Below are 52,157 nucleotides of genomic sequence, written 5' to 3'. Positions count from 1 at the left end.
TTCCAGCTCACCCGGACGTCCGTCGAGCACGGCCAGGCAGGCATCGGGGCCACCCGCTCCTCGAAGTTCGTACCGCTCAAGTGACCATGGGAATCAGCTACAGCGTCGACGCCGACCCGGACGAGACCGCCAAGGCGATGCTCCGGGAGCGTCACATGAGCCACAAGCACAGCAAGGAGATCGCCCGCGAACTGAAGGGCATGACGGCCGGCGAGGCCGTCGACTACCTCGAGTCGGTCATCGACGAGGAGCAGTCGGTCCCGTTCCGCTCGCACAACTCCGGCGTCGGGCACCGCAACGACATCGAGGGCTGGGACGCGGGTCGCTACCCCGAGAAGGCCTCGAAGGCCTTCCTCGACCTGCTGGAGAACGGCGTCAACAACGCCGACCACCAGGGGTTCGAGGGCGAGGCGATGGAGATCGCCCACGTCGCCGCCCACAAGGTCGGCGAGTCGCCCGGTCAGAAGCCGCGCGCCTTCGGCCGCGCCTCCGACTGGAACACCCCGCAGGTCGACGTCGAACTCGTCCTGAAGGAGGTCGACGAATAATGGCCGACGAACACCAGTTCATCCACGACGGTCTCCAGCGGACCCAGATAGACGAGTTCTTCAGCGACGAACTCTCGCGGGCCGGCTACGGCGGCATGGAGGTCGCAAAGACCCCGATGGGCACCCAGATCGTGCTCAAGGCCGAAAAGCCCGGGATGGTCATCGGCAAGGGCGGCAAGAACATCCGGAAGATCACCACGGAACTCGAGGAGCGGTTCGACCTCGACGACCCGCAGATCGACGTCCAGGAGGTCGACGAGCCCGATCTGAACGCCCAGATCGTCGCCGACCGCCTGGCCAACGCCCTGGAGCGTGGCTGGTACTTCCGGAAGGCCGGTCACACGACCATCGACCGCATCATGGACGCCGGCGCGCTGGGCGCCGAGATCGTCCTCAGCGGCAAGGTGACGGGTGCCCGCTCGCGCGTGGAGAAGTTCAACCGCGGCTACGTCAAGCACAACGGCGAGCCCGCCGAGGAAATCGTCGACAGCGGCGTCGGCACCGCGGTCATGAAGCTCGGCACCATCGGCGTCCGCGTGAAGATCATCCCGCCGAACGCCGAACTCCCGGACGACTTCGAGGTCTACGAGGACGTCGAGGTCGAGGACTTCGTCGAGGAACCCGAGGGCGACGTCGAGGAGCTCCTCGAAGAGCCCGAGGAGGCCGACGCCGAATCGGTCGGCGCCGACCCCGAGGAGGTCATCGACGAGGAGACCGAGGCGGCCGAGGAGGTCGCCGAAGAGGAGATCGTCGACGAAAACGTCGACGCCGAGGAAGGCGCGTCGCCGACCTCGCCGCCGGACTCCGCCGACGAAGCGGAGCCCGAGGACCTCGACGAGGACGTCGAGGCCGAAGCCGAGGAGCTCGTCGAGGAGATGGAAGCCGAAACCGACGAAGCGGAAGCCGAAGAAGCGGACGAAGACGATGAGGAGGCCGAGTAACGATGGCCATCCTGCACGTCGAGGAGATCCGCGACATGACGCCCGCCGAGCGCGAGGCGGAGCTGGAACAGCTCGAGACCGAGCTCCTCAACGAGAAGGCGGTACTCGCAGCCGGTGGCGCCCCGGAGAACCCGGGCCGCATCGGCGAGCTGAAGCGGACCATCGCCCGGCTGAAGACGATTCAGCGCGAGGAGGGCGATCTGGAAGCATGACCCCCGAGTCGCTCGTCCGCCACGAACTCGCCGGCCTCGACGTCGAGGTCGAAGAATCGTCGAACGACGACCTGGTCGGGATAGCCGGCCGTGTCGTCGACGAGACGATGCAGACGCTGCTCGTGGCGACGAGCGAGGGGGTCAAACAGGTGCCGAAGGCGGCGGCGACGTTCCGCTTTACCGTCACCGACGACGGGTCGACCGTCGACGTGCTGGTCGACGGCGAGCGACTCGTCGCTCGGCCCGCCCGACGCACCGAATCGGATGGAGGTTCACTATGGCAATAGGACTCGACGTACCAACGCCTCCGGAGCCCGAAAACCCGGAGGAGTACGACTACGAGACGTGTCCCTTCTACGGCGAGCTGTCCGTCCGCGGACAGGTCGTCGAGGGGACGGTCGTCTCGACCGACATGGACCGTACGGTCGTCGTCGAGCGAGAGTACGAGGTGAAAGTGCCCAAGTACGACCGCTACATGAAGCGGCGGTCGCGGATTCCGGCCCACGTACCGGAGGTACTGGAACCGCTCTCGGTCGGCGACGACGTGAAGATAGCAGAGACACGGCCGCTCTCGAAGACGAAGAACCACGTAGTGGTGAGCGTCGACGGAGGTGAGGAGTGATGGAGGCGCTGAACGCCGATGTCACGCAGGGCCTCGAGAAGGGCTCGCTCATCCACTGTGCCGACAACACGGGCGCCCGCGAACTGAAGGTCATCTCCATCTCGGGGTACTCCGGCACCAAGAACCGCCACCCGAAGGCGGGGCTGGGTGACAAGGTGACCGTCTCGGTCACCAAGGGGACCCCGGAGATGCGCCGGCAGGTGTTGGAGGCGGTCATCATCCGCCAGCGAAAACCCATCCGTCGACCCGACGGCACGCGCCTGAAGTTCGAGGACAACGCGGCCGTCATCATCGACGAGAACGAGGACCCCCGCGGCACCGAACTCAAGGGCCCCATCGCCCGCGAGGTCGCGGAGCGGTTCGGTACCATCGCCAGCACGGCGACGATGATAGTATAGCATGACCCGACAACCACACAAACAGCGCAACCGACAGGAGCGCGCCACGCTGCACGAGAAGCAGAAGCAGGTTCGGGCGCCGCTGTCCGGCGAACTCCGCGAGGAGTACGGCCAGCGGAGCGTCCGCGTCAACGAGGGCGACACCGTCGAGGTCCAGCGCGGCGACTTCGCCGGCGAGTCCGGCGAGGTCGTCGACGTCGACCTCCGGGCCGCCGAAATCAACGTCGAGGACGTCACCATCGAGACGGCCGACGGCGAGGAGGTCCCGCGGGCCCTCGACGCCAGCAACGTCCAGGTGACGGAACTGGACCTCGAGGACGACCGCCGCGAGGCGCGCCTCCAGGAGGACGACGAATGAGTAACCACCAGAAGCGACTCTCGGTCCCGAAGTCCTGGCCGGTCGAGCGGAAGGAAGAGACCTACACGACGAAGGCGGACGCGGGTCCGCACGGCGAGAGCGGCGTGCCGCTGCTCATCGTCCTGCGGGACGTGCTCGGCTACGTCGACTCGAAGAAGGAAGCGCGCTTCGCGCTCGGCCAGGACAGCGTCCTGGTCAACGGGACGCCGGTCTCGGACGAGGCCCGGCCGATCGGGATGTTCGACATCCTGACGTTCCGCGAGCGCGAGGAGCACTACCGCGTGTTCCCCGACGAGGGCGGTCGGCTCTCGCTGACCCCCATCGACGCGGACTCGGCGGGCTCGAAACTCGGCAAGATCGAGGGCAAGCGCCAGGTACCCGGCGGCGACACCCAGTTGACGCTGCACGACGGGCAGACGCTGCTCGTCGAGGACGGCGAGTACGCCACGAACGACTCCATCGTCGTCTCCAACGACGGCGACGAGGTCGTCGCGCACTTCACCTACGAGGAGGGTGCGCTGGTGACGGCAGTGCAGGGCGCCCACGCCGGCCGCATCGGCACCGTCGACGAGATTCAGGTCACGCCCGGTTCCTCGGACAACAACGTCCTCATCGAGGACTTCGAGGGCGACGACGACTTCGAGACCGTCGAGGAGTACGTCGTCGTCATCGACGAGAACTTCGTCGAGGGCGCCGACGCCGGGGACGAGTCCGAAGCGGCCGACGAGGCGGAGTCCGAAGCGGCCGACGAGGCCGACGACGGAGGTGACGACGAATGAGCTCCGAATCGGAGGCCGGCGAGTTCCACGAGATGCGGGAACCGGCCGTCGAGAAGGTCGTCGTCCACATGGGCATCGGGCGCGGCGGCGAGCCGCTGGCCCAGGCCGAGGAGATCCTCGGCGAGATTACGGAGCAAAAGCCCGTGCGGACGACCGCCGAACGGACCATCCAGGACTTCAACGTCCGGGAGGGCGACCCCATCGGCGCGAAGGTGACCCTCCGCGGTGCCGACGCGGAGTCGTTCCTCGAGACCGCGCTGCCGCTTGCCGACGTCTCGGCGTCGCAGTTCGACGAGACCGGTAACTTCAGCTTCGGCGTCGAGGAGCACACCGAGTTCCCGGGCCAGGAGTACGACCCCGAGATCGGCATCTACGGGCTGGACGTGACGGTGAACCTCGTCCGGCCCGGTTACCGTGTCAAAAAGCGGGACAAGGTGTCCCGTTCGATTCCGTCGCGGCACCGACTGAACGCCGAGGACGCCATCGCGTTCCTCGAATCGAACTTCGACGTGGAGGTATCCGAATGACAGAACAGGAAACAGGCGAGCAGGCCGCGAAGCGAACCGGCCAGCTCGAGGCGTGTCAGCGCTGCGGGCGCGAGCAGGGTCTCGTCGGCAAGTACGACATCTGGCTGTGCCGACAGTGCTTCCGCGAGGTCGCCCGCGGCATGGGATTCAAGAAGTACAGCTAACAATGGCGGACAACGATCCACTGGCCAGCGCGCTGTCGGGACTCGACAACGCCGAGAGCGTCGGCCACCTAGACCAGACGATAGAGCCCGCCTCGAACGAGATCGGTTCCGTGCTCGAGGTCTTCTACGACCGCGGGTACATCGACGGCTTCCAGTTCGTCGAGGACGGCAAGGCCGGTCGATTCGAGGTCGAACTGAAAGGCGCGATCAACGAGTGTGGCGCGGTCAAGCCCCGCTACTCGGCGGGCGCAGACGAGTTCGAGAAGTGGGAGAAGCGGTTCCTCCCCGCCCGCGACTACGGGACGCTCGTCGTCACGACCAGCCACGGCATCATGAGCCACTACGACGCCCGCAGAGAGGGCGTCGGTGGCCAGGTGATCGCATACGTATACTGACCATGCGCGAAGAAATCGACATACCGGACGAGGTCACGGCGACGATGGACCACCTCGAGTTGACCGTCGAGGGCGAGGAGGGGAACGTCACGCGACGCCTCTGGTACCCCGAGATAACGGTCGAAATCGAGGACGGGTCGGTCGTCATCGAGACCGACGCCGACGACGCAAAGACCCGCGCGACGGTCGGCACCTTCCGCAGCCACATCACCAACATGATCCACGGCGTGACCGAGGGCTGGGAGTACGAGATGGAGGTCTTCTATTCCCACTTCCCGATGCAGGTCGCCGTGGAGGGCGAGGAGGTCGTCATCGAGAACTTCCTCGGCGAGAAGGCGCCGCGCCGCACCCCGGTTCGCGGCGACACCACCGTCGAGGTGGACGGCGAGGAGCTGACCATCCGCGGACCGAGCATCGAGGACGTCGGCCAGACGGCGGCCGACATCGAACAGCTGACGCGCGTGCCCGACAAGGACACCCGCGTCTTCCAGGACGGCGTCTACATCACGGCGACGCCCGAGCGAGGTGAGGTCTGATGAGCGACGAGTACGACGACCTGACGGACATAAGCGGTATCGGCGAGGCGAAGGCCGAGTCGCTCCGGGAGGCCGGCTACGAGTCGGTCGACGACCTCCGGGCTGCGAGCCAGGATGACCTGGCGGCCGTCGAGGGCATCAGCGACGCCCTGGCGGCCCGCATCAAGGGCGACATCGGCGACCTCGAGGTCGACGACGACTCCGAGACCGACGCCGAGGTCGACGAGGACGAGCCGGAAGCCGAATCGGAGGCCGACGAGGCCGACGAGACGGCCGACGCCGACGACGCCGACGAGGGTCCCTCCGAACTGGAGGACATCGCCGGCGTCGGCGCCTCGAAGGCCGAGGCGCTCCGAGAGGCCGGCTACGACTCCGTGGACGCGGTCCGCGGCGCCAGCCAGTCGGAACTCGCCGAGGTCGAGGGCATCGGAAACGCCCTGGCGGCCCGCATCAAGGCCGACGTCGGCGACCTGGAGGTCGCCGAGGAGACCGACGCCGAGGTCGAAGAGGACGAGCCGGAACCCGAGGCCGAAGAGGAGGACGTCGAGACCGAACTGCAGCCCCGCGGACTCGTCGAGAAGACGCCCGATCTGAGCGACGAGGAGGAGCGACTCCTCACGCAGCGTCGCCGCGTCGGCAAGCCGCAGTTCAACCGACAGGACTACCACAAGAAGAAGCGGACGCCGAAATCGTGGCGCCGCCCCCGCGGCCAGCTGTCCAAGCAGCGCCGCGGCATCAAGGGGAAGGGCGACACGGTCGAGGCGGGCTTCCGGACGCCGAAGGCGGTGCGCGGCAAGCACCCCAGCGGCTTCGAGGAAGTCCACGTCGAGAACGTCGACGACCTCGACGGCGTCGACGGGGACACGGAAGCCGTCCGAATCGGCTCGACCGTCGGCGCTCGCAAGCGCGAGCGCATCGAGGAGGTCGCCGAAGAGGAAGGCATCCGCGTCCTCAACCCCACCTACGTCGAAGTGGAGGTCGAAGAATGACTGACCTGAAAGCACAGAAGCGACTGGCGGCCGACGTGCTCGGCGTCGGGGAGAACCGCGTCTGGTTCGACCCCGACTCCCAGGGTGAAATCGCCGACGCCATCACCCGCGACGACGTGCGAGAACTCGTCGAGGAGGGCGTCATCGAGGCGGAGGACACCCAGGGCAACTCCCGGGGTCGGGCCCGCGAGCGCAACGAGAAGCGCTCCTACGGCCACCGGAAGGGACACGGCTCCCGGAAGGGCAAGGCCGGCGCACGGCAAAACGAGAAGGAGGACTGGCAGAGCCGCATCCGCGCACAGCGTCGCGAACTCCGCGACCTGCGCGACGACGGCGAAATCAGCCGCTCGCAGTACCGGGAGCTGTACGACATGGCCAGCGGTGGCGAGTTCGACAGCGTCGGGGACCTAGAGCGGTACATCGACGACAACTACGGTGAACAATAATGGCGACAGGACCACGATACAAGGTGCCGATGCGGCGTCGCCGCGAGGCCCGAACGGACTACCACCAGAGGTTGCGCCTGCTGAAATCCGGCAAGCCACGCCTGGTCGCTCGCAAGAGCAACAACCACACCAGGGCGCAGCTGATAGTCACGAGCCCGCAGGGCGACGAGACGGTCACGAGCGCGGTGTCCGGCGACCTGGCGGAGTTCGGCTGGGAGGCGCCGACGGGCAACCTGCCCGCGGCGTACCTGACCGGCTACCTCGCCGGCAAGCGCGCACTCGAGGCCGGTCTCGAGGAGGCCGTCCTCGACATCGGTCTCAACACGGCGACGCCCGGCAACAAGGTGTTCGCAGTACAGGAAGGTGCAATCGACGCGGGGCTGGAGATTCCGCACAACGAGTCGGTGTTCGCCGACTGGCAGCGGACCCGCGGCTCCCACATCGCGGAGTACGCCGAGGACCTCGAGGAGGACCTCTACGGCGGCGAGTTCGACGCGGCGGAGCTTCCGGCCCACTTCGACGAGGTGCGAGAGCGCCTGGAGGACAACTATGAGTAACGGATGGGAGCCGCGAACGCGGCTCGGACGGAAGGTCGCAGAGGACGAGATCACCTCGATGCGGGACGCCCTGCAGTCGGGGCTGCCGCTGAAGGAGCCCGAAATCGTCGACCAGCTCCTGCCGGGGCTGGAGGACGAGGTGCTGGACATCAACATGGTCCAGCGGATGACCGACTCCGGCCGCCGGGTGAAGTTCCGGTGTGTCGTCGTCGTCGGCAACCGCGACGGCTTCGTCGGCTACGCGCAGGGCCGCGACGACCAGGTCGGTGGCGCCATCCAGAAGGCCATCGACATCGCGAAGCTGAACATCATCGACGTCTCCCGCGGCTGTGGGTCCTGGGAGTGCGGCTGCGGCCGCCCCCACACCGTCGCGCTGCGGACGACCGGCAAGGCCGGCAGCGTCGAGGTCGAACTCCAGCCCGCCCCGCGTGGACTGGGGCTGGCGGGCGGAGAGACCGTCCGTCACGTCCTCGAACTGGCCGGCATCGAGGACATCTGGACCCGCTCGTCGGGCAACACGCGGACGACGGTCAACTTCGCCAAGGCGACGTTCAACGCCCTGACGGCGACCGCCGAGTCGCGCGTCCCCGAGCGCACCCTCGAGAAGCGCGAGGTGGTAGAATGATCGCGGTCGTCCAGGTCCGCGGCGAGGTCAACCAGAGCGAGGCCGTCGCCGACACCTTGGAGATGCTGAACCTCGGCCGGGTCAACCACGCGACCTTCGTGCCGGAGACCGACGCCTACCGCGGCATGGTGACGAAGGTCAACGACTGGGTGGCCCACGGCGAGCCCTCCGAGGACGTCGTGGCGCTGCTCCTCGAGCGTCGCGCCGAGCCCGCCGAGGGCGCGGCCGACGTCGACGACGCGTGGGTCGAAGAGAACACCGACTACGCGGACGTGCCGGCGCTGGCGTCGGCACTGGTCGACGAGGAGACGACCCTCTCCGAGCAGGGGCTGTCGCCGACGCTGCGGCTGCACCCGCCACGGGGCGGCCACGACGGCATCAAACACCCCACCACCGAGAAGGGCCAGCTCGGCAAGCACACGTCCGAGGGGATCGACGAGCTGCTGGAGGTGATGCGATAATGACGAACAAGAAACGGCGACAGCGCGGCTCCCGAACGCACGGCGGCGGCTCCCACAAGAACCGCCGCGGCGCCGGCCACCGGGGCGGGCGTGGGCGAGCGGGCCGCGACAAACACGAGTTCCACAACTACGAACCGCTCGGCAAGTCCGGCTTCGACCGGCCCCAGAAGGTCAAGCGGGACGTCGAGACGATCAACGTCCGCGAACTCGACGAGGACGCGGTCGTCTTGGCCGCTGAGGGCGTCGCCGAGGAGTCCGGCGACGGCTACCGGGTCGACGCCCGCGACGTCGTCGAGGACGGCCACGAGGTCGACCTCGTGAAGGTGCTCGGCGGCGGCCACGTCCACAACGAACTCGAGGTGGTCGCCGACGCCTTCTCCGACGACGCCGCCGAGACGCTCGCGGAGGCGGGCGGCGAGGCCGTCCTCTCGGAGCGCGGCGAGGAGCTGGCCGCCGAGGCCGAGGAAGAAGCCGACAAAGATACAACGGACGAGGCCAACGAGGAAGCGTAAATGAGCTGGAAGGAGGCCGCCGAACCGGTACTCACGCGCCTGCCCGCGGTGAAGCGCCCGACGGGTCACGTCCCGTTCAAGCGCAAGCTGGGCTGGACGGCGGGCGTGCTCGTACTGTATTTCTTCCTGACGAACGTCCCGATATACGGGCTCCCGGAGGCCGGTGGGTCGGACATCTTCGGGCAGTTCCGCTCCATCCTGGGCGGCGCCCAGGGGTCGCTGCTGCAGGTCGGGATCGGTCCAATCGTCACGGCGTCCATCGTGCTGCAACTGCTCGGCGGTGCGGACCTCCTCGGACTCGACACCGAGGAGAACCCCCGCGATCAGGCGCTGTACCAGGGCCTCCAGAAGACGCTCGTCATCATCATGACGGCGCTGACGGCGGCCCCGATGGTGTTCGCCGGCTTCCTCACGCCGTCCCCGCGAATCGCGGGCCAGATCGGCATCAGTACGACCGCCCTGGCGTGGCTGATGTTCCTCCAGATCTTCATCGGCGGAATGTTGATCCTCTACATGGACGAGATCATTTCCAAGTGGGGGGTCGGCTCCGGTATCGGGCTGTTCATCATCGCCGGCGTGAGCCAGCGCCTCATCGGCGGGTTCCTCTCGTGGAGCGGCGTCGGGACCTACATCGGCTTCTTCCCGCAGTGGTACCGAATCCTCACGGGGAGCGTCGAGATGGCCTCGCCGCTGACGATAGCGGGGCTGTCGGACCTGTTCCTCGGTCCCGGCCGGCTGCTCGGCCTCGTGACGACGCTCTTCATCTTCGTCGTGGTCGTCTACGCGGAGTCGGTCCGCATCGAGATTCCGCTCAGCCACGCACGGGTGAAGGGCGCCCGGGGCCGGTTCCCGGTGAAACTCATCTACGCGAGCGTCCTGCCGATGATCCTCGTCCGGGCGCTGCAGGCCAACGTCCAGTTCCTCGGCCGCATCCTCTACTCGCAGTCACCCGAGGGTGCGAGTGCCATCGTTCTGTTCGGCGAGCGGTTGCCGTGGCTCGGTCAGTACACGACCCCCGGTGGCGGTGGCGGGTTCGCCACCCCGACCGGCGGGCTGTTCTACTACGTCGCGCCGATCTACTCCCCGGAGGACTGGATGTGGTGGCTCGGCCAGACGGCTGCCGAACCGTGGCAGATCATGATCCGGGTCGGCATCGACCTGACGTTCATGATCGTCGGCGGCGCCATCTTCGCCGTCTTCTGGGTCGAGACGACCGGCATGGGACCGAACGCGACCGCAAAGCAGATCCAGAACTCCGGGATGCAGATTCCCGGCTTCCGGCAGTCACCCGGCGTCACCGAGAAGGTCCTAGAGCGGTACATCCCGCAGGTAACCGTCATCGGCGGCGCGCTGGTCGGCCTGCTGGCCGTCATGGCGAACATGCTCGGCACCGTCGGGCAGGTCACCGGCACCGGTCTGCTTTTGACCGTCTCCATCACCTACAAGCTCTACGAGGAGATCGCCGAAGAGCAGCTGATGGAGATGCACCCGATGATGCGCCAGATGTTCGGCTAAAAGGCCAAATAATTACGCTGTTAGAAGCGACATCGTTTGAGGCTCCGACTTTCTCACGGCGCTGCCGTCTCTGTACTATCCTCTGATCCAGCGAACGGAATGTCGATTTCGAGACCATCATAAGCCAGAATCGGCTTCTTCGCTCGCCCGGGGCCGCCGCCTTCGAACTCGATGACACCGACGTCTTCGAGCTCCGAGAGGTTCCGGTGGACCTGTTTGTAGTCCCGGTCTACCAGTTCGGCTGCTTCTCGGATGCTCTCGGGTTCGTACTCGAAGATAGCGTCCAAGAGTTCCAGATTTTTCTGACTGAGGATACGACTGAGTTCCGCGTACGACCCGAAGTTCAGAACCGGCTGAGCTTCGTCGAGGTCTTCCCCTTCCTGAGCGGCCTTGATACGGCGTTGAGTACGCTGGTCGAGGCGATTACGTTCGCCGATGGTGACTTTGAGCGTGGGCATGGTTTATCTCCCGATGGCGTCCTACTCCGGCCAGTTCCACGAGACGGGCGACATCTCTTCGACCTCTCGCTTGAACCGGTCGTAGAGCGCGAGCATCCCGGGAAATTCGATGTGTTCGACATCGTTTCCGGTGTGGCACTCGTGCCCTTTTGTCCGTTCGTGGGCGTTATCGTACCTGAGGACCGTCTCGCCGCCGACTTTTCCGAGGTGGAGACTGTAGTCCCACCCGCTTGGGTACTGATCGTCCTCCGTCTGACGGATGGTAACGTCAACGACGTAGCCAGCTTCGACATCCTGCCAGTCTGCAACTGTCGTGTAGGACGCCATCCGTTCCCTATGGTATTTTCTCCATAGGCATAAGCCTATGGACCAGATGACATAATCCATCCAACCGCGATATCTGATTCACTTCCCCATCTACTAGTAGTTATCAAGTACAGGCGTTCATCAGTGTCGTTTTCCCTACTTGGGCACCTATTATGCCCCCGTCTCACGAAGGATGCGCCAGATGTTCGGGTAGCGATACTCCCTCGTTAACTACTTCTCCAGTCGGTTCCGGTCCCCTACGGGCGTCCCACTCACAATATTTTGGTATTACGGGGCGTATTACCGGTGGTGAGCGAGAGCACCCGCGTGACCGAGAAGGGGCAGGCGACCATTCCGAAGGAGCTACGCGAGAAGTACGACTTCGGCCCGGGCGACGAGGTCGGGGCGGTGCTCTTCAGGCGCTAATCCGCCGTCTGTCCGCCGTCGACGGGCAGCACCTGTCCGGTCACGAACGAGGCCTCCTCGGAGGCGAGGAACGCTATCGCGCTCGCTATCTCTTCGGGCTGGGCGATCCGGTCCATCGGCGTCTTCGCCATCCGGTCGATGGTGCCCCCGGACAGCCAGTTCAGCAGACGGCCGGAGACGCCCTTCCCCTGGGTGGCCTCGTCCGGGAGCAGCGACACGAGCCACTCGCCGCGTCCGTCGTCGCCCTGTGGCTTGATGCCGGTCTCGGTCGGGCCGGGCGCGACGGCGTTGATGCGGACGCCGGCGTCGGCGTACTCGAGGGCGGCCGAGCGGGTCAGCCCGACCACCCCGTGTTTGGTCGCCGAGTAACTGCTCAGCGTCGGCATGCCGACGAGTCCGGCGACGGAGGTGACGTTCACGACGGCGCCGCCGTTTTCGGCCATCGCGGGCAACTCGTGGCGCATGCAGTTCCAGACGCCCTCGAGGTTGATCGCCACGATCCGCTCCCAGTCGGCGTCGTCGATCTCGTCGATGGCGACCATCGGCGAGAGGATGCCCGCGTTGTTGACGGCGACGTCCAGCGAGCCGTATCGCTCGACCGTCTCGGCGACCAGTTCCTCGATGTCGGCCGACGACGTGACGTCGGTCTCGACGAAGGCCGCGTCGCCGCCCGCCGACTCGATGGCGTCGGCGACCACCCGCCCCTCCTCCGCCGCGACGTCCGCGACGACGACCGCCGCCCCCTCCCGGACGAGTCGGACCGCCGTCGCCCGTCCGATCCCGCTGCCCGCGCCGGTCACGATGGCCACCCGGTCGGAAAGCCCGTTCATACGTGACGTGACGGTCGGCCGACCCAAGGCTCTTTCTCGGACGGCGACGGCCGGTGTCGGCGGGTCGGGCGGCGCCGGACCCCAATAGTGATGGCGGTCCCGCGAGTAGATCGACGGGCTATGCTGAAAGACCCGATCCAGGAGGCGTTGAACGAGCAAATCAACGCCGAACTCTACTCGGAGTACATGTACCTCTCGATGGCCGCCTACTACGAGGAGGAGGGGCTTCCGGGGTTCGCCGCCTGGATGCGCGCCCAGGCCGACGAGGAGCACGACCACGCGATGCGCATTTACGACTTCGTCCTCGACCGGGACGGCAGGGTGCTGCTGGACGGCATCGAGGAACCGCCGACGGAGTGGGAGAGCCCCGCGGCCGCCTTCGAGGCGGCCTACGACCACGAGGTCGAGATAAGCGGGATGATCGACGACCTCGTCGAACTCGCCCGGGCCGAGAACGACAACGCGACCGAGAACATGCTCCAGTGGTTCGTCGCCGAACAGGTCGAGGAGGAGGCCACGGCAGCCGACATCGTCGACAAACTCCGGTACGTCGGCGACGACGGTCCGGGACTCCTGATGATCGACCGGGAACTCGGCCAGCGTCGCGGCGACGCCGGCACCGACGATGCCCCCTCTGGATCGACGCCGGAGTAGGGGCGGGCGGGACGTTCCCGATAGTAATCCACTTACCGCCGGCCCGACACGTCGGGGTATGCACGTCGTCATCATCGGGGCGGGCGAGGTGGGAACCTCCATCGCGGACAGCCTCGACGGCACCCACGACGTCGTCGTGGTCGACGTCGACGAGAGCCGCGCCGAGGAGCTGAAGTACGACCTCGACGTGATGACGCTGGCCGGCGACGGCACCTCGACGTCGGTGCTGCGGGAAGCCGACGTCGAGAACGCGGAACTGCTCATCGCCTGCACGGACGACGACCGGACGAACCTGGTGGCCTGCGGGACGGCCAAGACGCTCGCGGACCCCTTCACCATCGCTCGCACGAAGAGCGTCGAGTACCTCCGCACCTGGGAGCTGACCGAGACGGCCTTCGGCGTCGACTTCATGGTCTGTTCGGACCTGCTGTCGGCGGAGAACGTCGTCCGCGTCGTGGGGCTGCCGGCCGCCGTCGACGCCGACCCCTTCGCCGGCGGCACGGTCCAGATGGTCGAGTTCGAGATACGCGGAGCGAGTCCGATCGCGGGCCAGACCGTCGCCGAGGCCGACCGTTTCGACTCGCTGACGTTCGTGGGGCTGTTCCGCGACGGCGAGATCGTCCTGCCGCGCGGTGACACCGAGATACGGGCCGGCGACCGGGCGGTCGTCATCGGGAGTCCCGACAGCGTCCGCAGTTTCGCGGCCGACCTCGCGCCCGAGGAGACGCCGGGCGAGGCCACCGAGATCGTCATCTTCGGTGGCTCGGAGATCGGCTACCACACCGCCCGGCTGCTGGAAGACCGGGGCCTCAAGCCACGACTCATCGAGCAGGACCACGAGCGGGCCCGGGAACTGGCCGAGGAGCTACCGGACACGCTGGTCATGGAGCACGACGCGACCGACACGGAGTTCCTGGCCCGCGAGCACGTCGACGAGGCCGACATCGTCGTCGCGGCGCTGGACTCCGACGAGAAGAACATGCTCGTGTCGATGCTGGCCAAGCGGCTCGGCACCGACCGGGTCTGTGCCATCGTCGACAACGCCGACTACGTCCCGCTGTTCGAGGAGATCGGCATCGACGTCGCCATCAACCCCCGGCAGGTCACCGCCGAGGAGATAACCCGCTTCACCCACGAGGGCGTCGCCGAGAACGTCTCAGTCATCGAGGGCGACCGGGCGGAGGTGGTCGAACTCGTCCTGTCGGCCGACAGCGACCTCGTGGGTCGGTCGATCCAGGACATCGCCGCCGACATCGACGCGGACGTGGTCATCGGCGCCGTCACGCGGGGCCGAGAGCACATCACGCCCCGCGGGGACACGGTGCTTTCGGCCGACGACCACATCGTCGCGTTCGTCGAGACCGCCTTCGTCGACGAACTGATGGCGATGGCATAGATGCTGGAGTTACGCGTCGACTGGCGGGCCAGCCTCGATCTGACCGGGCGGGTGCTCACGTACCTCGTCGTCCCGCTGTCGTTCCCGCTCGGCGTGGCCCTCTACTACGGCGAGTCGGTCCTGCCCTTCCTCTCGGCCATCGCCGTGGCGCTCGTCGTCGGCGGCGCGTTCCGGCAGCTACCGGGCACCCCCGGCGAACTGGGGCCGCGGGAGGCGTTTCTCGGCGTCTCGCTGATCTGGCTGCTCGTGGCCGCCATCGGCGCCGTCCCCTTCTACGTGGCCGGGACCGGCATCCTCGCACACCCGGTCGACGCGATGTTCGAGGCGATGAGCGGGCTGACGACGACCGGCGCGACCGTCCTGCGGGACTTCTCGGCGCACTCGCGGGCCATCATGATGTGGCGGCAGGTGTTGCAGTGGCTCGGGGGGCTCGGCATCCTCGTGCTGGCGACAGCCATCCTCTCGGAACTCGGCGTCGGCGGCGCACAGCTGATGGAGACCGAGACCCGGACCAGAAACGTCGACAAGCTGACGCCGCGCATCTCCCAGACCGCACAGCTGCTGTGGGGGCTCTACGGTGCGCTGACGGTGCTGGCGGCCGCCGTCTTCTACGCGCTGCACCTGCTCGGGCTGGCGCCGAACATGACGCTCTACAACGCCGTCGCCCACGCCCTGACGTCGGTGTCGACCGCCGGCTTCTCGCCGGAACCCGAGAGCGTCGGCGCCTTCCGGCCGGTCGTCCAGTGGGCCGTCGTCCCGTTCATGCTCGTCGGCGCGACGAACTTCGTGCTGCTCTACGTCGCCCTCCAGGGCGAGCCCCGGCGGCTCCTCCGGAGCGACGAGTTCCACTTCTATCTGGGCGTCGTCGGTCTCGGGGCGCTCCTCGTCGGTGCCGGCCTGATGGCGGACCCCTCGATTGCGTACGGGCCGGAGGCGACGGCCCGCCACGCCGTGTTCAACGTCGTCTCCATCGTCACGACGACGGGCTACGCGAGCGCGGACTTCCAGCTGTGGTCGCCGGCCGCAAAGCACGTCCTCTTTCTGTGCATGTTCGTCGGCGGCATGGCGGGGTCGACGACGTGTTCGATCAAGTCGCTGCGCTGGCTGGTGGCGGTGAAGTCGCTCAGGCGGGGCCTGTTCACGAGCATCCACCCCGAGGCGATACGGCCGGTCCGGATCTCCGGGGAGCCGGTCGACGAGACGACCATCCGCGACATCTACGGCTATCTCCTCTTGAGCGTCCTGGTGTTCGTCGTGTTCACGGTCTTCATCGTCGTCGATGGCGCACGGGCAAACGAGGCGGTCACGGAGTTCGAGGCGCTGGGGGCGTCTGCCTCGACGGTGCTGAACATCGGTCCCGCCTTCGGCGAGGCCGGTCCCTACGGCACCTACGCGCGCTTTCCCCGGACGACGCGGCTGGCGATGGTCGTGTTGATGTGGGTCGGACGCATCGAGTTCGTCCCGGTGCTGGTGCTGTTCACGAGGGCGTTCTGGACCTCGTGACCCCGCAGTCGGCCGGTTCCGCGCATCGACGCCTTCATTACCGGCCCGCGAATCCCCACGACAAACCGAGCATGGTGTCGGACAGATGACCTGGCGGGTCGACTGGCGGGCGACGCTCAGTCTCGTCGGCACCGTCGTCAAGTACCTCGCGGTCACGATGGCCGTGCCGCTTGCCGTCGCGGTCGTCTACGGCGAGGACGTCTGGGTGTTCGTCGTCTCCATCCTCCTCGCGGTCGCCGTCGGCGTCGGCCTGGAGCAGCTCGACCCCGACCCCGACATCGGTCCCCGGGAGGGGCTGGCCCTGGTCTCGTTCTCGTGGGTGGCGGCCGCCCTCGTCGGCACGGTGCCGTACCTGCTTGCCGGCTACGGTACGGAATCGACGGTCGGCCTGCAGGTGCCTGCCGGCGCACCCCCCGGCGCGGTGGCCGCCGCGGTGACCGACTCGTTCGTCAACGCGCTGTTCGAGTCGATGAGCGGGTTCACGACGACCGGCGCGACCGTCCTCGGGGAGATAAGCCTCGAACGCCACTCCCACGCACTCCTGATGTGGCGGCAGCTGACCCAGTGGCTCGGCGGGATGGGCATCATCGTCCTGATGATAGCCATCCTGCCGGAGCTGGCGGTCAACGGCGCACAGCTCATGCGCTCGGAGGCGCCCGGCCCGGACCTCCAGAAGCTCACGCCGCGCATCGCCGAGACCGCACGGGTGCTGTGGATCATCTACTTCGGGTTCACCGTCCTCCTGATGGCGCTGCTGTACGGGCTCCACCTGCTGGGGGTGGCGCCGAACATGAACCTCTACAACGCGGTCGCCCACGGGTTCTCGACGCTGCCGACGGGCGGGTTCTCGCCACAGGCCGACAGCATCGCCGCCTTCTCGCCGGCCGTCCAGTGGGCCATCGTCCCGTTCATGGTCGTCGCGGGCGTCAACTTCGCGCTGTTCTGGCACCTCCTTCGCGGCGAGGCGGAGGTGATGCTGAACAACGCGGAGTTCCGGGCCTACGCGGGGGCGCTGGCCGTCTTCGTCGCGGCGCTCTTCGTCGTCCTCTTCCGGGGCGCTGCACCGCCGCTGGAACTCGGCGGCGTCACGGAGGGCGTCGCCGGCAACTCCCTCCGGCAGGCCGCCTTCCAGATCGGATCGCTACTGAACTCGACGGGCTATGCGACCGCGAACTTTGCCCAGTGGGACCCCCACGCGCAGGTCGTGTTGCTGTTTGCGATGTTCGTCGGCGGCTCGGCCGGCTCGACCGGCGGCGGCATCAAGGTCGTCCGGTGGCTGGTCGTCCTCAGGGGCATCCGCCGGGAGCTGTACACGACCGCCCACCCCTCGGCCGTCGAGCCGATCCGTCTCGGCGGCAACGTCGTCGACGAGGACGCCGTCCGCGGAATCATGGTGTTCACGCTGCTGTACGTCGTCCTGTTCGGGCTGGCCGCCGTCTTCATCATGCTCGATTCGGCCCGCGCAGGCGTCGAAATCTCGGTGCTGGAGGCGACCAGCGCGTCGCTGGCCACCATCGGCAACATCGGCCCGGGATTCGGCCGACTCGGCCCGTTCGGGAGCTACCTCTTCTTCCCGAACACGAGCAAACTGCTGATGATACTGCTGATGTGGTTCGGTCGCCTGGAAATCGTCCCGGTGCTGGCGCTGTTCGTCAGCGGCCTCGAGAACCGCTCGTGATGGCGGAGCCGTCTCACTCGACGGCCAGCTCGTACCCCTCCTCGGCGCCGTAGACCTGCCTGAACAGCGCCTCCACGAAGTCGGCGGCGTGCTTGGGGTCGGTCACCGCCGAGAGGTAGACGACGCCGGTCTCGGCCTTCCGGGTCTCGGGCTGTCGGAGTTTGAAGACGCCGTACTCCTCGAGCAGCGCCTCGAGGCGCTCGCGCTCGTCGGCGTCCAGTTCCACGCGGAGCGTGCGGTCGTCGTAGACGACGCTCCCGGCGCGGTCGACGACGAAGGTCGCGGACTCGTCGGTCCGTCGGGCGTCGACGATGGCCGAGACGATGGCCTGCCGTCGCTCCGCCGGGGTCGCGGCCATACTCGACGTTTCGCGGCGCGGGACAAGAATGCGACGCTCGCGGTGGGAAGCGAGAGGGCGACGCTCGTCGCGTTCAGACAACTCTTTTAGGCGGGGCGTGGAAGCCGCTCGTATGAGCCAGCCGAAGGTCCTGCTGCTCGGCCCACCGGGCGCGGGCAAGGGAACGCAGTCCAGCAACATCGTCGAGGAGTACGGCGTCGACCACGTCACGACCGGCGACGCCCTCCGGGCGAACAAGGACATGGAGACCGAGCACGGCACGCCGAGAGAGTACATGGAGGCGGGCGAACTCGTGCCGGACCCGGTGGTCAACGAGATCGTCAAGGCCGCACTCGAGGAGGCCGACGGCTTCGTGCTGGACGGCTACCCCCGGAACCTCTCGCAGGCGGAGTATCTCGACGACATCACCGACCTCGACCTGGTCGCCCTGCTCGACGTCGACCGCGGCGAACTGGTCGACCGGCTGACCGGCCGCCGGGTCTGCGAGGAGTGCGGCACCAACTACCACGTCGAGTTCAGTCCGCCCGAGGAGGCGGGCGTCTGCGACGAGTGCGGCGGCGATCTCGTTCAGCGGGACGACGACAACGAGGAGACGGTCGAGGAACGGCTCGACGTCTTCGAGGAGAACACCCAGCCCGTCATCGAGTACTACGACGAGGAGGGCGAACTCGTCCGCATCGACGGCGAGGGCACCCCCGAGGAGGTCTGGGCGGACCTGCGGGCGGCCATCGACGACGCGAACTGAGCGGGCGGTCGCCGGGACCTCCTTCTGTCGTCCGACCGCGGCCGCGAGCGGCCGTAGTTCGCCGCGACGCCGGCCGGAAGGTAAAAGCTTGATTACGCCCGCCTCGTAAGGGCCGGTAATGGCACGTACAGCTTCGAAGGTGCAGGACCTCGTCTCGGAGGACGCCGAGATGGAGGGTGCCCTGGAGTACGTCCTCGAGGCCGCCGAGGAGGGCACCGTCTCGTGGGGCGACGTCTCCGACGAGTTGACCAGCGGACAGTGGGGTCGGCTCATCGAGAAGGGCGTTCTCGTCGACTCCGACGGCGAGGGGTTCGACCTCGCCGATCCCAACGGCGTCCGGTCGGCGCTGGAAGACGACGACCTCGACCTCCCCGACGCACCCGACAAGGACTCCTCGTGGACGAAGTGGGACAAGATGGCCGCGGTCGTCTCGGTGTCGCTCTTCGCCGGCTACACGTTCAAGGAGGTCCGGGCGCCGCTGGCCGAAGTCCTCGACATCGCTCTGGGGCCGCTCATCGGCGTGCTGCCCTTCTTCGCCGTCGTGATGGTGCTGGCGCTGTTCACCGGGCTGTACTCGACGCTGTTGCAGGCCAACCTCATGGACATGGAGGTGATGGGCGAGTACCAGGCCCGGATGAAGGAGATACAGAACCGCCGCGAGGAGGCCAAGGAGCGCGGCGACGACGAGGCGCTGGACAAGATCCAGGAGGAGCAGATGGAGGCGATGGCCGACAACCTCGGGATGTTCAAAGAGCAGTTCCGCCCGATGGTGTGGATCATGGTCCTGACCATCCCCGTCTTCCTGTGGATGTACTGGGCCATCGGCTTCCGTGGCGGGACGGCGAAGTACGAGGTCGCCGACCTCGTCATCCCCTTCGCCGGGCAGGTCGAGTGGACGACCGGTTTCGTCGGTCCGCTGCAAGTGTGGATCGTCTGGTACTTCCTGTGCTCGATGGCGTTCACGCAGGTCATCCGGAAGTCGCTGAACATCCAGACGACGCCGACCTGACCCCGGCGTGTCGCCCGGTTCGGCGCCCGCGAAGGACAACCTCTTTCAACCGACGCGGCGGAGTAACGATATGTTGCTGACAATCTCCGGTCCCGCCGGCAGCGGCAAGAGTACCGCCGCCGCCGCGCTGGCCGAGGCCCTCGATTACGACCACGTCAGCGGTGGTGACATCTTCCGCGAGCTGGCCGACGAGCGGGGACTGACGCCGCTGGAGCTGAACAAGCTCGCCGAGGAGGAGGACGAAATCGACCGCGACCTGGACCGCCGGCTCCGGGAGATAGCGGCCACGCGGGACGGCCTCGTCCTCGAGTCGCGGCTGGCGGGCTGGATGGCCGGCGAGCACGCCGACTTCCGCATCTGGCTGGACGCGCCGCTGTCGGTCCGCGCCGAGCGCATCGCCGACCGCGAGGGCAAGTCGGTCGAACTCGCGCGCAAGGAGACCCGCGAACGGAGCGAGAGCGAGGCCCGACGCTACCGGGAGTACTACGACATCGATATCGACGAACTGACCATCTACGACCTCGCGTTGAACACCGCCCGCCTCTCGCCGGAGGCCGTCCTCGACGTCATCCTGACGACCGTCGAGGGGTACGAGCCGTCCGGCGACGAGGGCCGCGTCCCCATCGAGGGCGTCGAGTACGACTTCTGACCATGCGCGAGCGCGGGCCCCCGTCGGAGCGCGACCCCGCCGACCTCCTCGAGTTCGGCGTCGTCAACCTCGACAAGCCGCCCGGTCCCTCCGCCCACCAGGTGGCCGGCTGGGTCCGCGACGTCGCCGGCGTCGAGCGGGCCGCCCACGCCGGCACGCTGGACCCGAAGGTGACCGGCTGTCTGCCGGTCCTGACCGGCGACGCGACCCGGCTGGCGCAGGTGTTCGACGACAGTCGGAAGGGGTACGTCGCCGTCCTCGAACTGCACGCGCCGCTGCCGACGGACTTCGAGGCGACCCTCGCGGAGTTCGAGGGCCCGCTGTACCAGAAGCCTCCCCGGAAGTCCGCCGTCGCCCGCCGACTGCGGACCCGGACCGTCCACCGCCTCGAGGCGCTGGAGACCGAAGAACGCCGCGCCCTGCTCGACATCGACTGCGAGAGCGGCACCTACGTCCGGAAGCTCTGCCACGACCTGGGACTCGCGCTCGGCACCGGCGCCCACATGGGCGCGCTCCGGCGCCGGAAGACGGGCACCTTCGACGACACCGACCTTGTCACCATGGAGGATTTGACCGACGGCGTGGCCTTCTGGGAGGAAGAGGGCGACGCCGACCTGCTTCGGGACGTCGTCCGGCCCGCCGAGCGGGCGCTCGAACACCTGCCGCGGTTGACGGTGGCGCCCTCGGCGGCCCGCGAGATTGCGACGGGCGCGCAGGTGTACGCTCCCGGCGTCATCGAGAGCGACCTCGGAGGTGCCGAGGAGGGGGCGTTGCTCGCCTGCTACACCCCCGACGGTGCGGCGGTGTGTCTCGGCCGCCTCGCCGGCGACCCCGGCGCCGAGTCGGGCCTCGTCGCGGAACTCGAGCGGGTACTCGTCTGAGCACTACCGGGAAACGAAGAGATTAAAGGCACGTCCGCCCTCCGTCGAAACGCGAGGGACCGTGGGGTAGTGGTATCCTCTGCGCATGGGGTGCGTTGGACCCGAGTTCGACTCTCGGCGGTCCCATCCTCAATTATCTAACTGCCAGATTAGTGGACGTAAAGACACATCAGCGTCCAAATTCCTCTACGCTCTTAGTCGCAACAAAATCACGCCCTGGAGGTGCGCCGCATGAGCCGCTACTGCCCCGAGTGCGGCGGCCGCATGACTACCGATTCGAGCCGTGGCGGTATCCCTCGGCGCGAGTGTGAAAACGGCCCTCACCCCGTCTCGGAGGTGGACTGCTGACCATGACCGACGCCGTTCGCTTCGACATCGTCGACGACGACAGCAGTAGCCTCCAGCGAGCCCGCGACACTCCCGTCGAAGTCGTCCACGACCCGCAGGGCGACTCCTACCTCATCGCCTTCGAGGACTCCGACGACGTCCACGAAGTCGAGATGTCCCGCCACACCGACGGCTGGCGAGCCGACTGCTGGATGCTCGACGAGAGCGGAAAGCGAACCGGACGCTGCCGCGGTTGGGTCCACCACGACGGTCCCTGTGCTCACTTGTGGGCCGTCCGCTCCCAGCTCGCCCACGACCGCCTCGAGGACGCCGACCGACGCCACGACCTCGACGACGAGCAGGTCGTCTACACCGTCGGGAGCGGCGGCGAACTGGTCGAACTCCGGGCGACCGGTGTCGACGCTGAGGAGGCGGAACCCGGCACGAGTTACGACGTCGGCTACCGCATCGACAGCGCCGAGCACTTCGCCGACCAGGAGCGCGACGTCTTCCGCCAGCAGCGGCGCGCGAACACGACCCACACGACGTTCCAGGCCACGTAGCGCGGCTGTCCCGGCGGCCGTAGCGGAGTTCTCGCCGTCGCGCCGGCGCCCGGCGTACCGTGGACGATAAATACGCAGGGACCGGACGGGCGGACGTGTCCGACGATTTCGACGGCGAATCGGCCGCCCCGGACGACGTCGACGACGTTCCGACGGTCACCTGCTCGCGGTGTAGCCGGTCGTGGGACCTGGCGTACGAACTGGACGAGCTACGGGTCGGAAACCAGGCCGTCGAGAAGTTCGCGCTGGACCACAGACAGCACACGGGCCACTTCCCCGACGACGTGACGGCGTGGGTGGCCGACTGCCGGCAGTGCCCCGAGCGGGAGGAGTTCCTCGCCGAGCGGCCGGCCCGTCGGTGGGCCGAGACCCACGCCAGACACACGCGCCACGCGCTCGAGTTGCGGGGCGGCGAGGCCGACGAGCCGGCGGTCGTCGACCCCGACGGGGAGTGAGGCCGGGGGACGCGCCGGACCCTCCCCCCTGGGAGAACCTTTTTCGAGGCGCCGACCGACCGCGGTGGTGTGGAACGCTCCGAGGAGTCGACCCGAGAGGTCCCGGACGCCGAGGCGGTCACCATCCAGGAGATTCGGCGACAGCTCCGAGAACTCGAGACGACCGTCGACGACCCGGGCGAGCGGCGGGCCGTCCGGCGGGCCCTGCGGCTCGTCGAAGAGTTCCCCGAGGGCGACGACATCCGGAAGCTGACCCGCCGCGACGTCGCCGAGTCCTTCGTCGGCACCATCCTCGTGTCGCTGCCGCTGCTCGTCGAGGACGGCGTCTTCGAGATAGCGGCCTTCCTGCGCTCGGACCCCCGGCTGCTCGCGCTCGACGTCGCGTTCCTCTTCGGGATGACCGTCGGACTCCTCTACGTCGCCGACTTCCGCGAGATAACCGTCACGCGACCGCTGTTCGGGGTCGTCCCGCGCCGACTCCTCTCGGTCCTTCTTGTCTCCTTTCTCACCGCGGCGTTCACCATGACGCTGTGGGGTCGCCTCGGCGGATGGAGCGACCCCGCAGTCGCGCTCTCGCGGATCGCCGTCGTCTGGACCGTCGGTGCCTTCGGGGCCGCCCTGGGCGACATCCTCCCCGGCGAGTCGTCGGCGCCCGACATCAACGACGAACTCGACGACCTGGGCGAGCGACTCGGCATCGGCGATGACGAGGGTCTTTTCTGACCCACCTGCTACGTCAGGTTCGCCGCGAGGAGGGCGACCTGGACGAGCACGACGGCGCCGAGCGTCGCCAGGGCGCACAGTTCGTAGACGTCGCGGGCGTCCTCGAAGCCGGCCGTCCGCTCGAGCCGTCGGGCCAGCAGGCGGAAGCCGAGGTACGCGACGGCGGCCGCGACGGGGAAGGCCGCGAGCACCAGCGCCGCGGGGGCGTACTCGGGACCGTAGTAGGTGCCGACCGACCAGCGGATGCGGACGCTGTCGCCAACGGCGCCGCCGGCGAGGACGCTGAGGAGGACGCTCGCGGCCACGACGAGGAGGCCGCTCCAGGCGGTCGGTCTGAGTCTACTCGACGAGTCGAAGACGTTCACCGTCATCACACCCGGACCGACGGTCGGGAGGGTGGTAAGGGGTCGAGCACGACTTCACGCGCTGCAGTCGTGGAAACTCCTTTATCGCCCTGCCGCGAGGACCCGGGCGTGAGCGGGGAGTGCGACGTCGGGACCGTCGGATCGCTGCTCGGTGACCCGACGGTTCGGACCATCCTCGTCGAGACGAGCCAGCAACCCATGTCAGCGAACACGTTGAGCGACCACTGCGAGGCGTCACAGCCGACCGTCTACCGCCGCCTCGAGGAACTGCGGGAGTGCGACCTGCTCGTCGAGCGGACGCGGCCGGACCCCGAGGGCGGCCACCACCGCACCGTCTACGCGACGAACGTCCGGCGGGTCACCGTCGAACTCGAGGACGGGCGACTGGACCTCCGTATCGACCGCCGGGAGGACATGGCCGACCGGTTCACGAGACTCGTGGAGGGGATGTGACGTGGCGGGGCTGCAGGTCTGGAGCGGGTCGGCGCCGCCGGAGTGGCTCGCCGCCTTCTCGCAGGCGACCGACGTCCTCGCCGCGCTGCTCGGTATCTTCGTCGCCTACCAGGCCTACCGCGGCTACCGGCGCAACGGGAGTCGCCCGATGCTGTTCATCGCGGTCGGCTTCGTCCTCGCTTTGGCCGTCCCGTTCCTGCTGTTGCTGGCCTTCCTCGCGCTGCCGTTCGTCGGGCGGACGGTCGCGACGGTCCTGACGGGCACCAGCCAGGTGGTCGGCCTGCTCGCCATCGTCTACGCCCTCCGGATGCCCGCCTGAGCGGGGTCGCCGTTCAGCCGTCGGGGTCGACCCGCGCCGTGGTCACCCGGTAGTCGTAGTCCGCACCCTCGGGCGCCGACTCGATGCCCATCTCGACACCGTAGCGCCCGCTCGGGGACGACGCTTCCTCGAGCAACCGGACGCCACCGGTGCCCTTGATTTCGGTAACGTCGTCGCCGTCGCGGTCGGTGCCGACGACGCTCGTGGCGAGGAGAGCGTGTCCGCTGGCCGCCGGCGGCACGGTCGCCTCGATCGTCCGCTCGTCGGTCGCGACGAGGTCGACGTCGACGGGCTCGGCCGCGTGGCAGGTCCCGCTCGGCGTGGCGATGGGCGTGATGGTCGGCTTGTAGGGGCCCTCGTAGACGTCGGGGTAACAGGGGCCGAGATCCCGCTCGTCTTCGACGACGACCGGTCGGACGGTGGCGGTGGCCGACGCGAGGGCGTCGGGGACCGACCCCGCCCGGAGGACGTAGGACACGGACGTTCCTGGTCCCGTCGAGGTACCGTCGGTCGGCGTACTGTCCGTCGGCGAGTTCGTTCCGTCCGTCGGCGTCGCGGTCGGCGAGGCGTCGTCGTCGCGGGTGGCACAGCCGGCCACCGCGAGGCTCCCGGCAGTCGCCAGGAACGCGCGTCTCGTCGTCATGGGTCGTCGTTCGGCAGTGACGGATAAGTGTCTCCCCGATGGTCAAACGGTCGTTTCAGTCACGGGGTTCGGTCGGGAGTGTCGGCTCAGTCCTGCTGGGAAACGCCGGGATTGGTGACGGCCCCCTCGGCGGCCGACCCGAACGCCAGACCGTACTTCGCCAGGACGCCGCCCTCGTAGGCGGGGTCGGGCTGGTCCCGCTCGTCGAGGCGAGCCTCGAGTTCCTCGTCGGTGAGGTCGACCTCGAGGGTCCGGTCGGCGACGTCGATGGTGACCGTGTCGCCGTCCTCGAGGGCGGCGATGGGACCGCCGACGAACGCCTCGGGGGCGACGTGGCCGATGGAGAGGCCACGCGTCGCCCCCGAGAATCGGCCGTCGGTGAGCAGCGCGACGTCCTCGGCGTGGCCCTGGCCGTCGCGGGCGGCGGTCACGCCGAGCATCTCGCGCATGCCGGGGCCGCCCTGGGGCCCCTCGTTTCGGATGACGATGACGTCGCCCGATTCGATGTTGCCCCCCTGGACGTACTCGGTGGCGGCCTCCTCGCTTTCGAAGACGCGGACCGGGCCCTCGTGGTGGAGGTCGTCGGCGCCGGTGATCTTCAGGACACCCCCGCCCGGCGCGAGGTTGCCGGTGAGGATGCGGATGGCACCCTGCTCGTTCTTGGGGTTCTCGACGGTGTAGAGGAAGTCGGCGTCGAGGTCGGCGATTGCGGGCGGATCGACCCGTTCGAGCGCCGCCGCGAGCGTCTCGCCGGTGACGGTGAGTGCGTCGCCGTGCAGCAGGCCCGCCTCGTGGAGTTCCTTCAGAACGACCGGGACGCCGCCGAGTTCGTGGAGGTCGTTCATCACGCGCTCGCCGCCGGGCTGGAGGTCGGCTATCTTCGGGGTTCGCCGGCTGATCTCGTCGAACTCCTCGATAGAGAGGTCGACGCCGGCCTCGGCGGCCATCGCCAGCAAATGCAGGACGCCGTTGGTCGAGCCGCCGATGGCGACCTGCAGCGCGATGGCGTTCTCGAAGGAGTCCTTCGTGAGGAACTCGGAGGGCCGGCGGTCGGCCTCGACGGCGTCGAGGACGAGTTCGCCGGCCTCGCGGGCCACATCGTAGCGGGCCTCGTGTTCGGCGGGCGGGCTCGCGCTGCCCAGCGGCGCGAAGCCGATGGCCTCGCTGATGGAGGCCATCGTGTTCGCGGTGAACATCCCGCCGCAGGAGCCGGCACCCGGACAGGCGTTGCGCTCCATCTCGTCGAGTTCGGACTCGCTCATCTCGCCGGTCGCGACCGCACCGCGGGCCTCGAAGACGTTCTGGATGGTGATCGCGCGGCCCTCGTGTTCGCCGGGCATGATGGACCCGCCGTAGAGGAACACGGAGGGAAGGTCGGTCCGGATGGCGGCCATCATCATCCCCGGCATGTTCTTGTCGCAGCCGCCGATGGTCACCAGCGCGTCCATGCGCTCGCCGAAGGAGACCAGCTCGACGGAGTCGGCGATGACCTCCCGGGAGATGAGCGAGGCCTTCATCCCCTCGGTCCCCATCGAGATGGCGTCCGAGATGGTGATGGTGCCGAACTCGATCGGCATGCCGCCGCTGTCGTCGATCCCGTCGAGGGCGGCGTCGGCGACCTCGTCGAGGTGGACGTTACAGGGCGTGATGTCCGCCGCGGGGTTGGCGACGCCGACCATCGGCGCGGCCAGGTCCTCGTCGTCGAATCCCATCGCACGGAACATCGCCCGGTGGGGTGCCCGCTCGGTCCCCTCCGTGACCTCCCGGCTCCGCAGCCCCTCCGGTTTCTCCGTCGTGCCCGACTCGCGGTCGGGCGGCTCCTGGTGGCTCATGGAGGTCACTCGCCGCCGAGCGACTTAACCACCCGTGTACTGCCCAGTTTTTGCTGCGGTCCGCTGAGCTCGTTCTCCCGTTTGTAGAATATAAGGTGTATCAGGGAAAACGGTAATAATACGAACCTCTACCCGGGTGTATGAGACCGAAAACGGAAGAGAGTGGAGGAAAAGTGTACGAGTGTTTCGACTGTGGTTCCAGGGTGGAGGGGTCGACGTCGGGTCGGTGCGGGTCCTGCGGCGGCGAGCTGTGCCACCTCGGTCGGTCGCGGGACCTCTGATACGGATCGTTGTAACGATTTACCGGTGATCGCCCGTGCGGGGTCGGCGGTCACCGGTAAAAGACTACAACAATCCGTATGAGCCGTTGCCAGTGTCGAAACCCACAACCTGCTGACGGTCCAAGTGCCGGCGATGACGGTCCACGTCGCGGCCGGCGCCCGGCTCCACGTCGGGTTCTGCAACCTCTCTCTGGCTCACGAGCGCCTCTACGGCGGGGTCGGCGTGGCCCTCGAAGAGCCGGCCGTCCGGCTCGTCGCCGAACCGGCGGCCGAGGTGGTCTGTCCGGACCCCTTCGTCGCGGACCTCGCCGGGCGGGCCTGTGACCTGCTGGGCGTCGACGGCGCCGAGATCAGCGTCGAGGCGACGCTGCCCCGGCACGTCGGCCTCGGCAGCGGGACCCAGGTCGCGCTTGCGACGCTGGCTGCGGTCGCGGAGGCCCACGGCCGGGACCCCGAGGTGCGCGAGCGTGCGCCAGCACTGGGCCGCGGCGGGCGGAGCGGCGTCGGCGTCGCCGCCTTCGAGGGCGGCGGGTTCGTCGTCGACGCCGGCCACCCGACCGAGCGGTTCACCACGGCGCCGCCCGCCGAGGGGGAGTGGACGGTCCCGGCCGTCGCCGCTCGCCAGGACCTCCCCGAGACGTGGCGGTTCGTCCTCGTCGTCCCCGAGGCCGATCCGGGCCGGAGCGGCGACGACGAAGACGAGAGCATGCGCGCCGTCGTCGAGGGCGCGGACCCGTCGGTCGCCGACGAGCTATCGACGCTTCTGGTCCGGCGGCTGCTCCCGGCGGCCGCCGAGGGCCGTCTGGAGGCGTTCGGCGACGCCGTCGGCGCGTTCGGCCGGCTCAACGGCGCCTGGTACGCCGACCAGCAGGGCGGCGTCTACCGACCGCCGGCCGGCCGGCTCATCGACGCCCTGGCCGACTGCCCCGCCGTCCGGGGCGTCGGGCAGTCCTCCTGGGGACCGACCGTCTACGGGGTGACCGACGAGTCGATGGCCGGGCGTGCCCGGGCGGCCGCCGAGGACGCGCTCGCCTCGGCCGGCGCCGACGGGACCGTCCGGGTCGTCGCTCCCCGGAACCGCGGCGCGCGGATCGGGGTCGAGTGAGGAGGCTCCACGATTTAAGGTTCCGCGGGCGAAGGTGGGCGTATGGACCGAATCCCGTTCGGGATCAGACGGCTCGACACGACCATCGGCGGCGGTGCGCCGCCGGGTAGCGTCGTCCTCCTGTCGGGCCACGCTGGCGCCGGCGCCCGCGAGTTCATGTACACGTCGGCGGCGATGAACGGCCTCGCGGAGGGCGACCCCGAACTGTTCGACCTCTACTACGGCGGCCTCGACGACCGGGCGACGACCCCCGAGGAGGTCCACTACATCTCCTTCACGTCGGAGGCCCGGCAGGTCGAACGGGAGATGTCGCTGGCGATGGACGAAGAAATCGTCGAGGAGAGCATCGACAACGTCCAGTTCCACGACCTCTCGCCGGAGTTCTTCCGGCTGAGCCCGGTCCCCCGTGAGTGGTACTCCGAGCGGACGCGGAACGTCTCGGAACTGGGGCAGTCCCAGGACCGGAAGGGGGTCCCGGAGGCACTCGGCGACCGGCTCACCGAACACGGCGCGGGCAACGTCGTCGTCATCGACTCCATCGCGGACCTGGTCGGCGCCAGGAACGCCGACCTCACGTTTAGCGACATCCCCGTCCTGCTGAAGGGGCTCTCGCGGGCGGCCTACGAGTGGGGCGGCCTCATCCTCGCACACGTCAACCAGGAGACGCTGGACGACCAACAGCACGGCCAGCTGGTGGACGCCGCCGACGGGACGCTGCTGTTCGAGTGGGAGAGCGGCGGCTCGGATCGCGCCCGGACGATGATCGTCCAGCAGTTCCGCGGCGTCCTCTCCCGCATCGAAGACGAGAACATCGTCCGATTCGAGACGGAGATCGGCGACGCCGGGTTCGACATCAGCGACGTCCGGAAGATCCGGTAACGATCGGCGAGCGGGGGCGAATCCTTAACTTGGTAACGTTCGTAAGCTGATGAAATGGCTACCGAGTCGGCCGACGGGCCCGAAACGACCGTCTCGTTGCCGGCCCCGCTCGAGGAGTGGGTCGACGAACGGGCGGCGTCGCTCGGGGTCGACCGGGAGGAACTGCTGGTCCAGGTGCTGAGCGCCTACCGTGCGACGGCCGACCTCGACGGCGACGTCGAGGGCGCCACCGGGTCGACGGACGTCAGCGAACGGATTCAGACGGAGGTCGAGGCACAGCTCCGCGAGCGCGACGGCGAGATCAGCACCGTCGACGGCCGCATCGACTCCCTCGAAGCGGACCTCGAGGAGGACCTCGAATCGCTCCGAAACCGCGTCCTCCAGCTCCGGGACGCCGTCCGAAACAGGGCGAAGACCGACCACAGCCACGAGGAGTTGGCGCGTCTCTCGGACCGCCTCGACGAGGTCGCAACCGGCGTCGCCGATCTCTCGGAAGCGGTCGACGAGGTCGAGAGCGACCTCGCCGACGCCGACGCGAAACTCGACACGCTGGCGCGGGTCGTCCTCCGGCTTCGGAACGATTCGAGCGGTCGGTCCCCCGAGTCGCGGCGCCACCTCGAACGGCTCCGCGAGACCGCCAACCGTCGCGGCGTCTCGGAGGCCAGCTGCGACGCCTGCGGCGAGTCCGTCTCCATCCCGCTGTTGACCGAGGCAGCCTGTCCCCACTGCGACGCGGCGCTGCGCGACATCACCACGACCGGCATCATCTTCAGTCGGGCGAAGCTGACGGGTCCCGAGCCCGAACACGCCCCCGAGCCGGCCCCCGACTCCGGAGACGACGACGATGAGTGAGGAGTCGCCCTTCGACGACGTCGGGGACGACGACTCGAACGGCGCCGACGACGCCGACATCGCGGAGCTGTTCGACGACGTCGACATCGAGGCAGCCGACGAGGACGTCTGGGAGGAGCTGTCGACGGGCACCGAGCCCGCCGGCGAGGAGGGCGACCTCTTCGAGCAGTTCGCAGAGGAGAGTCCGACCGACGAGGAGACCACGCCCGTCGAGACCGACGGCGAGGAGGCGGTCGTCCCGAAGAACCGCTTCTGCCAGCGCTGTGAATACTTCGCCGAGCCGCCGGACGTGTCCTGTCTCCACCCCGGCACCGAAATCGAGGCGGTCGTCGACAGCGAGCGGTTCCGCGTCCGGAACTGCCCCGTCGTCGAAGAGCGGCACGGCACCGTCGACGTCCTCGACACCGAGTGACGCGAACCGCAGGCTTTTGCCCGCGCCCGTCCTGCGCCCGGACATGCAGTTCTGCGACGACTGCGGTTCGATGATGCACTCCCGGGAGGGGGAGATGGTCTGTTCGTCCTGCGGGGCGACCCAGTCGAAGGACGAAGAGCGGGCCGACGCCTTCGTCACGACGGAGGCCCAGAGCGACGACGACGTCATCGAGTCCTCGCCGGACGCCGACTTCGAGGGCAAGCCCACCGCCGACGACGTGACCTGCGAGGAGTGTGGCCACGGCGAGGCGTGGTACACCATCAAGCAGACCGGTTCGGCCGACGAACCGCCGACGCGGTTCTTCAAGTGCACCGAGTGCGGCAACCGCTGGCGCGGGTACAGTTGAGGCCCGGACCCGACAACGTTTTTGTCCCTCTCGACGGTGGGTGCGCCCATGCCGGCGAAGGCGACCGGAGCCACGACCGAACCGGAGGTTGTCGACCGCTTCGAGGGTGGCGTCGGGTGGATACCCCACCCCGGGGAGACGATGGAGCGGGCGAGTCACGCCCTCGCCACCGGCGGGGGCGTCTGGCTCGTCGACCCGCTGGACGCCCCGGGCGTCGAGGACGTCGTCGACGAGTACGGCGAGGTAGCCGGCGTCATCGTGCTCTCGAACCACCACGCCCGCGACGCCGACGTCTTCGCCGAACACCACGACGTTCCGGTGACGCTGCCGGCGCCGATGACGGACGTCGCGGAGACGCTGTCGGCACCGGTCGAACGGCTCGACGTCGGCGAGGCGGTCGGCGAGTACGAACTCCTCGAGGTGGCCCACGGCGCCGCCTGGCAGGAGTACGCCCTCTACGACGGGGAGACGCTGGTCGCCTCCGAGTCGGTCGGGACGGCCGACTACCAGACCGTCGGCGACGAACGGCTCGGCGTGATGACGATACGGCGGCTGACGCCGCCCCGGGAGGCCTTCGGCGACTGCTCGCCGGAGCGGGTCCTCTCGGGGCACGGACCGGGTCTCGAGGTGGGGGCCGCCGCGGCGCTGGAGGACGCCCTCGTGAACGCCCGGTGGCGGTTCCCGCGAGCACTCGTCGAGAACGGCCGGAAGCAGGTCGGGACGATGCTGGCGGCCGTCCGGACCTGACGCGACACGCATTTGCCGCTCCGGTCCCGACCGACGGTGTGCGCGTCGAGGTGTACCCGGGCAAGGAGGCCGTCGTCGACTTCGACCCCTCGCTGACCTTCGAGTGCGTCGACGACTGTACGTGGTGCTGTCGGCACGGCGTCCTGCTGTACGAGAAGGACTTCCTCGAACTCGCCGAGCGGGAGTCGCTGTCGGCGGCCGTCGCGCAGTTCCGCGGCCGGGACTTCGTCCGCCGGGAACCGAAGGCCGACGACCACCCCCACGCCGCCGAGGACGGCCAGGCGTGCTTCTTCCTGCGGGAGGACGGTCTCTGTGCGCTGCACGCCGAGCACGACTGGAAGCCCGCCCGCTGTTCGGTCTTCCCGCTGGAGGTCCACGTCGAGTCGGGCGACATCCACGTCTCGGTCCGCGAGGAGGCCCACGAGCACTGCGACGGTCTCGACGTCAGCGAGCGGCGCGTCGTCGAGCACCTCGACGCCTTCTTGCCCGAACTGCTGTGGAACCTCGACGATCCGACGACGAAGGTGGAACTGTAGCCTGCTCCGGTGGGAACCGCGTCCTTGAAACGGCCGCCGCCCGAGGACGGGACAATGAGCGACGACGACCAAGAGGGGTCGGTCCGCGAGGAGCCGGACCGCGAGGAGTTCGGCCACGACCCCGTCGAGCACGCCGGCGTCTCGGCGGGGATGACCGTCGCCGAGTTGGCCACCGAGTACGGCAAGGCCGGCATCGGCGCGGCGGACCTCCACGAGGCCATCGACGTGACCGCCGACATCTTCGACAGCCCGGAAACGACGACGTTCCTGGGGCTGGCGGGCGCGATGGTGCCGGCCGGGATGCGCCGCATCGTCGCCGACCTGATCCGGGAGGGCCACGTCGACGCCCTGGTGACGACGGGGGCGAACCTGACCCACGACGCGATCGAGGCCATCGGCGGCAAGCACCACCACGGCCGTCACTCCCACCCCGAACTCGAGGAGCGGGAGTTCGACGAGCGACTGCGCGAGGAGGAGGTCGACCGCATCTACAACGTCTACCTCCCCCAAGAGCACTTCGCGGCCTTCGAGGAGCACCTCCGGGCGGAGGTGTTCGAGGCGATCGGCGAGGAGGTCGTCTCCATCGCGGAGTTCACGCGGGAACTCGGCCGCGCCAACGCCGCGGTGAACGACCGGGAGGGAATCGAGGAAGCGGCCGGCATCGCGGCGGCGGCCTACGAGAACGACGTGCCGGTCTACGTCCCGGCCATCCAGGACTCCGTGCTGGGCCTGCAGGCGTGGCTCCGCTCGCAGGTGACCGGCTTCTCGCTGGACGCGCTCGCCGACATGTCGCCGCTGAACGACCTCGCCTACGAGGCGGACTCGACGGCCGCCATCGTCGTCGGCGGCGGCGTCCCGAAGAACTACGTCCTGCAGACGATGCTCGTGACGCCGGACGCCTACGACTACGCCGTCCAGTTGACGATGGACCCCCCACAGACCGGCGGGCTCTCGGGGGCGACCCTCGACGAGGCCCGCTCGTGGGGCAAGTTGGAGAAGGAAGCCCGCAGCGTCTCGGTGTACGCCGACGCGACCATCACGCTGCCGCTCGTCGTCGCAGCGGCGCTGGACGGGACCGACTGACGGCCGCCAGCCGGGACGCTCGCTCGTCGACCGTGCCCGCGGGTACGTCCCGGGAGAGGGAGCGCCTCGCGCACCGAGGCCGCCTACAGCGTCCGGGTGTTGGTGCTGCCGCACTCCGGACACTGGGTCAGTTCCCCGAGCGGGGGGTGTTCGACGGTGGCCCACTCGTCGGCCCCGACGGGTGCCTCGAAGCCGCACTCCAGACACCGGTGTGTGGTTCGGACTGACATACTAGACGGTGCGTCGCCGGAGCACTTAACGCTACTCCGCGTCGGTTCCGCTCCCCGTGGGACCGCTGTGACCCCGCCGCAGGCGGCCGACGTCGAGGCGGAGGTAATGATACAGTGTGCCCGAAAGCCCCGATTCGGCGACCCGGCGGCCGGAACTCTCGACGAGCGTCGCCGGACAGTAGCCCGTCGGCTCCGAGCGGCCGATGGTCCGGCTGAACGCCGTGTCCTCGTTCGGCACCTCGGGGAAGCCGCCGACGCTCTCGAAGGCGTCCCGGCGGACGAAGGTGTTGAACCCCGGCAGTATCGGGACCGACAGCCGCGGGAAGGCGTGGTTGATGGTCCACTCGACGAGCTTCGCCCGCCGGGGACCGGTGATCCGGCAGTTCGAGGTCGCCGCCGTCAGCCCCTCGCGGTCGACGAACGACAGCATCCGCTCGAGGTACTCCGGCGCGACCGTCGTGTCGGCGTCGACGAAGGCCAGCCACTCGCCCGCCGCGACCTCGGCGCCACGGTTGCGCCCGCTGGCGATGCTGTGGCCGCCCTCCCGGACCACGGTCGCCCCGTGATCCCGCGCGACGTCGGCGGTCCCGTCGGTGCTTCCGCCGTCGGCGACGACGACCTCGTAGCGCCGGTCGGTCTCCTGGGACTCGATGCTGGAAAGCGCGGCGTCGAGATAGCCCGCCTCGTTGCGGGCCGGCACGACGAAACTCACCGCTGGCACCGTCATCACCGGAACGTGTCTCTCGCTGCGAATAAAATAGCTGACGGATTCGACCCCCGCGACCGCCGGGATGTCGACGAGGGGCCGGACGAACGCTTCTACGGGCACTGCGATACGTCACCCACGCCGACGACGGCTTCGAGTCCGCCCGGGGCGTCCGGGAACGCCCGGCCGAGGACCCCTTCTGGTGGTCGTCGCGCGTCGCTTTCCCCGGCTGCCGGCTCGGAAAGGCTCAAACCGGCCGCCCACCAGTGACGACCCGTGCAGCGCTCGCTCCTCGTCTACGACGGCAGCAACGCCGTCTTCCGGGCCGCCGCCGAGGCGGTGACCTGCCGTTCGGAGACGATCCGGGCCGTCCGGTGGGACTCGGCGCCGATCCAGGCGTTCCTCGACGCCCAGTTCGACGGCCGTCCCTTCGCGTTCATGCTCGTCGAGGACGGGGTCGTCCACGTCGGCGGGGAGTCGGTCGCGCGCGTCCTCCGGCGGACGGGCGTCGACGACCGTGTGGTCGAGGGCCTGTCGCGGGCCTACTCGTCGGCCGCCAGGCCGATCACGCGGGTCGTCCACGGCCGCCCGGCCGCGGACCTCCACGGGACCTTCCAACTGAGACCGGCGGCGGCGACCCACCTCGAACCGCTCCGCCGGGTCGCGGAGATTCCGGTCGAGGAGGGGTAGCCGTCGCCGGGGCGGCGCTACCGACCCTCTCGAACCTGCCGGACCGCCGCCCGGAACTGCTCGTCGCCTCGCAGCAGGTGCCCACCCAGTTCGCCGACGAGCGCCAGTCCCGCCGCGAGGGCGACGACGCCGGCGGTGCCGAGGCCGGCGGCCGCTCCAGCCAGCCCGCCGGCGACGCCGGCAGCGACGCCGACGACGAGCGACTGCCCCGGCGTGTCACAGAACGGAACGTCGAGGGGCACACGCACCGTCGGTCCCGGGACCACCTTTCAGTTGCGGTGCGAACGGGCGGATCGCCCCCGACGCGACCGGACGGATCGGGCCAGGCACGGAACCGACGCGGTCTCAGTCGTCGGCGCCGGGAGTGGACTCCTCCTCGGGGAAGGCCGCGTGACTGATGGTGCCGGCCGTCTCCCGCAGGAGTGCCCGGAACGACTCGCGGCGCGAGACGAACAGCCCCGCGGCGAGGACGACGTAGACGGCGCTGTAGCCGACGAGGAGTTCGTAGGAGGTCGCCGGGAGCGCGACGCCGCGGATGATGAGGAACTCGAGGAGGACCTGCGAGACGAACAGCGTCAGGATGACGACCGCCTCCCGGACGGATATCTCGAAGTTGATCAGCACGGAGATGGCAAAGAGCGACTGGGCGGCGGTCAGCCAGATTTCGGCGGACTGCTTCTGGTCGAAGGGAAGCGCGCCGTACCGACCCAGCGCCAGCGAGTAGACGACGACGAGCGTCCCGATGAGCAGCGTCCACTGGTTGAGCTTCGAGGAGATGAGGGCGTTGAATCCGGCCGTCGAGCGGGCCTTGTTCACGAGGTAGACGACGACGATGAGCTCCGGCGACTCCGAGGCCAGCGGCGCGATCCACTGTATCATGAAGAAGGAGGGCACGCCGACCGCCTGGCCCAGTTCCTCGAGACCGTGGGCGAACGGCTCGACGGCGATGAAAATCAACAGCCCGGAGTAGACGAACAGGCCGACGACGGTCGCTACCCGCTTCGCCTTCGGGTACGTCTGGAGGTAGGCGGGCACGCCGATGTGGTGGGTGTCGGGGTCGACGTCGCCCCGCAGGACGACCAGGATGTAGGCGACGTAGATGCCGACCAGTACGAACATGTCGAGGGCGTCGATGCCGCCGCCGAGCGGGACGAGGAACGCCCAGGCGGTCGCCGCCAGCAGGAAGACGACCTCCAGGCCGATGCCGCGGTCCAGCGTGACGGCGTCGGCGAGGAAGCCGGACCGCGTCTCGACCGCGGGGTCGGCGGCGGAGCCGGCCCGGTAGACGGTGAACAGCGCGATGCCGGCCCAGCCGATGCCGATGAGGATGCGATTGGCGCCGGTCATGTTGGCGACCGCGAGGTTGCCGGCCTCGATGCCCCGTTCGGTGCCGGCGAACCTGCCGGCGTTGAACGCGTACAGCGCGTCGACGGCGTACTCGGGGGCGACCGCCAGCACCGCCAGCACCGCGATGGCGAACGAGCGGGGGACGTCCTTCTCGGCGGTCTCGGCCGCCCACGCCAAAAGGAAGGATGCCCCCAGCACGGCGACGCCGCTGAGGAGGACGATGCCGCCCGTCGGAATCGACGACACGAGGGCCGGCGGTTCGTAGGCAACCGTCGGCGCGATGAGGTCCAGAAGCAACGGGATTCCCGTCGTGAGGACCCAGACGACGACCCACGGCGCCGTGAGGGAGAACGCGGCCGCGAGTGCCTTCAGCGAGCGTCGTTTCATGATGGAAGCGGGAGCGTAGTCGAGTCGAGTCCCCGCCAGTTGGTATCGCTTTCGAATCGGCCTCGAACCCGCCGGTCACTCCCCCTCGGCGCCGAACAGTTCGTCGGCGTCGGCGGGCGTGTCGAAGTCGTGGAAGTTCTCGCCCTTCTCCTTCGAGAGGACGTTCAGCGCCGCGGCGGCGCCGTCGCCGGCCGAGATGACGGCCTGCCACTCCTCTTTTCGCACCATCGCCCCGGTCGCGTAGGCGTCCTCGACGCTCGTCTCCATCGTCACGTCGACGTCGACGACGTCGCCGTCGAACTCACAGCCGAGCGATTCGGCGAGGTCCCGGTTCGCACCCGTCGCAAGCACCAGATAGTCGGCCTCGTGGTCGCCCGACTCGGTCGTCACGTGGAAGCCCTCGTCGGTCGATTCGACGTCGGTCACCTCCTCGTCCTGGTGACGGTCGACGCCGAAACTGTCGACCTGTCTGCGTGCGGTCTCCAGGAACGCCGACCCGTCCTGGGAGCCGACGCCGAGGTAGTTGAACAGGTGCGCCTTGTGCATCCAGGTCCCGTCGGTGTCGAAGACGACGGTGTCGAGATCGTTCTTCTGGGTGAACAGTGCCGCACTGAGGCCGGCGGGACCGCCGCCAACCACGATTACGTCAGCCATGTGAGGCGCTTCGGGGGCCAGAAGGTTAGTCGTTCGCCCCCGGCGGCGGGCCCCGCGGGTCGGCGGCCCCGTGCCGGACGCGGCCGCCGGCGGTCACCGCCACGCCCGCAGCATCGGCGCCTCGCTGTGTGGAATCGAGAGCCACCGGTCGTCCCCGGAGACGTCGGCGATGACGAGGCGGGTCGTCTCGCCCGTCCGGTCGACCGCTGCCATGACCGTCGGCTCTCCGGTCGTCGACTCCCCTTCCCGCTTTCCCTCCCCGCTCACTACTGACAATAGTTAACATACCACAATAAGCGTTGCGGCCGACTCGGCGGTCGTGTTCGGTCCGGAGAGGCCGTCCGGTATCGGTCACACGAAGACGTCGTTGAGCATGTCGACGAGCGCCTCGGTCACCTCGTCGTCCTCGTCGAGGGACCCGCTCAGGCCGTACAGCGGGGCGTCGGCCTCCTCGGTGTCGGCGTCGCGGGCGGTGTCGACGGCCGCCTCCAGGTCCGCGAGGAACTCCTCGACGACGGGGGCGTGCTGGGCCATCGCCGAGAGATGCATGGATTCGGGGCGCTGCTGGCGCTCCAGTTCCCAGCCGTCGTCGGAGAGTTCCCGCTGGACGGTCCAGGCGTTTACGTCCGCCGACGTGGATTCGATGGCCAGCAGACTCATGTCGGGGTCGCTGACGACGGCGAGGTCGTCGTGGCCGGCGACGTGGTCGGCTATCTCCTCGGCAGCCCCCATCGCGTCCGCAACGAGGTGCTCGTAGCCGTCGCGGCCCAGGAAGTTCATCACGGCCCAGGCGGCCGCGATGGGACCGGCCGGCCGCGTGCCCTGGAAGTTCGGCGCAACGTAGATGCCGCCCGGCCACCCGTCGAAGGCGTAGTACTGGTGCCGCCGCAGTTCCCTGTCCCGGTACAGCACCGTCGAGACGCCCTTGGCGGTGTAGCCGTACTTGTGTGGGTCGACCGACATCGAGGTGACGCCCTCGACCGAGAAATCGTAGGCCGGGACGTCGTAGCCCAACTCGGGCAGGAACGGCAGGACGAACCCGCCGATGCAGGCGTCGACGTGACAGAGGACGCCGCGGTCGGCGGCGATGCCGGCCACCTCCTCGACCGGGTCGACGACGCCGTGCGGGTAGGAGGGCGCCGACGCGACCACGAGCGCCGTCCGGTCGTCGATGGCTCCGGCGATGGCGTCGGGGTCGGCCCGCCAGTCGTCGCGGGTCGGCGTCCGTATCGCCTCGAGACCGAGGTAGTGGGCGGCCTTCTCCCAGGCCGGGTGAGCCGTCTCGGCCATCACCATCGTCGGGTCGGTGACGTCGTCGACCTCGCGGGCACGCTCCCGGGCCGCGTAACTCGCACAGAGGATGCTCTCGGTGCCGCCCGAGGTGACGTTGCCGACCGCGTTCTGCCCGTTCATCATGTCGGCGACCATCCCGACCACCTCGTTTTCGAAGCTCAGGACGCTCGGGAACGCCAGCGGGTTCAGGGCGTTCTCGGAGGCGAACTCCCGGTAGGCCTCGTCGCGGACGTCGTGGACCTCCTCGCCGGCCGAGTAGACGAGACTCCAGGTGCGGCCCTCCGCCCAGTCGGCGTCGCCCTGCTGTCGTGCCTCCATCTGCTGTCGGAGCGTCTCGCGGTCCCGGCCAGTCTCGGGTAGTGCCATGCCGGAGGCGTTCCGCCCCCTCCGTCTAAAGCGTGGTCCCGAACGTTCGGCACGGGGCGCGCCCCCGGTCGGGGACGGGACCGCACTGGGCGGCGTTTTATGTCGCGGTGGGGTGAACCCCCGCCGGATGTCGGGCGAGTCACTCGAGGGCGACATCGGACTGTTCGAGGCCGTCGCCATCCAGGTCGGCATCGTCGTCGGCGCCGGTCTCTTCGCCGTGACGGGCGTGGCGGTCGCCGAGGCCGGTCCCGGCGTCGCCGTCTCCTACGTCGTCGCCGTCGTCGCCGTCTCGCTGTCGCTCGTCCCGACGGCCGTCCTGGGCGCGATGTACCCCACCGTCGGCGGCAACTACCGCTACCCGAGCCGGCTGTGGTCGCCGCGGATCGCTTTCCTGACGACCTGGGGGATGGCGGTGAGCGTCCTCGGCGGCGGCCTGCCGCTGTACGGCCTCAGTTTCGGACAGTACCTCGACTCGCTGGTTGCCGTCGACCCCCGGCTGACGGGCGCGGCCGTCGTCACGCTCTTCTTCGTCGTGAACCTGGTCGGCATCGAACCGGCCGCCCGGGTCCAGCAACTCATGCTCGTGACCCTCGCGGCCAGCCTGGTCGCCTTCGTCGTCGTCGGCGCGCCGGCCGTCGACCCCGCGAACCTCGACCCGGCGTTCCCCAGCGGGATCGGCGGCGTCCTCGTCGGCGGGGCGCTCCTGTACTTCGTCTGCATGGGCGCGAACTTCATCGTCGACGTCGGCGGCGAGATGCGCGACGCCGCCCTCACCATCCCCCGTTCCTTCTTCGTCTCCATCCCGCTCATCCTGGTCGTCTACGTCCTCACCAGTCTGGTCGCGGTCGGCTCCGTCGGGTGGCAGGCGCTGGCGAACGAACCGCTGTCGGTCGCAGCCGAGGCCGCGCTCCCGCCGGCGCTCGAAACCGCCTTCACCGTCGGTGGCGCCCTCTTCGCCATCGCCACCACCATCAACGCCGTCTACATGATAGCGCCGAAGTACCTCCTCGTGCTCGCCGACGACGGCGTCTTCCCATCGGCCTTCGGCGACGTGAACGACCGCTTCGGGACGCCACACTGGGGGCTGACGTTCGTCTACGTCGTCTCGCTGGCCTTCCTCCTCAGTCCGCTGTCAATCGAGCGGTTCAGCACGCTGATGGCGTTCGGCAGCATCGTCCTCGTGATGCCGGTGATGGTGGCCGCCGTCCTGCTGGTGCGGAACCGCGCGGACGCCTACGCCGACGCGCCGTTCCGCATCGCGCCGCGGACGCTCGTCGCCGTCTCCGTCGTCGCAGTCGTGTTGAACCTCGGTCTGCTCGCGCTGCTGGCAAGCGAGGAGCCGCGAACCTTCGCCGTCTGGGCCGGCCTCGTGGCCGTCGGCGGCGGCTACTACCTCCTCCGGGCCCGGCAGGCCGCCGCCAACGGCGCGCCGCTTCCCGACCGGATGGACGACCTCTAGGCGTCCCCGGGGTCGGGGACGAACGGGTACGACTGCCGCTGGCCCGTCGAGTTTCGCGCGACGATTCGGGCGACGGCACCCACCCTGCCGTCGGTCTCGCCCCTCGCGGGTCGCCCTTGCTCCCCGCTCGCTTCTTCCGAGGCCTCCCGCTGGTCGGCCTCGCTGGCCTCGCCCGTTTCGCGGTCTCCCGCCGACCGCCCGCGCCGCTCTCGCCCGGCCTCGTAGTGCAGCACCGTCGTGTCCAGACAGACCGCGAGCAGTTCGTTGGCGGCGAAGCGGTAGCGGTCGCCGCTCGGTCCCGACTGCACGTCGTCGGTCGTTCGGAGGTGGTGCTCGACGAACAGCATCCCGCCCGGCTTCAGCGACGCCTTGATGTCGGGCAGGCGGTCCACCGCGCGGTAGAAACTGATGGTGACGACGTCGTAGGCGTCGGTCGGGAACGCGTACTCCGTGAGGTCCGCCCGGACGGGGTGCAGGCGGTCCGCGACGCCGCGGGCCTCGGCGTTCTCGACGGCTATCTCGAGACCGGCCCGCGACCGGTCGACGGCGTCGACCTCGTAGCCGGACTCGGCGAGAAAGACCGCGTTTCGCCCGGTACCGGCCGCCACGTCCATCGCCCGTCCCTCCGGGAACGTCTCGACGTACCGCTTCAACAGCGCCGACGGTTCGGGGTCCCGCGGGTAGTCGCCCTGCCTGAACCGCTCGTTCCAGGTGGTCATGGTCTCGATTCGACGGCGGGGGACATGAAACGCCGGCCCGTCCGGGCCGTCGCACCGATTCCCCGGCCATCGCCAGCACGGGGCGGCGACGACCGGGACGGGCCTGCAACGACCCGTCTTAGTCGTCGACGGGAGCATCGCCGTCGGCGTCGGCCGCGACCGCGCCGGGGCCGCCGACGCCAGGCCCCTCGGTGAGGTCGGCGTCGCGCCACCGGCCCCGCGAGTACCAGAGGTAGCCGATGGCCGCGCCGGCGACGTTGGAGACGGCGAACGCCAGCCAGATGCCCTCGTACCCGAGCGGGCCGGAGGCGAACCACGCGAAGGGAACCCGGATGGCGCCGAGCACGGCGATGGAGACGATGGCCGCCGTGAGCGTGCGGCCGGCACCGCGGAACCCGCCCTTGTATGCGTGGAAGATGCCGGTGAACCCGAACGTCGGCGCGACGTACCGCAGGAACAGCCGCCCGACTTCGACCACCTCCGCGTCGTCGGAGAAGATGGCCACGATGTCGGCCGCGAACACCCAGACGGCGACGCCGACGCCGGCGAGGACGGCGAACATGGCCTTGGCGGCGAAGTTCGTCGTCCTCGCGGCGCGGTCCTCCTCGCCGGCGCCGATGTTCTGGCCGGCCATCGTCTCGACGCCCCGGCCGACCGCGATGGCCGGCAGGAAGATGACCGAGAACATCCGCACGCCGACGCCGTAGGCCGCGACGACCACGGTCGGGAACATGCCGACGATGACGAGCATCAGGTTCACCGCGATGGCGTTGCCGGTGCCCTCCACCGAGGCCGGCACCCCGATGCGGACGAGTTTGCGGAGGAACCCCAGGTCCGGGCGCATCTGGTCGAGGTGTATCTTGACGCCCCGGGTCCCCCGGAACATGATGGACATGCCGATGACGGTCGCCAGCGCCCGCGAGAAGACTGTCGCGTAGGCGGCGCCGACGACGCCCAACTCCGGGAACGGTCCCCACCCGAAGATGAGGAACGGGTCCAGAATGAGGTTGACGACGACGGTCACAAGCATCACGAGCATCGGGGTGATGGTGTCGCCGTAGCCTCGCATCAGCGACATGAACATGAAGAACGCGAACATGAACACCATCCCCAGCGAGATGATCTCGAGGTAGGCCGTCGCGCCGGTCAGGACGTCGCCCGAGGCGCCCAGGAGCGCGAGGATGTCGCCGACGGCGAGGTAGCCGAACGCGCCGAGCACCACCGACGCGATGATGGCGAACGTGACCGTCTGGGAGGCGGCGAACTCCGCCTGTCCCTCGTTGCCTGCGCCGACGTTCTGGGCGACGAGGATGCTGCCGGCGATGGCGATGCCGAGCCCCAGCGAGATGATGAAGAACACCACCGGGAACGCGAAGCTGATGGCCGCCAGCGCCTCCGTGCTGTACCGGCCCAGCCAGATGGTGTCGACCAGGTTGTAGGCCGTCTGCAGCAGGTTCGTGATGACGATGGGCAACGAGAGGTAGAACAGCGGTCGCGCGACGTCGCCCTCGGTGAGGTCGAACTCGTCGCGGCTCTTGAACACCGAGCCGACCCGTTCGCGCAGTGCGGCCACCAGCCGCCGGAGCCACGACCGGCTCACGGCCGGCTCACCACCGGGAACCGATACCGGCGAGGACGGGCGGAGGGCGGCCGACCACGACCCCGGACGGGCGTGGCGGGGGCTGGGCGATTCACTACCGGAACTAGCTGACCAGTCAGTCAAAAGCGTTGTGTATCCGTGGTAACACCTCGCGTGTGGCGCCGACGCCCGTGCAGGAATGTCACGCAGTCACACACGGCTTATTGTCATCCGGGGCCAACTCCCGAGCGATGAACGGTTCCGGTGACGACCTCTCGCCCGCCGAGGCGGACCGACTCGAACGGCTCCGGTCGGCCCGCTCGCTCTCGGCACTGGTCCCGATGACCGGCGCCGAGACCGAACACGACGCCTATCTGGCGGCCAGGCGGGAGTGGCGCGGCCTCATGGAGCGGGCGGTTCCGGCCGCGGCGCCGTCCGACGACCACCTGCCCGGCGACGCGGTCGTCGTCGACGGCCGCCGGTTCGTCGTCCACGGGATCACCCACGCCGACACCGACGCCGAGCGCCGGTATCTCCGCGAGCACGTCTCGGGGTTCCTCGGGGCGGGCGAGACCGTTTTCTGCGAGCAGGGCATCCGATCGATGTACTTTTCGGACATGCCCGACGCCTGTGCGATGGACGACTACCGGTGGGCGCTACAGGAGTGCCGGAAGCTCGACGTCGATTCGCACCTCGACGGCGGTGATCCGCCGGACTTCGACGGACTACTCGAGAACCTGACCGGCGTGGCCGCGACGTTCCGGGAGGCGACCTTCTCGCTCCTCCATTCGGGTGCCGACATCTACGGCCGGGAGTTCGCTATGGCGCTCGGCGACGTGGCGACGGACTTTCTGACGAGCCACGAGGACCTCGCCCGCGCCCGCGAGTTCGAGGCGTTCGTCCGCTCGAAGCGGGCCGCAGAGGACCCCTCGACGCTCGGCGAACTCCAGCGGTACTACGCGACGGTCTTTCTCCCGCAGCCGGTCGAACGGGAGTGGCTCCGCCGGCACGACCCCGAACTCGAGGTGGTCTCGCACGGTCGCAGCGAGCGGATGGCCGACTACGCGGCCTTCCACGCCGACGACGCCGAGACGGTCCACCTCGTCACCGGAGCCGCCCACCAGCCCGGCATCGTCCACTACCTCGAACGCCACCGCGACGGCCACCGCTGCGCCGCGGACCTCGAACTCGTCGAGTGAGGCCCCGGCCGCGAGGGGGCCGGCTCAGGCCCGCGCGTCGAGCCACTCCCGGACCCGGCGACCGACCGCCGACCGGAACTCGCCGAGTTCGACGTCGGTCTCGTGGTGGGACAGTCGCCCGTGGGCCTCCCGAAAGACGGTCTCGCAGGCCCGCTCGAAGACCGCCTCGAAGGTCGGCTCCCGGCCGGCGGGCATCTCCGCGGCGACCCGCCGGAGCAGGCCGTCGGTGACGTACCGCTCCGCGAGCGTCTCGGCGTCGCCGGCGAGGGAGTCGGGGTCGACGTCGAGGTCGACGGCGGGGTTCGGCAACTTCGTCACGTCGCCCGTCTTGTTCCGGACGACGATCCCGGCCGCGGGGCCGTCGTACCACGCCGATTCCGGGATGGCTTCGGGCGTGGCGTCGAAGTCGCTCGCACGGACCTCGCGCTCGAAGGTGTTGACCGTCGCCAGTCCCAGCCGGTCGAAGACGCGCTCGGTCGCGTCCGGCGGCAGGAACGCCTCGCGGTCGTGGTCGAAGACGTCGAGTCCCAGCACCGGCGGCATCCGGTCGAACTCGTAGTCGACCGCCCGGCGGTGGGTTGACTCGCCGACGAAGACGACCGACTCGACGTCGTCGACGGCGGCCGAAAGCGCCTCGCGGTCGAGTGTCTCCCGGACGTGCCGGACGGCGTGGCGATACCGCGGCGGAACCTCCTCGCCGAAGAGTCGCAGGCTGTCGCCGAACTCGACGACGCCGGAGTCACGGAGGCGGAACCGGAGCTGGCCGCCGTCTATCAGCTCCTGTATCCAGAGGTGTCCCGACTCCAGCAGGCCGGCGGGGGCGTCCTCGACGTGGGGGACGGGCGGGTACGTCTTCACGGATGGGACTCCGCGTCCGACCACTTGAGTGTTCAGACGACCGCGCGGGTCCGGCCAACGAGCCGACAGGGGCGGCGCCGGGGGCGGTCCTCACTCCCCGGCCGGCCGGACCGCCTCGCCGTCCTCCCAGACGTAGAATCCCTCGCCGGTCTTCTTTCCGAGCTTGCCGGCCCTCACCTTCCGTCGGAGGGCTTGCGGCGGCCGGAACCGCTCGCCGAGCTCCTCTCGGAGGTGCTCGGCGACGTCCAGCCGGACGTCCAGGCCGACGAGGTCCGAAAGCTCAAGCGGCCCCATCGGATGCCCGTAGCCCTCCCGCATCGCCGTGTCGACGTCCTCGACGCCGGCGACGCCGGACTCGACCATCCGGATCGCCTCCAGACCGAGCGTGATGCCGAGCCGCGAGGAGGCGAAACCCGCGCTGTCGCGGACGACGACGGCCTCCTTGTCCAGCCCCTCGACGTAGTCGGTAGCGACCGCCTCGGTCGCCTCGCTGGTCTGCTCGGCGACGACGACCTCGACGAGGTCCATGATGTGCGGCGGATTGAAGAAGTGGAGGCCGACGGCCTGCCCGGGCCGCTCTAGCGCGCTCGCCAGTTCGGTCACCGACAGCGAGGAGGTGTTCGAGGCGACGACGGCGTCGCCGGGTGTCGCCGCCTCGACGTCGGTGAAGACGTCCTTCTTGAGGTCGAGGTCCTCGGGGACGGCCTCGACGATCAGGTCGGCGTCGGCGACGGCCGCCGAAAGCTCCGGCGCCGGCTGAATCCGATCGAGCGTCGCCGCCCGTTCCGCTTCGGTCACCTTTCCGCGATCGAGACCGCCGTCGAGGTTCGCCTCGATGCTTTCGAGTCCGGCTTCGATCCGTTCGTCGTCGACGTCGTTGAGCCGGACCTCGTGGCCCGCCATCGCCGACACCTGCGCGATACCGTGTCCCATGCTCCCGGCACCGATGACTGTCACCCGCATACCCCTCCAGGGTCCCGGAGGCCCGAAACCGTTGCGCTCGTGATCGACCCTATCGACCGTCGGTTACGTCGCCGCTCCGTGGCTCACCGGGTCGCCGAAATTCGGCGGCTCGTGGCGGTAACCCTTCCGTCCGACCTCCCGACGGACGGGCCGAACGATTTAACCTACCGGCTGTCGACCTCCCCGTAACCGATGGTCGGAAGCCGTCTCGACGGGTCCGAACTCGTGGCGGCGCTCGGCCTCGTGTTCGTGGTCGGTGGGGTCACGCTGTGGTGGGAGTCGATACTCCCGACGACCGACTCGATCCAGGCGGCGCTGTACGAACTCGTCGTCCACGTCCTCTTCGGCGGCGTGGTGCTCGCGCTCGGCGTCCACATCGAGCGGAGCGAACTCTCCCCCCGCGACCGTTTCGGCGTGATGGTGTGGTGTTTTTCGGGCTTTCTGTTCCTGCTCGGGCTGGCGGTCTGGTCGGAGCTGTCGGCGCTGCTGGCCGGCCGGGTAACCGTCCGGTTCGTCAGCGACGTCGTCGTCTTCGGTAGCATGGGCGGCGCCTTCGGTGTCGTCGCGGGTGTCAACCACGGCCGGTCGGTCCGCAACGCTCGCCTGGCCGAGCGCAACCAGAACCAGCGGGAGACGCTCGTCCTGTTGACCCGCCTGCTCCGTCACGACATCCGCAACGACATGACGGCCATCAACGGCCACGCCGAACTGCTGGAGGACCACGTCGAACCCGACGGCGAGGACTCCCTCGACGTGATCCAGCGCCGCAGCGACGCCATCGTCAGGCTGCTCGGCGACACCGACACGCTGGTCGAGACCCTCGAGACGGACCGCGAGTTCGAGCCGATCGACCTCTCGGCAGTCCTCGAAGACCAGGTGGCGTCGGTCGCCGACGACCACCCCTCGGTCACCGTCGAGTCGGAGATTCCGAGCGGGCTGTGGGTCGTCGCCGACGGCCTGGTCCACCAGCTGTTCTCGAACCTGCTCGGCAACGCGGTCGCACACAACGACCCCGAGGGACTGACGATACGGGTCCGCGCGGTTACCGACGGCGACGTCGTCGAGACGGTCGTGGCCGACGACGGGGTCGGCATCCCCGAGGAAGTACGGGACTCCTGTTTCGAACTCGGCGCGAAGGGCGAAAACAGCGGCGGCGACGGGCTGGGACTGTACCTCGTCTCGCGGCTGGCCGACGTCTACGGCGGGTCGGTGACGGTCGACGACTCCCGGTCGGGCGGCGCCCGGTTCGTCGTCACGCTGCCGGTCGCCGAACCGGGCGCCGACTGAAGGTATAAGCCGGCGCCCGCCCACGGACCGCCCATGAGCGAGTCCAACCGCGGGACCGACCGGCTGGTCGAAGTGTTCATGGAGGGGATGGCGGGCGTGACGCCCGACGTGCCGCCGTCCTTCGAGGAACTGGAGGCCGCGGCGCTTGAGGCCATGGACGAGCGGGCCTACGGCTACGTCGCGGGCGGCGCTGGAGGCGAGCGGACCATCGATCACAACCGCGACGCCTTCGCCGACTGGCACCTCTGGCCGCGCGTGCTCCGGGACTTCGACGACCGGGACCTCTCGACGGAACTGCTCGACACCGAGATGTCCGTGCCGGTCCTGCTGGCGCCCATCGGCGTCCAGTCCATCGTCCACGAGGACGGCGAACTCGGGACCGCCCGCGGCGCCGCCGCCCAGGACGTGCCCGTGGTCGTCTCCTCTGCGGCCTCTCACACGATGGAGGAGATCTCCGAGGAGTTGGGGTCGACGCCGGGATGGTTCCAGCTGTACTGGTCCTCGAACGACGACGTGGCGAAGAGCTTCGTCCGGCGGGCCGAGGCGGCCGGCTACGAGGCGCTCGTCGTCACCGTCGACAACAACGCCCTCGGGTGGCGCGAGCGGGACGTCGGCGACGGCTACCTCCCCTTCCTCGACGGCGAGGGGGTCGCCAACTACTTCGCCGACGAGGCGTTCCGCGAACTGCTCGATTCGCCCCCCGAGGAGGCCGAACTCGCCGCCATCCGGACGTTCATCGACGTCTTCGGCGACCCCTCGCTGACGTTCGACGACCTGGAGTGGCTCTGTGAGTTCGCCGAGATTCCGGTCGTCGTCAAGGGCGTACTCCACCCCGACGACGCCCGCGAGGCAGTCGCCCGCGGCGCCGACGCGGTGTGGGTCTCGAACCACGGCGGCCGGCAGGTCGACAACGCTGTCCCCGCGCTGGACGCGCTTCCGAAGGTAGCCTCCGCGCTGCCGGCCGACGTCCCCGTCATCTTCGACTCGGGGGTCCGACGCGGCGCGGACGCTTTGATCGCCCTGGCGCTGGGCGCCGACGCCGTCGGCCTCGGCCGACCGTACGCCTACGGGCTGGCCGTCGACGGCGCCGACGGCGTCGAGGCCGTCTGCAAGAACTTCCTCGCCGACCTGGACCTGACGCTCGGTCTCGTCGGCTACGACGACGTTGAGGCCGTCGACCGCGAGGCCGTCGTCCGGGCCGAGGAGGTCTGAGCCGGCGAGTCCCCGGGGACCCACGGACGCGCTCCGCCGGGCACCGCGGACGGCGGCGCCTCGAAAGCAGTCCCGCTCCGGGGTCGGCGGTCCTCGCTCGCGGAGTCGTCCACTCCGCTCCGCTTCCGTTCACTGGAGTCCAGAAATCGGCGTGTGAGGGCCCCACAACCCTCCAAAACCATTAATACGACCCCGGTCACAGTCGGAACCGAGACGGAGGCAAACGACATGACTGCCACTCACCCAACGTACGCGTTCGCCGCCGAGCGGCGCGTCGAGGGTGCGAGCGGGTGGTCGAACGCCTCCACCGCACTCGCGATTCGCGCCGCGTAACCGACCTCCCCGGTTCGACGGCGCGGCGGACTTCTCGACGGTACCACGCCTCGAGGGGTCCGGCTTCGCGGGTGTGACCCGCCTTCTGCGCCGTCGATTCGCCGGGAGCCGTTCGGCCGTCCGCCGGTCGGACGGTCGGTGCCGACGCGACGACGAGTGACATCTACCCCCGACAGCCGCGGGTATCGCTACGCGACGCGGGTTCGACTCCCGCCGGGGGCATATGCTCAAGCAGACCCACCGAGCGACCCTGTCGGTTCGAGTGCCCAGAGGCGCCGCCGGCGACGTGGCGGGCGGCGTTCGAGACGTCGTCGGCGACGTCGACGGCGTCGAACGCGTCGAGGTCCACGACCTGGCCGGCGTCCGACCGGACGCCCTTGACCTCTACGTCGACGCAGCGGTCACGGTCGGCTTCACCGACGACGTTGCCGACCCCGCCGCCCGGTTGCGGGACGGCTTCGGCGTTCTGGACGCCGACACCGACTGACGGTTCCGTGCCACTGGGGCCTCGCGGGTTCGACTCCCGACGGAACTCTGGGGCCTCGCCCCGTGATACGATGAGACGAACGGTTAGACCTACCGCGCAAGCACAGACCGACAAACGACTCCCCGGCGGTCCCCCGCCGCGCGCGCTCGCCGTCGGCGTCGTCGCCGGCTTCGCGTTGCTGAAGTTGCTGGCGACGGCCCCCGCGCTGGCGCTTGCCGGCGCCGTCGCCGGTACCGTCTGCCTGGCCGCGGTCCGGGAGGACCGATGACCCCGGTCGTTCCGCCGCCGTGACCGCTCCCGGGCGCGGGACGGGCGCTCGACTACCCGTCCCGGGCGCCGGTGCCGGCCGCCGGGCGGTCGACGCCACCGACGCCACCGACGCTCGATTGTACCTGTCGTGAACGGTGCCGTTTCGCCCGCCAGCCGACCCACCGAACCGACGGACGACGGTCACCGTCACGGCAGCGGGGTGGTCCGCGTTACCTCGACTCGGCAAGAACCGGGTAGTGCAAAGCATTTATATGTGGAGTAGGCAAACCATATAAGCATAATGCCAGGGCCAACCCGCCAGCGAGAGCGCACCAGCGAGGACGAGACGGAGACGGAAGAGGAGACTGGCTGTCCGGAGTGCGATTCGGATTCGCTGGTCCGCAGCGGCGACGGCGGCGAACTGGTCTGTGACGACTGCGGCCTCGTCATCGAGGAGGAACACATCGACCGCGGACCGGAGTGGCGGGCGTTCAACCACTCCGAGCGGCAGTCCAAGTCCCGCGTCGGGGCGCCGACGACCCAGACGATGCACGACAAGGGGCTGACGACACAGATCGACTGGAAGGACAAGGACGCCTACGGCCGCTCGATTTCCTCCGAGAAGCGCTCCCAGATGCACCGCCTCCGCAAGTGGCAGGAGCGCATCCGCACCAAGGACGCCGGCGAGCGGAACCTCCAGTTCGCCCTCTCCGAAATCGACCGGATGTCCTCCGCGCTGGGCGTGCCGCGGTCGGTCCGGGAAGTGGCGTCGGTCATCTACCGGCGGGCGCTCGACGACGACCTCATCCGGGGCCGCTCCATCGAGGGCGTCGCCACCGCCGCCCTCTACGCGGCCTGCCGTCAGGAGGGCATCCCGCGCTCGCTCGACGAGGTCGCCGAGGTCGCCCGCGTCGAACAGAAGGAGATCGGCCGCACCTACCGCTACATCGCCCAGGAACTGTCGCTCGGTCTCGAACCCGTCGACCCCGTCCAGTACGTGCCGCGGTTCTGCTCGGAACTCGGCCTCTCCGAGGAGGTCGAACAGAAGACCCGCGAGATCATCGAGGTCACCGCCGAGAAGGGGATGCTGTCGGGCAAGTCGCCGACGGGGTACGCGGCCGCGGCCATCTACGCCGCCTCGCTGCTCTGCAACGAGAAGAAGACCCAGCGCGAGGTCGCCGAGGTCGCCCAGGTGACCGAGGTCACCATCCGGAACCGCTATCAGGAACAGATCGAGGCACTCGGCATCCACTGAGGTCGCGTTCTCGCAGTGTCCTTTTTTGGCGTTGACGGTCCGTTACCGGCCGGTATCCGGCGAAACGGCCGTCCCGTTTTCGGCGGTTCCCGTAGCGTTAACACGCTGTAGGGCCAACCGTGCGGCATGACAGTCTCCGAAACCGTCGACGAGAGCGAACTCTCGGTCGAGTCGGAGCTACTCGCCGGGCTGGAGTCGGTCGTGACGACCGCCGGCCCGGTGACGGACCGCTTCGACGTCGAGGCGCCGTTCACCGGCGCGGTCATCGGCCAACTCCCGGCGTGCGGTCCCGAGGACGTCGAAGAGGCCTTCGACCGGGCCGACTTCGCACAGGAGGCGTGGGCCGACCGCTCCGTCGAGGAGCGCGCCGCGGTGTTCAAGCGGTACCACGACCTCGTCCTCGACCACGCCGAGGAACTGCTCGACGTCGTCCAGGTCGAGAGCGGGAAGGCCAGACGCCACGCCTACGAGGAGGTCCTCGACGTGGCCATCACCACCCGCCACTACGCCTACCGTGCCGAGGAGTACCTCGAGAGCGAACCCCGCGACGCCGCCATCCCCGGCCTGAGCGAGACGACGGTCCACCACCACCCGGTCGGCGTCGTCGGCATCATCTCGCCGTGGAACTACCCCCTCTCGCTGGCCATCTCCGACGCCGTGCCCGCACTTCTGGCCGGCAACAGCGTCGTCATCAAGCCCGCCGAACAGACCTCCTACACCGCGCTGAAGGCCATCGAACTGCTCCGGGAGGCCGGGCTCCCCCGCGACGCCTTCCAGGTGGTCACCGGCTTCGGCGAGCCGCTCGGCGAGCCGCTGGTCGCAAACGCCGACTACGTCTGCTTTACCGGCTCCAGCGCGACCGGCCGCATCGTCGCCAGCCAGGCCGGCGAGCACCTCACCGACTGCTCGCTGGAACTCGGCGGCAAGAACCCCGGCATCGTCTGCGAGGACGCCGACGTCGAGCGGGCCGTCGACGGCCTGATTCGGGGCTGTTTCACTAACGCCGGACAGCTCTGTATCTCCCTGGAGCGGCTCTACGTCCACGAGGACGTCTACGGCCGGTTCGTCGAGGCGTTTGTCGACGAAATCGAGGACCTGCACCTCGGCACCGAGTACAGCCACGACGTCGACGTCGGGAGCCTCATCTCCGAACAGCAACTCGAGAAGGTCACCGAACACGTCGAGGAGGCCAAGGCCGAGGGTGCGACCGTCCTGACCGGCGGCACCGGCCGGCCCGACCTGGGGCCGTACTTCTACGAGCCGACCGTTCTCACCGACGTCGACGAGTCGATGGCGCTGTGCGCCGAGGAGACGTTCGGTCCCGTCGTCTCCATCTACGAGTACAGCGACGACGACGACGTCATCGAGCGCGCCAACGACTCCGACTACGGCCTGAACGCCTCAATCTGGACGGAGGACCTCGAACGCGGCAAACGCATGGCCAAGCGCATCGAGACCGGCACC

Annotated in this window: 68 protein-coding genes, 1 tRNA gene and 2 pseudogenes (2 of these 71 running past the window's edge); 53 read left to right on the top strand and 18 right to left on the bottom strand. The window is 69.0% G+C overall.

From position 1 onward, the window contains the following. The 20 genes and pseudogenes from NLF94_RS05320 to secY form a co-directional block, all read left to right on the top strand. Nucleotides 1–84: the end of a 30S ribosomal protein S19 gene (locus NLF94_RS05320; protein ID WP_254840431.1), read on the top strand. 339 nt of this gene lie to the left of the window's left edge; the window shows 84 of its 423 coding nt (coding positions 340–423); its start codon lies off the left edge, out of view; it ends in the stop codon at nucleotides 82–84. Nucleotides 85–86: 2 nt separating this feature from the next. Next, the gene (locus NLF94_RS05315; RefSeq protein ID WP_254840430.1) at nucleotides 87–548 is read left to right on the top strand and encodes a 50S ribosomal protein L22; all 462 of its coding nucleotides are present in this window, start codon (nucleotides 87–89) and stop codon (nucleotides 546–548) included. Continuing rightward, entirely contained in the window at nucleotides 548–1,489 is a 942-nt protein-coding gene (locus NLF94_RS05310) for a 30S ribosomal protein S3 (protein ID WP_254840429.1), read from the top strand. The genes NLF94_RS05315 and NLF94_RS05310 overlap by 1 nt, the downstream gene beginning before the upstream one ends. A 2-nt stretch (nucleotides 1,490–1,491) precedes the next feature. Continuing rightward, nucleotides 1,492–1,701, top strand: coding sequence for a 50S ribosomal protein L29 (gene rpmC, locus NLF94_RS05305; protein ID WP_254840428.1), 210 nt, complete (start codon nucleotides 1,492–1,494; stop codon nucleotides 1,699–1,701). Next, on the top strand, nucleotides 1,698–1,988 hold the full coding sequence (locus NLF94_RS05300; protein ID WP_254840427.1) for a ribonuclease P protein component 1: 291 nt from the start codon (nucleotides 1,698–1,700) through the stop codon (nucleotides 1,986–1,988). Before rpmC ends, NLF94_RS05300 begins: the two co-directional genes overlap by 4 nt. Then, nucleotides 1,979–2,305 (top strand): annotated as a pseudogene (locus tag NLF94_RS05295) (30S ribosomal protein S17); the annotation flags it as partial. The gene NLF94_RS05300 and the pseudogene NLF94_RS05295, both read left to right, overlap by 10 nt. A 17-nt stretch (nucleotides 2,306–2,322) precedes the next feature. Beyond that, on the top strand, nucleotides 2,323–2,721 hold the full coding sequence (locus NLF94_RS05290) for a 50S ribosomal protein L14 (RefSeq protein WP_254840425.1): 399 nt from the start codon (nucleotides 2,323–2,325) through the stop codon (nucleotides 2,719–2,721). A gap of 1 nt (nucleotide 2,722) precedes the next feature. Then, nucleotides 2,723–3,079, top strand: a complete 357-nt coding sequence (gene rplX, locus NLF94_RS05285) for a 50S ribosomal protein L24 (protein ID WP_254840424.1) — start codon at nucleotides 2,723–2,725, stop codon at nucleotides 3,077–3,079. After that, nucleotides 3,076–3,858 (top strand): 30S ribosomal protein S4e, encoded by a 783-nt coding sequence (locus NLF94_RS05280; RefSeq protein ID WP_254840423.1) that lies wholly within the window; start codon nucleotides 3,076–3,078, stop codon nucleotides 3,856–3,858. Before rplX ends, NLF94_RS05280 begins: the two co-directional genes overlap by 4 nt. Further along, nucleotides 3,855–4,385: a 50S ribosomal protein L5 gene (locus NLF94_RS05275; RefSeq protein WP_254840422.1), complete on the top strand. Its 531-nt coding sequence runs from the start codon at nucleotides 3,855–3,857 to the stop codon at nucleotides 4,383–4,385. The genes NLF94_RS05280 and NLF94_RS05275 overlap by 4 nt, the downstream gene beginning before the upstream one ends. Then, entirely contained in the window at nucleotides 4,382–4,549 is a 168-nt protein-coding gene (locus tag NLF94_RS05270) for a 30S ribosomal protein S14 (protein WP_254840421.1), read from the top strand. Before NLF94_RS05275 ends, NLF94_RS05270 begins: the two co-directional genes overlap by 4 nt. 2 nt (nucleotides 4,550–4,551) lie before the next feature. Continuing rightward, on the top strand, nucleotides 4,552–4,944 hold the full coding sequence (locus NLF94_RS05265) for a 30S ribosomal protein S8 (RefSeq protein WP_254840420.1): 393 nt from the start codon (nucleotides 4,552–4,554) through the stop codon (nucleotides 4,942–4,944). Between the two features lie 2 nt (nucleotides 4,945–4,946). Then, nucleotides 4,947–5,480 carry a 50S ribosomal protein L6 gene (locus tag NLF94_RS05260; protein WP_254840419.1) on the top strand — a complete coding sequence of 178 codons (534 nt, stop codon included), beginning with the start codon at nucleotides 4,947–4,949 and terminating at the stop codon, nucleotides 5,478–5,480. Then, on the top strand, nucleotides 5,480–6,469 hold the full coding sequence (locus tag NLF94_RS05255; protein ID WP_254840418.1) for a 50S ribosomal protein L32e: 990 nt from the start codon (nucleotides 5,480–5,482) through the stop codon (nucleotides 6,467–6,469). Before NLF94_RS05260 ends, NLF94_RS05255 begins: the two co-directional genes overlap by 1 nt. Further along, the gene (locus NLF94_RS05250) at nucleotides 6,466–6,915 is read left to right on the top strand and encodes a 50S ribosomal protein L19e (protein WP_254840417.1); all 450 of its coding nucleotides are present in this window, start codon (nucleotides 6,466–6,468) and stop codon (nucleotides 6,913–6,915) included. The genes NLF94_RS05255 and NLF94_RS05250 overlap by 4 nt, the downstream gene beginning before the upstream one ends. Beyond that, the gene (locus tag NLF94_RS05245) at nucleotides 6,915–7,472 is read left to right on the top strand and encodes a 50S ribosomal protein L18 (RefSeq protein WP_254840416.1); all 558 of its coding nucleotides are present in this window, start codon (nucleotides 6,915–6,917) and stop codon (nucleotides 7,470–7,472) included. Before NLF94_RS05250 ends, NLF94_RS05245 begins: the two co-directional genes overlap by 1 nt. Then, nucleotides 7,465–8,097 (top strand): 30S ribosomal protein S5, encoded by a 633-nt coding sequence (locus NLF94_RS05240; protein ID WP_254840415.1) that lies wholly within the window; start codon nucleotides 7,465–7,467, stop codon nucleotides 8,095–8,097. The genes NLF94_RS05245 and NLF94_RS05240 overlap by 8 nt, the downstream gene beginning before the upstream one ends. Then, nucleotides 8,094–8,558 (top strand): 50S ribosomal protein L30, encoded by a 465-nt coding sequence (locus NLF94_RS05235; protein WP_254840414.1) that lies wholly within the window; start codon nucleotides 8,094–8,096, stop codon nucleotides 8,556–8,558. The genes NLF94_RS05240 and NLF94_RS05235 overlap by 4 nt, the downstream gene beginning before the upstream one ends. Further along, entirely contained in the window at nucleotides 8,558–9,070 is a 513-nt protein-coding gene (locus NLF94_RS05230) for an uL15m family ribosomal protein (protein ID WP_254840413.1), read from the top strand. The genes NLF94_RS05235 and NLF94_RS05230 overlap by 1 nt, the downstream gene beginning before the upstream one ends. Continuing rightward, on the top strand, nucleotides 9,071–10,585 hold the full coding sequence (gene secY / locus NLF94_RS05225) for a preprotein translocase subunit SecY (protein ID WP_254840412.1): 1,515 nt from the start codon (nucleotides 9,071–9,073) through the stop codon (nucleotides 10,583–10,585). Between the two features lie 53 nt (nucleotides 10,586–10,638). Here secY and NLF94_RS05220 read toward each other — a convergent pair whose 3' ends face one another. Next, entirely contained in the window at nucleotides 10,639–11,043 is a 405-nt protein-coding gene (locus NLF94_RS05220) for an HVO_A0114 family putative DNA-binding protein (RefSeq protein ID WP_254840411.1), read from the bottom strand. Nucleotides 11,044–11,064: 21 nt separating this feature from the next. Continuing rightward, nucleotides 11,065–11,370, bottom strand: a complete 306-nt coding sequence (locus tag NLF94_RS05215) for a toxin-antitoxin system TumE family protein (RefSeq protein ID WP_254840410.1) — start codon at nucleotides 11,368–11,370, stop codon at nucleotides 11,065–11,067. A gap of 288 nt (nucleotides 11,371–11,658) precedes the next feature. Between NLF94_RS05215 and NLF94_RS05210 the strand changes: the two are divergent. Further along, nucleotides 11,659–11,751: pseudogene (locus tag NLF94_RS05210) on the top strand (AbrB/MazE/SpoVT family DNA-binding domain-containing protein); the annotation flags it as partial. A 20-nt stretch (nucleotides 11,752–11,771) separates the two neighbouring features. Here NLF94_RS05210 and NLF94_RS05205 read toward each other — a convergent pair. Then, nucleotides 11,772–12,605, bottom strand: coding sequence for an SDR family NAD(P)-dependent oxidoreductase (locus NLF94_RS05205; protein WP_254840408.1), 834 nt, complete (start codon nucleotides 12,603–12,605; stop codon nucleotides 11,772–11,774). Between the two features lie 120 nt (nucleotides 12,606–12,725). Here NLF94_RS05205 and NLF94_RS05200 point away from each other — a divergent pair, with 120 nt between their 5' ends. The 4 genes from NLF94_RS05200 (at nucleotide 12,726) to NLF94_RS05185 (ending at nucleotide 17,836) form a co-directional block, all read left to right on the top strand. Further along, nucleotides 12,726–13,259, top strand: coding sequence for a ferritin (locus NLF94_RS05200; RefSeq protein ID WP_254840407.1), 534 nt, complete (start codon nucleotides 12,726–12,728; stop codon nucleotides 13,257–13,259). A 58-nt stretch (nucleotides 13,260–13,317) separates the two neighbouring features. Beyond that, the gene (gene trkA / locus NLF94_RS05195; protein ID WP_254840406.1) at nucleotides 13,318–14,655 is read left to right on the top strand and encodes a Trk system potassium transporter TrkA; all 1,338 of its coding nucleotides are present in this window, start codon (nucleotides 13,318–13,320) and stop codon (nucleotides 14,653–14,655) included. Continuing rightward, nucleotides 14,656–16,158: a TrkH family potassium uptake protein gene (locus NLF94_RS05190; protein ID WP_254840405.1), complete on the top strand. Its 1,503-nt coding sequence runs from the start codon at nucleotides 14,656–14,658 to the stop codon at nucleotides 16,156–16,158. Nucleotides 16,159–16,243: 85 nt separating this feature from the next. Beyond that, a complete protein-coding gene (locus NLF94_RS05185; protein ID WP_254840404.1) occupies nucleotides 16,244–17,836 on the top strand; it encodes a TrkH family potassium uptake protein in 1,593 nt (530 codons plus the stop codon). 13 nt (nucleotides 17,837–17,849) lie between these two features. On the opposite strand, the gene NLF94_RS05180 is transcribed toward NLF94_RS05185, so the two are convergent. Beyond that, complete coding sequence (locus tag NLF94_RS05180) at nucleotides 17,850–18,194, bottom strand: DUF7975 family protein (RefSeq protein WP_254840403.1); 345 nt, start codon at nucleotides 18,192–18,194, stop codon at nucleotides 17,850–17,852. 112 nt (nucleotides 18,195–18,306) lie between these two features. On the opposite strand from NLF94_RS05180, the gene NLF94_RS05175 reads away from it, so the two are divergent. From NLF94_RS05175 to NLF94_RS05140, 8 genes are all read left to right on the top strand, one after another. Next, complete coding sequence (locus tag NLF94_RS05175) at nucleotides 18,307–18,939, top strand: adenylate kinase (protein WP_254840402.1); 633 nt, start codon at nucleotides 18,307–18,309, stop codon at nucleotides 18,937–18,939. 118 nt (nucleotides 18,940–19,057) lie between these two features. Further along, entirely contained in the window at nucleotides 19,058–19,948 is an 891-nt protein-coding gene (locus NLF94_RS05170) for a DUF106 domain-containing protein (protein ID WP_254840401.1), read from the top strand. A gap of 70 nt (nucleotides 19,949–20,018) precedes the next feature. After that, nucleotides 20,019–20,597 carry a (d)CMP kinase gene (gene cmk / locus NLF94_RS05165; protein ID WP_254840400.1) on the top strand — a complete coding sequence of 193 codons (579 nt, stop codon included), beginning with the start codon at nucleotides 20,019–20,021 and terminating at the stop codon, nucleotides 20,595–20,597. 2 nt (nucleotides 20,598–20,599) lie between these two features. After that, nucleotides 20,600–21,478 (top strand): RNA-guided pseudouridylation complex pseudouridine synthase subunit Cbf5, encoded by an 879-nt coding sequence (locus tag NLF94_RS05160; RefSeq protein ID WP_254840399.1) that lies wholly within the window; start codon nucleotides 20,600–20,602, stop codon nucleotides 21,476–21,478. Nucleotides 21,479–21,533: 55 nt separating this feature from the next. Continuing rightward, nucleotides 21,534–21,604, top strand: a tRNA-Pro gene (locus NLF94_RS05155). A 224-nt stretch (nucleotides 21,605–21,828) separates the two neighbouring features. Next, nucleotides 21,829–22,368, top strand: a complete 540-nt coding sequence (locus NLF94_RS05150; protein ID WP_254840398.1) for a hypothetical protein — start codon at nucleotides 21,829–21,831, stop codon at nucleotides 22,366–22,368. A gap of 95 nt (nucleotides 22,369–22,463) precedes the next feature. Next, the gene (locus tag NLF94_RS05145; RefSeq protein ID WP_254840397.1) at nucleotides 22,464–22,823 is read left to right on the top strand and encodes a DUF8062 family protein; all 360 of its coding nucleotides are present in this window, start codon (nucleotides 22,464–22,466) and stop codon (nucleotides 22,821–22,823) included. 69 nt (nucleotides 22,824–22,892) lie between these two features. After that, nucleotides 22,893–23,546 (top strand): DUF2391 domain-containing protein, encoded by a 654-nt coding sequence (locus NLF94_RS05140; RefSeq protein ID WP_254840396.1) that lies wholly within the window; start codon nucleotides 22,893–22,895, stop codon nucleotides 23,544–23,546. Between the two features lie 8 nt (nucleotides 23,547–23,554). Here the strand turns inward: NLF94_RS05140 and NLF94_RS05135 are convergent, their stop codons facing one another. Further along, nucleotides 23,555–23,917: a hypothetical protein gene (locus NLF94_RS05135; RefSeq protein WP_254840395.1), complete on the bottom strand. Its 363-nt coding sequence runs from the start codon at nucleotides 23,915–23,917 to the stop codon at nucleotides 23,555–23,557. A gap of 102 nt (nucleotides 23,918–24,019) precedes the next feature. On the opposite strand from NLF94_RS05135, the gene NLF94_RS05130 reads away from it, so the two are divergent. Further along, entirely contained in the window at nucleotides 24,020–24,364 is a 345-nt protein-coding gene (locus NLF94_RS05130) for a winged helix-turn-helix domain-containing protein (protein ID WP_254840394.1), read from the top strand. A gap of 1 nt (nucleotide 24,365) precedes the next feature. Further along, on the top strand, nucleotides 24,366–24,683 hold the full coding sequence (locus NLF94_RS05125) for a DUF7521 family protein (protein ID WP_254840393.1): 318 nt from the start codon (nucleotides 24,366–24,368) through the stop codon (nucleotides 24,681–24,683). 13 nt (nucleotides 24,684–24,696) lie between these two features. On the opposite strand, the gene NLF94_RS05120 is transcribed toward NLF94_RS05125, so the two are convergent. Then, a complete protein-coding gene (locus NLF94_RS05120) occupies nucleotides 24,697–25,326 on the bottom strand; it encodes a hypothetical protein (RefSeq protein ID WP_254840392.1) in 630 nt (209 codons plus the stop codon). A gap of 86 nt (nucleotides 25,327–25,412) precedes the next feature. Beyond that, a complete protein-coding gene (gene ilvD / locus NLF94_RS05115; RefSeq protein WP_254840391.1) occupies nucleotides 25,413–27,158 on the bottom strand; it encodes a dihydroxy-acid dehydratase in 1,746 nt (581 codons plus the stop codon). Nucleotides 27,159–27,298: 140 nt separating this feature from the next. On the opposite strand from ilvD, the gene NLF94_RS05110 reads away from it, so the two are divergent. The 9 genes from NLF94_RS05110 to NLF94_RS05070 all read left to right on the top strand — a co-directional run bounded on the left by NLF94_RS05110 (nucleotide 27,299) and on the right by NLF94_RS05070 (nucleotide 33,420). Beyond that, nucleotides 27,299–27,439 (top strand): rubrerythrin-like domain-containing protein, encoded by a 141-nt coding sequence (locus tag NLF94_RS05110; protein WP_254840390.1) that lies wholly within the window; start codon nucleotides 27,299–27,301, stop codon nucleotides 27,437–27,439. Between the two features lie 133 nt (nucleotides 27,440–27,572). Further along, complete coding sequence (locus tag NLF94_RS05105; RefSeq protein WP_254840389.1) at nucleotides 27,573–28,544, top strand: beta-ribofuranosylaminobenzene 5'-phosphate synthase family protein; 972 nt, start codon at nucleotides 27,573–27,575, stop codon at nucleotides 28,542–28,544. Between the two features lie 42 nt (nucleotides 28,545–28,586). Beyond that, nucleotides 28,587–29,423, top strand: a complete 837-nt coding sequence (locus NLF94_RS05100) for an RAD55 family ATPase (protein WP_254840388.1) — start codon at nucleotides 28,587–28,589, stop codon at nucleotides 29,421–29,423. A 54-nt stretch (nucleotides 29,424–29,477) separates the two neighbouring features. Next, on the top strand, nucleotides 29,478–30,275 hold the full coding sequence (locus NLF94_RS05095) for a hypothetical protein (protein WP_254840387.1): 798 nt from the start codon (nucleotides 29,478–29,480) through the stop codon (nucleotides 30,273–30,275). Then, complete coding sequence (locus NLF94_RS05090) at nucleotides 30,268–30,687, top strand: DUF8135 domain-containing protein (RefSeq protein ID WP_254840386.1); 420 nt, start codon at nucleotides 30,268–30,270, stop codon at nucleotides 30,685–30,687. Before NLF94_RS05095 ends, NLF94_RS05090 begins: the two co-directional genes overlap by 8 nt. Before the next feature lie 43 nt (nucleotides 30,688–30,730). Continuing rightward, a complete protein-coding gene (locus NLF94_RS05085) occupies nucleotides 30,731–31,054 on the top strand; it encodes a transcription factor S (RefSeq protein WP_254840385.1) in 324 nt (107 codons plus the stop codon). 48 nt (nucleotides 31,055–31,102) lie between these two features. After that, nucleotides 31,103–31,801 carry a hypothetical protein gene (locus NLF94_RS05080; protein ID WP_254840384.1) on the top strand — a complete coding sequence of 233 codons (699 nt, stop codon included), beginning with the start codon at nucleotides 31,103–31,105 and terminating at the stop codon, nucleotides 31,799–31,801. A gap of 38 nt (nucleotides 31,802–31,839) precedes the next feature. Beyond that, nucleotides 31,840–32,337 (top strand): YkgJ family cysteine cluster protein, encoded by a 498-nt coding sequence (locus NLF94_RS05075; protein WP_254840383.1) that lies wholly within the window; start codon nucleotides 31,840–31,842, stop codon nucleotides 32,335–32,337. A gap of 54 nt (nucleotides 32,338–32,391) precedes the next feature. Continuing rightward, nucleotides 32,392–33,420 (top strand): deoxyhypusine synthase, encoded by a 1,029-nt coding sequence (locus tag NLF94_RS05070; RefSeq protein ID WP_254840382.1) that lies wholly within the window; start codon nucleotides 32,392–32,394, stop codon nucleotides 33,418–33,420. Nucleotides 33,421–33,503: 83 nt separating this feature from the next. Here the strand turns inward: NLF94_RS05070 and NLF94_RS05065 are convergent, their stop codons facing one another. Further along, nucleotides 33,504–33,650, bottom strand: coding sequence for a hypothetical protein (locus NLF94_RS05065; RefSeq protein WP_254840381.1), 147 nt, complete (start codon nucleotides 33,648–33,650; stop codon nucleotides 33,504–33,506). A gap of 31 nt (nucleotides 33,651–33,681) precedes the next feature. Further along, complete coding sequence (locus tag NLF94_RS05060; protein ID WP_254840380.1) at nucleotides 33,682–34,377, bottom strand: glycosyltransferase; 696 nt, start codon at nucleotides 34,375–34,377, stop codon at nucleotides 33,682–33,684. 255 nt (nucleotides 34,378–34,632) lie between these two features. Between NLF94_RS05060 and NLF94_RS05055 the strand changes: the two genes are divergently transcribed. Then, a complete protein-coding gene (locus NLF94_RS05055) occupies nucleotides 34,633–35,046 on the top strand; it encodes a hypothetical protein (protein ID WP_254840379.1) in 414 nt (137 codons plus the stop codon). A 17-nt stretch (nucleotides 35,047–35,063) separates the two neighbouring features. Here NLF94_RS05055 and NLF94_RS05050 read toward each other — a convergent pair whose 3' ends face one another. The 5 genes from NLF94_RS05050 to NLF94_RS05030 all read right to left on the bottom strand — a co-directional run bounded on the left by NLF94_RS05050 (nucleotide 35,064) and on the right by NLF94_RS05030 (nucleotide 39,093). After that, complete coding sequence (locus tag NLF94_RS05050) at nucleotides 35,064–35,288, bottom strand: hypothetical protein (protein ID WP_254840378.1); 225 nt, start codon at nucleotides 35,286–35,288, stop codon at nucleotides 35,064–35,066. Between the two features lie 103 nt (nucleotides 35,289–35,391). Further along, nucleotides 35,392–36,780 carry a calcium:cation antiporter family protein gene (locus NLF94_RS05045; protein ID WP_254840377.1) on the bottom strand — a complete coding sequence of 463 codons (1,389 nt, stop codon included), beginning with the start codon at nucleotides 36,778–36,780 and terminating at the stop codon, nucleotides 35,392–35,394. Nucleotides 36,781–36,855: 75 nt separating this feature from the next. Beyond that, on the bottom strand, nucleotides 36,856–37,434 hold the full coding sequence (locus NLF94_RS05040) for an NAD(P)/FAD-dependent oxidoreductase (protein ID WP_254840376.1): 579 nt from the start codon (nucleotides 37,432–37,434) through the stop codon (nucleotides 36,856–36,858). 93 nt (nucleotides 37,435–37,527) lie between these two features. Next, nucleotides 37,528–37,701: a DUF7556 family protein gene (locus tag NLF94_RS05035; RefSeq protein ID WP_254840375.1), complete on the bottom strand. Its 174-nt coding sequence runs from the start codon at nucleotides 37,699–37,701 to the stop codon at nucleotides 37,528–37,530. 84 nt (nucleotides 37,702–37,785) lie between these two features. After that, on the bottom strand, nucleotides 37,786–39,093 hold the full coding sequence (locus tag NLF94_RS05030; protein WP_254840374.1) for a pyridoxal phosphate-dependent decarboxylase family protein: 1,308 nt from the start codon (nucleotides 39,091–39,093) through the stop codon (nucleotides 37,786–37,788). A gap of 127 nt (nucleotides 39,094–39,220) precedes the next feature. Here NLF94_RS05030 and NLF94_RS05025 point away from each other — a divergent pair, with 127 nt between their 5' ends. Beyond that, nucleotides 39,221–40,552 carry an APC family permease gene (locus tag NLF94_RS05025; protein ID WP_254840373.1) on the top strand — a complete coding sequence of 444 codons (1,332 nt, stop codon included), beginning with the start codon at nucleotides 39,221–39,223 and terminating at the stop codon, nucleotides 40,550–40,552. On the opposite strand, the gene NLF94_RS05020 is transcribed toward NLF94_RS05025, so the two are convergent. Further along, the gene (locus NLF94_RS05020; protein ID WP_254840372.1) at nucleotides 40,549–41,271 is read right to left on the bottom strand and encodes a class I SAM-dependent methyltransferase; all 723 of its coding nucleotides are present in this window, start codon (nucleotides 41,269–41,271) and stop codon (nucleotides 40,549–40,551) included. The two genes, NLF94_RS05025 and NLF94_RS05020, sit on opposite strands and share 4 nt — an antisense overlap. 118 nt (nucleotides 41,272–41,389) lie before the next feature. Beyond that, nucleotides 41,390–42,871, bottom strand: coding sequence for an MATE family efflux transporter (locus NLF94_RS05015; RefSeq protein ID WP_254840371.1), 1,482 nt, complete (start codon nucleotides 42,869–42,871; stop codon nucleotides 41,390–41,392). Between the two features lie 230 nt (nucleotides 42,872–43,101). Between NLF94_RS05015 and NLF94_RS05010 the strand changes: the two genes are divergently transcribed. Then, nucleotides 43,102–44,049, top strand: coding sequence for a hypothetical protein (locus NLF94_RS05010; protein ID WP_254840370.1), 948 nt, complete (start codon nucleotides 43,102–43,104; stop codon nucleotides 44,047–44,049). Nucleotides 44,050–44,073: 24 nt separating this feature from the next. On the opposite strand, the gene NLF94_RS05005 is transcribed toward NLF94_RS05010, so the two are convergent. After that, nucleotides 44,074–44,907, bottom strand: a complete 834-nt coding sequence (locus NLF94_RS05005; RefSeq protein ID WP_254840369.1) for an RNA ligase family protein — start codon at nucleotides 44,905–44,907, stop codon at nucleotides 44,074–44,076. A 90-nt stretch (nucleotides 44,908–44,997) separates the two neighbouring features. After that, nucleotides 44,998–45,870: a 3-hydroxyacyl-CoA dehydrogenase family protein gene (locus NLF94_RS05000; protein WP_254840368.1), complete on the bottom strand. Its 873-nt coding sequence runs from the start codon at nucleotides 45,868–45,870 to the stop codon at nucleotides 44,998–45,000. Nucleotides 45,871–46,062: 192 nt separating this feature from the next. Between NLF94_RS05000 and NLF94_RS04995 the strand changes: the two genes are divergently transcribed. From NLF94_RS04995 to NLF94_RS04970, 6 genes are all read left to right on the top strand, one after another. Beyond that, nucleotides 46,063–47,157 carry a sensor histidine kinase gene (locus NLF94_RS04995; protein WP_254840367.1) on the top strand — a complete coding sequence of 365 codons (1,095 nt, stop codon included), beginning with the start codon at nucleotides 46,063–46,065 and terminating at the stop codon, nucleotides 47,155–47,157. A 33-nt stretch (nucleotides 47,158–47,190) separates the two neighbouring features. Then, nucleotides 47,191–48,369, top strand: coding sequence for an alpha-hydroxy-acid oxidizing protein (locus NLF94_RS04990; RefSeq protein WP_254840366.1), 1,179 nt, complete (start codon nucleotides 47,191–47,193; stop codon nucleotides 48,367–48,369). A 556-nt stretch (nucleotides 48,370–48,925) separates the two neighbouring features. Further along, entirely contained in the window at nucleotides 48,926–49,189 is a 264-nt protein-coding gene (locus NLF94_RS04985) for a hypothetical protein (protein WP_254840365.1), read from the top strand. 70 nt (nucleotides 49,190–49,259) lie between these two features. Then, entirely contained in the window at nucleotides 49,260–49,457 is a 198-nt protein-coding gene (locus tag NLF94_RS04980) for a hypothetical protein (RefSeq protein WP_254840364.1), read from the top strand. Between the two features lie 282 nt (nucleotides 49,458–49,739). Further along, nucleotides 49,740–50,693, top strand: coding sequence for a transcription initiation factor IIB (locus NLF94_RS04975; protein WP_254840363.1), 954 nt, complete (start codon nucleotides 49,740–49,742; stop codon nucleotides 50,691–50,693). Between the two features lie 126 nt (nucleotides 50,694–50,819). Next, nucleotides 50,820–52,157 carry the 5' portion of a succinic semialdehyde dehydrogenase gene (locus tag NLF94_RS04970; RefSeq protein ID WP_254840362.1) on the top strand. The gene runs 246 nt beyond the window's last position, so the window shows 1,338 of its 1,584 coding nt (coding positions 1–1,338); the start codon lies at nucleotides 50,820–50,822; its stop codon lies beyond the right edge, outside the window.

The organism is Natronomonas marina, assembly GCF_024298905.1.
Lineage (GTDB): Archaea > Halobacteriota > Halobacteria > Halobacteriales > Haloarculaceae > Natronomonas > Natronomonas marina.
Note: the sequence above shows the minus strand (reverse complement) of the source record. Positions and strands in the feature narration are given on the sequence as shown.

Excerpts from the sequence above, each read along its gene's own strand:
- NLF94_RS05315 (WP_254840430.1), top strand. The coding sequence starts at position 87 with ATGGGAATCAGCTACAGCGTCGACGCCGACCCGGACGAGACCGCCAAG.
- NLF94_RS05310 (WP_254840429.1), top strand. The coding sequence starts at position 548 with ATGGCCGACGAACACCAGTTCATCCACGACGGTCTCCAGCGGACCCAG.
- rpmC (WP_254840428.1), top strand. The coding sequence starts at position 1,492 with ATGGCCATCCTGCACGTCGAGGAGATCCGCGACATGACGCCCGCCGAG.
- NLF94_RS05300 (WP_254840427.1), top strand. The coding sequence starts at position 1,698 with ATGACCCCCGAGTCGCTCGTCCGCCACGAACTCGCCGGCCTCGACGTC.
- NLF94_RS05290 (WP_254840425.1), top strand. The coding sequence starts at position 2,323 with ATGGAGGCGCTGAACGCCGATGTCACGCAGGGCCTCGAGAAGGGCTCG.
- rplX (WP_254840424.1), top strand. The coding sequence starts at position 2,723 with ATGACCCGACAACCACACAAACAGCGCAACCGACAGGAGCGCGCCACG.
- NLF94_RS05280 (WP_254840423.1), top strand. The coding sequence starts at position 3,076 with ATGAGTAACCACCAGAAGCGACTCTCGGTCCCGAAGTCCTGGCCGGTC.
- NLF94_RS05275 (WP_254840422.1), top strand. The coding sequence starts at position 3,855 with ATGAGCTCCGAATCGGAGGCCGGCGAGTTCCACGAGATGCGGGAACCG.
- NLF94_RS05270 (WP_254840421.1), top strand. The coding sequence starts at position 4,382 with ATGACAGAACAGGAAACAGGCGAGCAGGCCGCGAAGCGAACCGGCCAG.
- NLF94_RS05265 (WP_254840420.1), top strand. The coding sequence starts at position 4,552 with ATGGCGGACAACGATCCACTGGCCAGCGCGCTGTCGGGACTCGACAAC.
- NLF94_RS05260 (WP_254840419.1), top strand. The coding sequence starts at position 4,947 with ATGCGCGAAGAAATCGACATACCGGACGAGGTCACGGCGACGATGGAC.
- NLF94_RS05255 (WP_254840418.1), top strand. The coding sequence starts at position 5,480 with ATGAGCGACGAGTACGACGACCTGACGGACATAAGCGGTATCGGCGAG.
- NLF94_RS05250 (WP_254840417.1), top strand. The coding sequence starts at position 6,466 with ATGACTGACCTGAAAGCACAGAAGCGACTGGCGGCCGACGTGCTCGGC.
- NLF94_RS05245 (WP_254840416.1), top strand. The coding sequence starts at position 6,915 with ATGGCGACAGGACCACGATACAAGGTGCCGATGCGGCGTCGCCGCGAG.
- NLF94_RS05240 (WP_254840415.1), top strand. The coding sequence starts at position 7,465 with ATGAGTAACGGATGGGAGCCGCGAACGCGGCTCGGACGGAAGGTCGCA.
- NLF94_RS05235 (WP_254840414.1), top strand. The coding sequence starts at position 8,094 with ATGATCGCGGTCGTCCAGGTCCGCGGCGAGGTCAACCAGAGCGAGGCC.
- NLF94_RS05230 (WP_254840413.1), top strand. The coding sequence starts at position 8,558 with ATGACGAACAAGAAACGGCGACAGCGCGGCTCCCGAACGCACGGCGGC.
- secY (WP_254840412.1), top strand. The coding sequence starts at position 9,071 with ATGAGCTGGAAGGAGGCCGCCGAACCGGTACTCACGCGCCTGCCCGCG.
- NLF94_RS05220 (WP_254840411.1), bottom strand. The coding sequence starts at position 11,043 with ATGCCCACGCTCAAAGTCACCATCGGCGAACGTAATCGCCTCGACCAG.
- NLF94_RS05215 (WP_254840410.1), bottom strand. The coding sequence starts at position 11,370 with ATGGCGTCCTACACGACAGTTGCAGACTGGCAGGATGTCGAAGCTGGC.
- NLF94_RS05205 (WP_254840408.1), bottom strand. The coding sequence starts at position 12,605 with ATGAACGGGCTTTCCGACCGGGTGGCCATCGTGACCGGCGCGGGCAGC.
- NLF94_RS05200 (WP_254840407.1), top strand. The coding sequence starts at position 12,726 with ATGCTGAAAGACCCGATCCAGGAGGCGTTGAACGAGCAAATCAACGCC.
- trkA (WP_254840406.1), top strand. The coding sequence starts at position 13,318 with ATGCACGTCGTCATCATCGGGGCGGGCGAGGTGGGAACCTCCATCGCG.
- NLF94_RS05190 (WP_254840405.1), top strand. The coding sequence starts at position 14,656 with ATGCTGGAGTTACGCGTCGACTGGCGGGCCAGCCTCGATCTGACCGGG.
- NLF94_RS05185 (WP_254840404.1), top strand. The coding sequence starts at position 16,244 with ATGACCTGGCGGGTCGACTGGCGGGCGACGCTCAGTCTCGTCGGCACC.
- NLF94_RS05180 (WP_254840403.1), bottom strand. The coding sequence starts at position 18,194 with ATGGCCGCGACCCCGGCGGAGCGACGGCAGGCCATCGTCTCGGCCATC.
- NLF94_RS05175 (WP_254840402.1), top strand. The coding sequence starts at position 18,307 with ATGAGCCAGCCGAAGGTCCTGCTGCTCGGCCCACCGGGCGCGGGCAAG.
- NLF94_RS05170 (WP_254840401.1), top strand. The coding sequence starts at position 19,058 with ATGGCACGTACAGCTTCGAAGGTGCAGGACCTCGTCTCGGAGGACGCC.
- cmk (WP_254840400.1), top strand. The coding sequence starts at position 20,019 with ATGTTGCTGACAATCTCCGGTCCCGCCGGCAGCGGCAAGAGTACCGCC.
- NLF94_RS05160 (WP_254840399.1), top strand. The coding sequence starts at position 20,600 with ATGCGCGAGCGCGGGCCCCCGTCGGAGCGCGACCCCGCCGACCTCCTC.
- NLF94_RS05150 (WP_254840398.1), top strand. The coding sequence starts at position 21,829 with ATGACCGACGCCGTTCGCTTCGACATCGTCGACGACGACAGCAGTAGC.
- NLF94_RS05135 (WP_254840395.1), bottom strand. The coding sequence starts at position 23,917 with ATGACGGTGAACGTCTTCGACTCGTCGAGTAGACTCAGACCGACCGCC.
- NLF94_RS05120 (WP_254840392.1), bottom strand. The coding sequence starts at position 25,326 with ATGACGACGAGACGCGCGTTCCTGGCGACTGCCGGGAGCCTCGCGGTG.
- ilvD (WP_254840391.1), bottom strand. The coding sequence starts at position 27,158 with ATGAGCCACCAGGAGCCGCCCGACCGCGAGTCGGGCACGACGGAGAAA.
- NLF94_RS05110 (WP_254840390.1), top strand. The coding sequence starts at position 27,299 with ATGAGACCGAAAACGGAAGAGAGTGGAGGAAAAGTGTACGAGTGTTTC.
- NLF94_RS05105 (WP_254840389.1), top strand. The coding sequence starts at position 27,573 with ATGACGGTCCACGTCGCGGCCGGCGCCCGGCTCCACGTCGGGTTCTGC.
- NLF94_RS05100 (WP_254840388.1), top strand. The coding sequence starts at position 28,587 with ATGGACCGAATCCCGTTCGGGATCAGACGGCTCGACACGACCATCGGC.
- NLF94_RS05095 (WP_254840387.1), top strand. The coding sequence starts at position 29,478 with ATGGCTACCGAGTCGGCCGACGGGCCCGAAACGACCGTCTCGTTGCCG.
- NLF94_RS05090 (WP_254840386.1), top strand. The coding sequence starts at position 30,268 with ATGAGTGAGGAGTCGCCCTTCGACGACGTCGGGGACGACGACTCGAAC.
- NLF94_RS05085 (WP_254840385.1), top strand. The coding sequence starts at position 30,731 with ATGCAGTTCTGCGACGACTGCGGTTCGATGATGCACTCCCGGGAGGGG.
- NLF94_RS05080 (WP_254840384.1), top strand. The coding sequence starts at position 31,103 with ATGCCGGCGAAGGCGACCGGAGCCACGACCGAACCGGAGGTTGTCGAC.
- NLF94_RS05070 (WP_254840382.1), top strand. The coding sequence starts at position 32,392 with ATGAGCGACGACGACCAAGAGGGGTCGGTCCGCGAGGAGCCGGACCGC.
- NLF94_RS05065 (WP_254840381.1), bottom strand. The coding sequence starts at position 33,650 with ATGTCAGTCCGAACCACACACCGGTGTCTGGAGTGCGGCTTCGAGGCA.
- NLF94_RS05060 (WP_254840380.1), bottom strand. The coding sequence starts at position 34,377 with ATGACGGTGCCAGCGGTGAGTTTCGTCGTGCCGGCCCGCAACGAGGCG.
- NLF94_RS05045 (WP_254840377.1), bottom strand. The coding sequence starts at position 36,780 with ATGAAACGACGCTCGCTGAAGGCACTCGCGGCCGCGTTCTCCCTCACG.
- NLF94_RS05040 (WP_254840376.1), bottom strand. The coding sequence starts at position 37,434 with ATGGCTGACGTAATCGTGGTTGGCGGCGGTCCCGCCGGCCTCAGTGCG.
- NLF94_RS05030 (WP_254840374.1), bottom strand. The coding sequence starts at position 39,093 with ATGGCACTACCCGAGACTGGCCGGGACCGCGAGACGCTCCGACAGCAG.
- NLF94_RS05025 (WP_254840373.1), top strand. The coding sequence starts at position 39,221 with ATGTCGGGCGAGTCACTCGAGGGCGACATCGGACTGTTCGAGGCCGTC.
- NLF94_RS05020 (WP_254840372.1), bottom strand. The coding sequence starts at position 41,271 with ATGACCACCTGGAACGAGCGGTTCAGGCAGGGCGACTACCCGCGGGAC.
- NLF94_RS05010 (WP_254840370.1), top strand. The coding sequence starts at position 43,102 with ATGAACGGTTCCGGTGACGACCTCTCGCCCGCCGAGGCGGACCGACTC.
- NLF94_RS05000 (WP_254840368.1), bottom strand. The coding sequence starts at position 45,870 with ATGCGGGTGACAGTCATCGGTGCCGGGAGCATGGGACACGGTATCGCG.
- NLF94_RS04995 (WP_254840367.1), top strand. The coding sequence starts at position 46,063 with ATGGTCGGAAGCCGTCTCGACGGGTCCGAACTCGTGGCGGCGCTCGGC.
- NLF94_RS04990 (WP_254840366.1), top strand. The coding sequence starts at position 47,191 with ATGAGCGAGTCCAACCGCGGGACCGACCGGCTGGTCGAAGTGTTCATG.
- NLF94_RS04985 (WP_254840365.1), top strand. The coding sequence starts at position 48,926 with ATGCTCAAGCAGACCCACCGAGCGACCCTGTCGGTTCGAGTGCCCAGA.
- NLF94_RS04980 (WP_254840364.1), top strand. The coding sequence starts at position 49,260 with ATGAGACGAACGGTTAGACCTACCGCGCAAGCACAGACCGACAAACGA.
- NLF94_RS04975 (WP_254840363.1), top strand. The coding sequence starts at position 49,740 with ATGCCAGGGCCAACCCGCCAGCGAGAGCGCACCAGCGAGGACGAGACG.